The sequence below is a fragment of the Paenibacillus hunanensis genome, from assembly GCF_014645615.1.
Taxonomy (GTDB): domain Bacteria; phylum Bacillota; class Bacilli; order Paenibacillales; family Paenibacillaceae; genus Saccharibacillus; species Saccharibacillus hunanensis.
Window position 1 is genome coordinate 57,672 of sequence record NZ_BMMB01000009.1, and the last position, 57,671, is coordinate 115,342.

Sequence of the window (57,671 nt, forward strand, 5' to 3'; positions counted from 1 at the left end):
GGGCGGAATATCGTCAGGAGGATGGCGCATTTTGGCTCAAGCTACCGCAGGGACGAGAATACGAAGCTCCGATCATTATCCCAATGGGCGGCTATAATGAATGCCCGATGCCTGAAGTTCAGTCAGCTGTTTTCCGAGCCTGGCAGCAGCAATATGATGCCCTTCCTATTGCAGTCAGTGAAAGCACATGGATTCTACGCGCAGGTCGCCGCCCGGAGACAGATGCAGATGCTCTGATGCTGGCAAGACAGCATCTACTCTTTTGCCCATATGTACTGGAAAGCTTTGATACGCTTGGGGAATATGCGAGCTATTTGAAGCAGCAGGATATCTGGTATTTCTGGTGGGATTGAGACAGGAGTATGGAATAGGCATGAGCTTGAAAGCTTCCTTATTAGACAGCAGTACCTCATGTTGCTCGATGTATCCAATTATAGTTTACACATTCAGCACAGGTGTACCTCGCCTGTGCTTTAACTTTGCTACCTACCGATCCAGTGGATTGCCTGTGCATTTTAGATCAGAGCTGTGCCAGTGACCCGTCATTTAGGGTACAATAGATAAGGATCGAACCGTGGATTATTTTACTTGCATACTCATTCCATTTTATATACAGGAGGTACAACAACGATGAATATTTTATCCATTGAGCCTACACCGAGTCCGAATACGATGATGCTACGTGTGGACGAGACGCTGCCCGCTGGCGTACGCAAAACATATACGCTGGATAATGAGCGCTCTGCACCTGCTTTTATTCGTGAGATGCTGCATATTAACGGCGTGAAAAGTGTCTTTCATACCGCTGACTTCGTAGCTTTGGATCGCCGTGCCAATGCGGATTGGTCAGCGATTTTGAATGAAGTACAGGAAAAGCTTGGACGTGACGGCGTTGAGAATAAACTAGAGGTTCCAGAAGACCTGTCTGGCGAGCATTTTGGTGAAGCGAATGTGTTTGTGCAGTTTTTCCGTGGTATTCCGATGCAGATTCGTGTCAAAGCAGGAACGAAGGAAGAACGTATCTCGCTATCCGATCGCTTTGTACAAGCGGTCACCGAGGTTGCCAGTGCGACCCTGATCAAGGAGCGTAAGCTGACCGACTACGGTGTTCGCTATGGCGAGCTGCCTGATATCGCTCGTGAGGTTGAGCAGGAGCTCGAAGCCGCCTTCCCACCAGAGCGTCTGCGTAAAATTATCGAGCAAGCGATCTCGCACGGTGCAAGCAATGAGGAATTTATCGAGCAACGCCGCGAAATGTCGCAGGAAGAAATCGCCCAAGCGATGGAGCATGCAGACTGGCGCGTACGCTATGCTGCGTTCGATGTGCTGGAGCCCGACGAAAGCAGCCTGCCGCTCATCCGTAAAGCACTGGAAGATGAAAAAATGCAAATTCGCCGCCTGGCTGTCGTCTATCTAGGCGATCTAAAAACCCCGGCAGCGATGGAGCTACTTTATCATGCACTGGAGGACAAATCCGCCGCCGTCCGCCGTACCGCTGGCGACACCCTGTCCGATATCGGCGACCCAGCCGCTACACCAGCGATGCTGAAAACCCTTCAGGATAGCAGTAAGCTCGTTCGCTGGCGCGCTGCCCGTTTCCTATACGAAGTCGGCACCGAAGAAGCACGCGAAGCTCTGGAAGCCGCCGCTCTCGACCCCGAATTCGAAGTCAGCCTGCAAGCCAAAATGGCACTCGAACGCATCGAATCCGGCGAAGAAGCCGCCGGCACCATCTGGCAACAAATGGCACGAAGCCGCCAGCAAAATAATTAATTCGTCCCAAGCCAAAATAGAACGATCTCATCAATACAAGCAGCATCAAGCAAGATACGATACAACAACCCATACCAAGGTCAAACCTTTTTCTATAACCCGAATCACAAAGACCTTTCGATAAAGTATGGCATATAAAAATACCACCTATACCTTACAGACAATACGATTCACCCCATCCCATGTACACAAACTCATCCACGAGTTTGTGTACATTTTTTATAGATCACATATTTCATGAATCACATCCTTTTCACCCAACAACAATCCGCCCCTCCCCATACCCACTCACCACCCCATCACCCCTATTTTCTTACTAAGTACTAACCCTACAACCTTAATTCCCACTAAATCATCAAGCTAAATATCCCACACCCCTCCTTCACACCTAACCATACATTCTTTAATAAAAAATAAACACCACCCTGCAAAACACAACAAATGGACAACAATAACGCACCCATCCACTTCTGCCCCTCCCCACCCAAAAAGTTATAAAAATCCCCGCACACACTTCATTTAAAAACACAAACTTGAGACACGAAATTCGAATTGAAGGGCTTGAATACAGTTACAGTTACAGTTACAGTGTTAAGTTTAGAAATACGAATCAGTAAACGCAATACACTACATTAACTAAATTGCACATCCAGCATATGTCCGCAAATACAACGGAACGGAGGCAAGGAAATAAGGGGTAAGAACGACCTTTGAGCACGGGAATCTACATTTTACTCCTACTCCGTAGATTCCTGTGCGAGACCGGAGTTCGTCCCCTTATTCCTTACCGGAAGTGGATGCTGCCCCCTCACTAAATTAGCCAAACACGCATCCCTAAAACCAAAACACTCACTCAGTTCAAAGCAACACCATGTATCTCTTGTCACTTGTTATTTTTCACTTCCCACTTGTAACTTCGCAACACAGCACACCCCATGATTTTTCAACTTTCCCATCAAAATCATTGCCAAACCCCCACCAAAAAGCTATACTGTAACACATCCGTGTCAGTATCCATCTGATACGTACGACAACTGCATAATATGCCTCATCACACAACCACGATGAGGTAGAGGTCGCAACATGAATTAGTATGATCGGAGCAGGCAATGGAGTTGCCATAGATGCCGATCGGAAAGGTCATGCTGCCGAAGTGCGGTGCTGCACTCCAATAGCACTGTGCTGGGGCTGTACTCGAAAGGGACAGAACTGTCACAATGAAAAAAACCTAGCCTTTCATTGTGTTGAGCTATCTTAAAGGGGAAGTATGATGCGGGATCGATATCGATAGATCGCAGCTGGCCTGCGGTCTATTTTTTATGACCCTTCTTCCCCTGAACGATGATGAAGGAGTGTATCCAAGCAATATGAGTTCACCTGCAACAAACACAACCAAGACCCAACTGAAAGCTGGTCTGCGTGCCAGACATATGACCATGATCGCACTCGGTGGATCGATCGGAACCGGTCTGTTCCTTGCGAGCGGCGGTGCGGTAGCGAATGCCGGCCCGGGTGGCGCGCTGCTCGCGTATGCGTGCGTCGGTATTATGGTGTATTTTCTCATGACAAGTCTCGGAGAGATGGCAACCTATATGCCAGACTCCGGTTCGTTCAACACATATGCGGCTCGCTTCGTTGACCCTGCCTTTGGTTTTGCGATGGGCTGGAACTTCTGGTACAACTGGGCAGTGACGATTGCTGCCGAGCTGTCAGCAGCTACGATTATTATTAAATACTGGTTCCCGGACAGCTCGTCCTTTATCTGGAGTCTGCTGTTTCTGGCGCTAATTTTCTTATTGAATGTGTTATCGGTCAAAGGCTATGGGGAATCGGAATACTGGTTCGCTATGATCAAAATCGCGGTCGTTGTACTGTTCCTGATTGTCGGCGTGCTGATGATCTTCGGCATTATGGGCGGCGAAGCGGTAGGCTTTCGCAACTTTACGATGGGCGATGCACCGTTTCATGGTGGACTGCTTGCCTTTATCGGGGTATTTATGGCGGCAGGCTTCTCGTTCCAGGGCACCGAGCTGATCGGGGTCGCTGCGGGCGAGAGTGAGAATCCGCGTCAGCACGTTCCGCGTGCGATTCGTCAGGTGTTCTGGCGTATTCTGATCTTTTACATTCTGGCGATTCTGGTGATCGGTCTACTGATTCCGTATACGACACCTTCGCTGCTTGGTAGTGATCTGACTGATATTGGCGTCAGCCCGTTTACCCTTATTTTTGATAAGGCAGGTCTTGCTTTTGCGGCGGCTGTAATGAATGCGGTTATTCTGTCCTCGGTATTATCTGCGGGGAACTCGGGGATGTATGCCTCCACTCGTGTACTGTTTGCACTGGCACGTGATGGTAAAGCACCGAAGATGTTCGCTCGACTGAACTCGCGTGGTATTCCGCAAAATGCACTGATCGTCACGGCGGCTTTTGGCATGCTGGCTTTCTTCGCTTCCCTGTTTGGCGATGGGATCGTATATAGCTGGCTGTTGAACGCTTCGGGAATGTGCGGCTTTATTACATGGCTCGGCATTGCGATTAGCCATTATCGCTTCCGTCGTGCCTTTGTCGCGCAGGGACGCGATCTGAATGAGCTGCCTTTCCGAGCAAGATGGTTCCCATTCGGCCCTTTATTTGCTTTTATCCTGTGTGCGATTGTTATTGTCGGACAGAGCTTATCGTATATTACAGCCGACGGTATCGACTGGAAATCGATTTTCGCAACGTATGTGAGCGTACCGTTATTCCTGATTCTATGGCTTGGCTACAAATGGAGTAAAGGCACGCGCCTTGTCCCTTTAAAAGAATGCGATCTGGATACAGGTGCTCGTCAGGACGTATAATGCTGTATCGGTTATACGGTTTGCCTGAAATGAGTATCGCTCCAACGACCTCATTCCACGTTACTTGAACAGCTACAACCTGTGAAGATAACAAAAAAACCTTTCCGTATCACGTGAACCGGATCTGATGTGCAGATCGGTTTGTGTAACGGAAAGGTTTTTTATTATTGGGGCTGATACGGACTTATTGCCAGTACAGCGTTACTTTTAGATCGTTATTCGTGCTATTCATCGCTTGGACGGTATAGGAGATCGAGCGTACACCGATCGAAGACAGGGAACGCAGATCGCTTTTCAGGCTATTCAGGTTGCCATTGTAACGGAAGACCAGCATCGTTTTCCCATTGGTGCGTGCAGATTGTACCTGAGATTTGAGTGCTGCGCCAGAGACATAAGCGGTGCTTGTATCTGCGGTGCCGTTACCGATCGTTGCATAATCGAGTGCACGTGCCAGCTGCTGGTATACGCTGGATTGTGTTCCACCTGTGCTGATCAGCTTATCCAGTGTGCTCTGATACGTCGTGTTGGCAGCCGGATATGTTTTCGTCCAGTTATGATCCTTTTTCATCTGCGCATCGGTTAGCAGATAATACGTTGTATCTACGCCATCGCCCTGATCTGGAACAGGATCATCCCATGTTGTATCCAGGTGATACCATGTACCATCCAGATTTACCAGATTCCATGCATGCAGCTCGCCGCCCGCTGTTCCTTCGACGATCAGATTCTGAATGCCAGCTTCCTTGAGCAGCTCATATGTGAGCAGTGCATAGCCCTGACATACGGCCGTCCCATCATGCAAGGCTTCATAGGCGGTATAACGAGTATACGTCTCATCGTATTTCACATTGCGTACAACCCAGTCATGGATCGCCTTCACCTTCTGGTGATCATTCATCCCTGTTGTCACAATATTGGACAGAATCTGCTTCACCTGACTTTGTACATAAGCAGTCTGTGCAGCTGTTTCACGATAATTCATCGTGACTGTCACTTTGGCGGAATAGGCATTTTGACGCCAGCTCAAGCCATAGCTATCCAGTACATATTGTGTGTACGGATCTTTCTCCAGTGCCTGCTCAAAAGCATCCTGAAGCATCGCCTTCAGACCGGAAGTCGTTCCATTGTATACAAATGTCGTCTCAGCATCACGATTCATCAACGCGCGATAAAGCTGATCGACCACATCGCTGGAACTGTACATAACGGATTGTGCAGTAGCTGCCTGTGCAGACTGCGGAGCATTAACAAGTGGCAAGCCGGCGAACAACAGAGTTCCGGCCAGCAAGGTTTTGGCCCAGAGATGACTTGAGTTTTTCATTCAGACGTATCCGCCCTTCCAAAATTGAATTCGCTTTAATGCATTATATCGGCAAAATGACGGGCTGCAATAATAGAATAAACAAGCAAGTTCACAAATTATTTTTGCCTCTATAATACAACGCAGGAACAATTCGATAGTTGCGCGCATTCCGTATATTAGCATCTTCTCCAGGGCGGAAAAGCGTGTCATTTTGCTCATTATAACACTGTAACTTATTTAGCACATAGTCCTGAATTTTGCGGGAGTACAAGGCCTGTTGCTACCTTATGAAAAGGATCGATTGCCTTCATACGCCTCCCCGTATCTGCTTGCCTATTCTCCTCTTACCAATAGCCGACCCTTTCTACGATCTACACCGCTGAACAGATAACAATCTTCGGTGAAATTAAAATAGAAAAGGCGAGCTATACACGCCATATAGCGTTCATAGCTCGCCTCTCTAGTTCGCTCTAGTATCGCCTACAACTCATCCACGCAAAGAAGTCAATCTACGATTCAGCTCAGCGGTCGCTGTATACACATCACGATAGATCGCAAACAGCTCATCATACCGCTTCGTACGCTCTGCATCCGGTGCATACGAACGGGAAGTACGCAGGAATGCCGCTGCACATTGCTCCAGCGACTCAAACCAGCCGCTTCCATATGCCGCCAGCATCGCCGCACCCATCGCAGGCCCCTGTTCATTTTCAAGACGTACGACCGTTGCGCCAAAAATATCCGCCTGCATTTGCAGCCAGGTCTCATTTTTCGCACCGCCACCGATCGAGATCACTTCGGTAATCGACTTGCCTGACTCGCGTAAAATATCGATCGATTCACGCAGTGAGAATGTAATCCCCTCCAGCACCGCGCGAGCAAAGTGATGCAGCTTATGCGAAGCATCCATCCCGATAAAGCTACCGCGGATATCCGCATCGGGATGCGGAGTGCGCTCTCCTACGATATAAGGGGTGAACAGCAAGCCATCCGCTCCAGGCGCAATCGTATCGATTCCATCCAGTAGCGTCTCAAACGATTGCTCTGCTGCAAACGTACTGCGGAACCATTCCAGACTATATCCAGCAGCCAGCGTCACCCCCATAATATAGAAGGCATCCCGCTCACTATGATTGAAAAAGTGGACTTTCCCTTCAAAATCAAGATCCTTACGCTCCTCATACGACAGCACCACACCGGACGTACCTATACTGCACATCGTCTGCCCTTCCTTCAAAATACCCGCACCCATCGCACCGCACGCATTATCCGCTCCACCTGCATACACACGCGTACCTTCACTCAGCCCTGTTGCCGCAGCGATATCCGGCAATAATCCACCAACATCATCAAACGATTCCACCAGACGCGGGCAAAAGGACAGCGGCAGCTCAAAAGCAGTCGCGATTCGTTCGCTCCATGCCTTAGCCGTCACATCCAGCAGCAATGTACCTGCCGCATCTGAATAATCCATCGCCAGATCACCGGTTAGCCGCAGACGTACATAATCCTTTGGCAATACAAAGACAGACGCGCGCGCCCAGTGATCCGGCTCATGCTCCTGCACCCAGAGAATTTTCGGTAATGTAAAGCCCTCCAGCGCCCGATTGCGAGCGATCTTCAGCAGATCGTCGCCGAGTGCTTGTTCAATACGGCGGCATTGTGCCGTGGTTCGCGTATCATTCCACAGAATCGCTGGACGAATTACCTGATGCTGCTCATCTAGCAGGACCAGACCGTGCATCTGCCCGGAAAAGCTCAGTCCTTCAATTTCACTTGCTGGAACCTTCGATACCTCTAGCAGTTTGCGTAGCGATAACAGCGTCTTCTCCACCCAGTCCTCTGGATGTTGCTCACTATAGCCTGGCTTTGGCTGCGATAACGGATACGACTCCGATGTCTCAAAAGCAACCTGTCCCTGTCGATTCACAAGTACCGTCTTCACCGCACTCGTCCCCAGATCAACACCGATCACATAGCTCATACGATAACCTCCCCAGTGATAGCCGTTCGTTTACGTATTTCATTGTATAACTGTTAATTACGTGTATATGGGCTTTTGCTTCTATCCATAATCTACATATTCGATTATGCTCATGCCAGTTATACGGAACAATTAGCATGATTCGCTTTGAATATTTCACCAGTATTAACATTAGCACCAGCGATCTTATTCACATTTGTAATACGCTTGTCTACAGCAATCGTATAGGCATGTATAGAAAAAGCAACAAAGCCGCTCCCCTGCTCCCTTACGGGAACCGAAGGAAGCGACTGTTGTCTGTTCTTCTCGTATTACAGGTTGTCCAATTACTCTGTCACCAGATACTGGTTCAGGGTAGCTTTCAGCAATTCTTCGCGACCCGACTCGTTGGCACGTGGCTGCTCATTGTTCAGCGCATACTCAGCCAGAGATGACAGTGTGGCTTTGCCGTTTACGACATCGGCACCGATGCCTTCACGGAAGCTGCTGTAGCGCTTGTCGATAAAGTCCTCGAATACGCGATCTTCCAGCAGACGTGCAGCCGTTGTCAGACCTTTGGCAAATGTGTCCATACCTGCGATATGCGCGATCACCAGATCATCCGCGGTGTATGATGGACGACGTACCTTCGCATCAAAGTTAATACCGCCGCGGCCGATCCCGCCATTTTGCAGCACTTCATACATCGTAGTGGTAGCTGCATACAGATCAACCGGGAATTCATCGGTATCCCAGCCGATCAGCATATCGCCCTGGTTCGCATCCAGCGAGCCCAGCATGCCATTGGTGCGTGCCACACGCAGCTCGTGCTGGAAGGTGTGTCCTGCCAGTGTGGCATGGTTCGCTTCCAGGTTTAATTTAAAGTGATCGGTCAGATCATACTTTTGTAGGAAGGCAATTGCGGTTGCCGCGTCGAAATCGTACTGATGCTTAGTTGGCTCTTTTGGCTTCGGCTCGATCAGGAACTGTGCATCAAAGCCAATTTCCTTCGCATAATCAACAGCCATATGGAACATGCGTGCCATATTATCCTGTTCCAGCGCATAGTCGGTATTCAGCAATGTCTCGTAGCCTTCACGGCCGCCCCAGAATACATAGTTTTCGGCGCCGAGACGTTTACCCACCTCAAGACCTTTTTTGATCTGAGCAGCTGCATGGGCGTACACATCCGCATTACAGGTCGATGCTGCACCATGCATAAAGCGTGGATTGCTGAACATGTTCGCTGTATTCCAGAGCAGTTTTTTGCCCGTTTGCTTCATATTCTGCTCGATCAGCTCGACAATCGTATCGATATTGTTATAAAATTCGCGGAGGCTATCGCCTTCCGGTGCAATGTCTACATCATGAAAACAGAAGTACGGAATGCTCAGCTTGTCCAGCAGCTCGAACAGAGCTTCTACACGAGCCTTTGCCAGATCCATACCTGTATAGGAACCCCACGGACGGGAAGCGGTTTCGACACCAAACGGATCAGCACCACCGGCAACGAGTGTATGCCAGTACGCCATACCAAAGCGCAGATGCTCTTCCATCGTCTTACCAGCAACGACCTGGGTTGGGTTGTAAAATTTAAAAGCATACGGATTTTTGGATTGGACACCTTCATATTGCACACGTTCAATATCTGCAAAATAAGCCATTACATAAATCCTCCTCTGATTCGTTTTCGGTCATGAACTTCCGCGTCCGAATCGGTGTTGCTCCTGTCGTACGCTGTCCGTTCTGCCATATTTAGCTTGAAAGAAATCGTTTACATCGCTATCCTAACATATATAAAAGACTTTGTCTATTCATTAAACAAAGTCATGATCGTTCATTCTGGAGAGGAGAAACATAATGAAAATCACAGGTGATCAAGCACTCGTCAAAAAAATAAATAAATCGCTCGTCCTCGATAACATTCGCCTCTATGCACCATTATCCAGAACACGTGTCTCTCAGCTCACCGGCTTAAATAAAGCTACCGTATCCAATCTAGTACAGGAGCTGATCGACGATCGGCTGGTGCTGGAATCCGGTGAAGGTCAATCCAGCGGCGGTCGTAAACCACTCATGCTGGAATTCAATCCGAATGCAGGCTATGCCGCAGGGGTAGAGCTGAGCGTGAATGAGCTGACGATTGTACTCACCGATCTGGAGGGCAAAATCATCACCCGTCATACCGAGCCACTGCCTGATCACCGTGTAGAAACGACATTAGAGCTGATGCAGCGCATGATGGCAGTGCTAGTCGCCGAGGTTCCACCGTCCGTTCACGGCTTGATCGGCATGGGCGTGGGTGTACCTGGCATGGTGGACGAGCAGGGCAATGTGCTATTCGCTCCGAACCTTGGCTGGGAGGGCGTACCGCTTCGCGAGGAGCTGGAGCAGCTATTCGGGCTGCCTGTCACGATCGATAATGAAGCGAATGCAGGGGCGATTGGCGAGCTACAATTCGGTGCAGGACGACATGCAAGGCACCTCGTCTATATTAGTGTCGGTATGGGGATTGGCTCCGGTATTATTATCGATGGTCAGCCCTATAAGGGCGCACGCGGCTATGCCGGAGAAACGGGACATATGTCCGTCGAAGCCAACGGTCTGCCTTGCTCCTGTGGTAGCCGCGGCTGCTGGGAGCTGTACGCTTCCGAACTAGCCTACGAGCATACCCTGATCGATCCACATCCAAATACGAATACCGCCTACTGGGTACAACAAGCGATGTGGGATGAGCCTGAAGCGATTCGCTTATTCCAGTGCATTGGCGAGTACCTTGGCGTGGGCATTACCAATCTCGTTAACAGCTTCAATCCAGAGCTGGTCATTATCGGTGGACATATGCGCCAGGCTGAGCCGTGGATCGCTCCGCATGTAGAAGCTGTCGTATCCCAGCGTACACTGCCCTATCACCGCCAAAAGCTCGTCATTCAATACTCTGAGCTGGGGGAGCAATCGACCGTAATCGGCGCTGCTTATGCTGCGATCTCACAATTTCTCGGTCGGGTGCGTATATCGATCTGACGGTTCTGCCTTTGCGTCATATAAGGAGGCACAGGACGAATGAAGCAGGCACAGTATTGATATTTGCCTCATCCTAATTCAGCCACAAACAACCAGAATGTCTCCTGCACGTTCGGGTTGTTTGCGGCTGTTTCTCATTGTATTCAGCTGGAAATTATAGTATGCTAACAGCGTCAGGGCTGCAAGTTCTGCTCTGCATCCGGCAACATCAAAAACCATTTTGAAGGAGTTGGCTATAATGACAATGGACAAAATGTGTATGCAAATGATGATGGGGATGTGCATGGAAGACATGATGAGCAAGATGAACAACATGAAAATGATGATGGACATGTGCAGCAAGTCCGGTATGAGCATGAAGGAAATGGATATGGACATGGATATGATGATGAGTCGTCTGCAAGAATGCGATGAAATGATGACATCCATGATGACAATGATGCGTGACATGAAACAAGCCAGCATGTAATTCACAAGGATCTGAGCGATCTGTGAATGATGCTGGCTTGTGCTGTTGGTTGGAGGCTTGAAGGCATATCGGTGCAACGGTATGCTTCGCAGTGAACCGCAGATGGTGCTGATCGTTAACAAGCAGAGTCTACTCGCTCTACACCTCGATCGGAGCCATGCTCCGTTATAGTCTAAAAGTATAGCTCAATATAGGATACCGACCTTTCGATGAGGTCGGTTCTTTTTTATACTAGAAGGGAAGCATCCCTTGATTATCGACAAGATTCACAATCGCTATTCAGCGACAGGCTTTCTGCCTGAATTTGACGCGATACAGAAATACGCTCCAGCTTCAATTGCCACCACTGCTCCAGTAGACGCTGCTTCGAGGAATCGTCAGTCGTTTCACGAATCGAATCGTACAGCGATAATAGCTGCTGATTAATCCGATCAAACTGTCTCCACAGCTGCTCGGTCACCGCCCATTCACGCTGCCACTCCTCCGAGTGATTCAGACGCTTCAGATTCAGCAAAATCTCCTGTTGCCATTCCTCATCACCGATCTGGATTGCATAGTTGAGCAAGTCCAGGTAATCATCATTTCGCTCTGTTACGATACTATGGATAGGGTTCACGATTTCATTCACCTTCAATCTCTTTGTATACCGATTATTATACTCGGAATAAATGAGATTTCAACCGGATTTCAGTCAAAAATGACCGGAACCGTTATAGTTTTATTTGATAACAACGATGCTTTGATAGAGCCCCTTTAAACAGATGGACTGGCAAATATTTTGCTTTTACCTGCTTTTTTATTTTGATTTTGCTTGCTAGCTTATTTAAAATTTGACGTAAAATCGCCTTATTTATAATGAACGATATAGCGGATTATAGTCTATAATTTCGATATTGGTAATTGCAGGAACTTGAAGTGTACTTGTGTATAATGCCTTCTACTGGTATACATCCGGTAACACTACCCAGCCTACAAATAAAAAGAAAGTACAGATAAATAGAGAGAATCGCGCCCGCCCAGCTTGGATTTTATGAAGCTGGCGCAGTACGACTTTATTGGAAAATGTAGTGTGACTTTATACGCAAACGAGCAAGCGTAACGTCCATGTTCGCTTGCTCATAACGATGACGTAAACAGATCATGAACCTACTGTGAAATGGAGAGAAAGCAACTATGCATTTTTGGGAAACTGCTGATATTTCGTTGCCCTTTTATGTACTGATGTTTTTGTTTGCCCTGATTATTGTGCCATTGTTCAGTCTTGGTGTATTTAATTTTTCGCAAGCGAAGCGCAAAAAAGGGATTTCCCTATTAATGGCCGGCTTTGGAATTTTTCTAGTTTTTCAGGCGATATCGAATGTCTGGTTTTAGCACCACATCATAGGCACCAGTGAATCGATATGTCTTATCGATTCAAGTATAATAAAGCCAGTAACTCTTTGCGGAGCTACTGGTTTTATTTGTGTATCTTTATAGATGGAACTTTTTTTAGTTTATAGGTCTAGCTTTCTATAGAACGATCCTACTACGATCTAATACATAACGAAGGAGAACGAATATGAATCTTCATGCCGTATCTTTACCACAGCTACAGCCAAGCCCGGGAAACCTGGTGGCTCTGTGTGTACTACCATCCTTCACAGCAGAACAACCGTTATTGTTGGCTTTAAACACGGATGCAGAGCTATGGAAAATTGAACTGCTAACGGGTATGACTCGACAGTTAGCTACGATCCAATTACCGGAATGGGAGCCTGATCATCCTGTGCAATTGATTGTTAGTCCTTGCGGTCGCTTTGCTGGTATATCGAACCGATTTGGCAAATATGCAATTATTGTCGAACTTACCTCAGGTACAACGATACTCACACTTGAACGAGGGGAGTATCATTATGATAAATCCACTTATCCGCTTGCTTTTATTAGACTAAACAACCAGCTGCTACTAGCTCATGGTACAGACTGGAATCGGCTGGAGCTGACCGCCCTTTTGCCAGAAATGAAACCGCTCAGTACACGAACCATTCCCAACCCTCAGGGCGAATCGGATGCGGAAAAGGCGCATTATTTAAACTATTTTCACGGGAAATTACATAGCTCTCCCAATGGAACCTTCCTTGCCGAAACAGGCTGGGTATGGGCTCCAGTTGGAGTAACTCTTGTATGGAATAATAATGCATGGCTCGCCAATGTATGGGAATCCGAAGATGGGACATCACTTGATTCCGTCTGGCAACCGCTGATTGACTGGGATCTACCTATGGTATGGCTGAATGATGAATTGCTAGCCATCTGGGGGAAGCTGGATGAAGATTTGCTGGATGAGGAAGATTGGGGAGAAGAAGGTACACAGTCGGTGATTATGATCTATAATGCAAAATTGCGCACTCGCCATACAGTCATTACAGGTGTCCCTGAATTTCAAACCCGCACCGATCTACCAGACGTATTTGTTCATCCGCAGGCTCAGCTTGCTGCATCTTCTGATGGCAAACTATTCGCCTGGGGACGAGCTGTACCTCTACAGGTATGGAATCTTTCGACACAGCAGACGGAGCACCAGCAGTTAGACCATTCGATTCAACCTGATCTGTACCATGCAGAAACCGATCTGTTTCTCAAAATCGGTGCAGACTCTATTCAAGCATGGCGATACGAGTAGCTGCCATTTGTGATAAAGCATTAGCTTGAATTGAATGGTTAGAACAGAAACGATGGTTAGACAAAGATACAGCCTCGTCAGCGAATAGGGTATTTGCTTTTTAGCTTTTTAGCTTTTTAGCTTTTTAGCTTTTTAGCTTTTTAGCACTTTATTTTTTACGTATTTTAGTATTTTAGTTTTTTGGTCTCTTGCTTCCTCTCGTTTCTATACCTTGCTTTGCTATAACGTTTAACTATCAACAACATCAAAAATGCACTCCTCCATACCTATTCATTTCCCTAAAAGGGCTTTGAATAGACATGGGAAGAGTGCATTTTATATCGAAAATATATAGGAAGTTCTACACGTCATACGCGTATTCGTTTTGGGTCATAGGGTCAATTTACGAACTTACAGCGTTACCGCCGCATGCTCCGCTGCTTCAATGAATTTCTCTGCATCCATCGCTGCCATACAGCCGCTGCCTGCTGCGGTGATCGCTTGGCGGTAGCGTGTATCCTGTACGTCACCACAAGCGAATACGCCAGGGATGTTCGTTTCGGATGTGCCTGGGTGGGTCATGATGTAGCCGTTCTCGTCTGTAGTGATCTGTCCGCCGAGGAATCCGGTGTTAGGATGGTGACCGATCGCTACGAATACACCGTGAGCTTCGATCACTTCTTCTTCGCCAGTCTCGTTGTTCAGTACTTTCAAGCCAGTCACGCCGAGTGGGCCTGCTACGACTTCCAATGGCGTGCGGTTAAGCGCCCATTCGATTTTGTCGTTCGCACGTGCGCGATCCTGCATGATTTTGGATGCACGTAGCTCTTCACGACGGTGAACCAGCGTTACTTTTGATGCAAAACGAGTCAGGAAGCTTGCTTCCTCCAATGCCGAGTCGCCGCCGCCGACAACGATGATTTCTTTATTACGGAAAAAGAAGCCGTCACAGGTTGCGCAGGTGCTGACACCACGACCGATATTGTCCTGCTCGTTCGGGATACCGAGATATTTGGCAGTAGCGCCTGTGGAGATGATCAGTGTCTCCGTTACGATCTCGCCCTTACCTTCTACTTGCAGCTTGAATGGACGCTGGGACATATCTACATTATCCACCCAGCCTGTATAAAAGGTAGCGCCAAAGCGTTCTGCCTGTTTACGCATATTGTCCATCAGCTCTGGACCCATAATACCATCTGGGAAACCAGGGAAGTTCTCGACTTCAGTTGTCGTTGTCAGCTGACCGCCTGGCTGAGGGCCTTCGATCACGAGCGGGCTCATATTCGCGCGTGCCAGATAGATCGCCGCAGTCAGTCCAGCAGGACCAGTTCCGATAATTACTGATTTATACATAGTGTATTCCTCCATATGCGATAGTTTGCTTTGCCAAAATTGTTTTTCAGTTAACCTCGTCCTCGTGTTAGATAATCGCTAATCGTAGAACGATATCGTTTGAATACGTACAGGAATAAGTAAAATGCTTGAATCATTTATATAGCGGTGTGCTAGATCGTATGAACCTGATGCACACATATCAAATATTATAAATTATATTGCATACAATTAATTCGCTTTGAAACTATTTATAGTATGCTTCTAATTGTACAGATAGTCAAATGAAATTTTGATGAAACGCCGAATCGCTATTTCACGACTGCGGCGATAACATGAAAATGCGCCCACCATATCGTTTACAGTAGACGCATCTCGGGTTAACGCTAGCAATTCATCGATTCCAGCTCGTTTAGCCAAGCAAGTCTAATCATTTTCTTCATCTATACAAGCCTGTAAAAGCTCATTCGCCTATCCTGCCTCTGTAATCATAAGCCTGGTGCATCAGCGCGCACGCAATAAACGTAAACCATTCAAAATGACCAGAATCGTACTCCCTTCATGTCCTACTACACCGAGTGGCAAAGCGAGATTATCCGCAAAGTTACCGATAATGAGCAGCGTAATGACGCTCAGTGCAAAGATCATATTCTGACGCACGATGCTTCGTGCGCGGCGTGCCAGACGAATCGTAGCTGCAATCTGTTCAATGCCATCATTCATCAGCACCACATCTGCCACTTCCAGTGCGGCACCACTACCCTTCATGCCCATCCCTAGCCCAACAGTAGCCGCGGCGAGTGCAGGGGCATCGTTCACTCCATCGCCTACCATCACCACATGACCGTACCGTTCTCGCAGCTCCTGAATACGTGCGACCTTATCCTCTGGCAGCAGACCTGCATAGATATGATCGACTCCTGCGGCATGTCCGATCGCTTCCGCTACGGCTGGACGATCTCCGGTTAGCATCGCTACCTGAATACCAAGCTGCTGAAGCTGATGAACAGCCTCCTGCGCCTGTGGACGTAGCTCATCACGAATGGCGATCAATGCCACCATCTGCTCGTCTCGTAGCATCAGCGAAACGGTCTTGCCTTCGGCTTCCAGCTCGGCGCGGCGACGTACCCACTCTATATCCGCAGCGGGCTGATCGAGCAGATCGGCTCGACCTATTTTCCATTGATGACCGTTCCATTCTCCGGCGATCCCCCAGCCGGTGATCGCTTTCACCTGCTCCAGCTCGTATGGCTGAATGCCACGCTCAGTGCTATATTGCACAATCGCGCGTGCAAGTGGATGTCCCGATATCGCTTCAAGCCCGGCTGCAATCGCCAGCAACTGCTCCTGCTCGCCTGCTTCTGCTGCATCGGTCATCAGCCAATCGGTCACCACCGGCTCGCCAAGTGTTAACGTTCCTGTTTTATCAAAGGCAACCACAGCGGTCATGCTCATATTTTCCACATGGACACCGCTTTTGAATAACACGCCATGACGAGCGCGATTGGAGATCGCTGACAGCATAACCGGCATGATCGAAGACACCAGCGCACACGGCGAAGCGACCACAAGAAAGACCATCGCTTTATAAAAGCTATCTCCCCAGCTCCAGCCCGGCAACAGAGGCAGTAGTGCAATCAGCAGCACCGTTACCACAACGACGATGCGCGCATATAGGGACTCGAATCGTTTGATAAAACGCTGGGAGGCAGGCACTTCGGTTTGTGCAGATTCGACCATTTTAATAATTTTGGCAAATACCGTACCTTCTGCGGATTGGGTAACCTCGATATATAACGCACCCTCGCCATTGATCGTACCTGTAAATACTTCATCACCGGACGACTTGGAGACAGGCAGCGACTCTCCTGTAATCGATGCCTGATTGACTGCCGATTGACCACGTACAACCGTACCATCCGCTGGAATCAGCTCGCCTGGCTTCACCATCACCAGATCACCTACGCGAAGCTGTTCAATCGCGACATGCTCGACTTTGCCGTCACGCATGCGCAGGGCGGTCTCCGGCTTGAGTGACAGCAATGCTGAAATATCCTTGCCACTACGCTCATTCGTATAGCTCTCCAGCGCTCCGCTCAATGCGAAAATAAAGATCAGCATCGCGCCCTCATTCCAGTACCCGATCGCGGCTGCACCCATCGCAGCGGCAATCATCAGCAGATTCACATCCAGATCACGCTCATGAATGAGTGTCTCTACACCCTCACGCGCCTTCTGCCAGCCGCCGATTCCATAGGCAAGAATGTACAATACTACCGATAGGATGCCCGGGCCTTCTGTGGAGGATAGCAGCCAGGCGAGCAGCATCAATGCCCCACTGCCGAGTGCTGCCTGCATTTCACGATTTTGGATGAATGCTTTGAGATTTTGACGTCCTTTGCCTCCGGGCGAAAATGGATTACGTCCCTGACGAGCTGTAGGCAGAGCTGGCATCATTTTGATTGGTTTCATTCGATTCACGTTCCTTTCGCTATACGCTAAATAAGATAGGTTGCTGCGTAAAATTCCCTTTTCATTGCAATCCGTATGAGGAGATTGCCAACACTAATTGAGAATGACTCACATTATTAATGCCCTTAAAACAGCTCATGCTGCTTCGGGTAGCCCCAAAGCAGCATGATTGGTATTGAGAATGATATTCATTTTTGACTCGCTACAATTATTTTTACCTAGACCAACTTTTGATTAGATTATAATTGTTCGCTCTATAAAAGTAAAGCACCTTCTGCCCACAAACTCGTCTTTTTTAGACATTGTTTGTAGGTGGAAGGTGCTGTATCTTTATTTTGATGAAGATGGTTTACCTTTATCATTGGATGGAGAGGATTCGTTGCCTATAGGTAGCGCTCGCGCCGCACTAGGGCTTATCTACTCGTCCCCAGCCGTAACCCGCTTCCTCGGACACATCCTCTGGCATTCCCGGTAAAATAAGTCCTCCATCGACACGCAGATTAATGCCTGTAATATAGGAAGCTTCATCCGATGCTAACCATGCTACCGCTTCGCCGATATCGCGAGGTGTACCCATCCGTCCGAGCGGAATCTTTTTGCCAAGTGGTTCAGTCAGGGCATTCCGATCCAGTCGATTCACGGTAGCACCGGGTGCAACGCAATTAACACGTATGCCATGTGGTGCAAGCTCCAGCGCAAGCGAGCCAGTAGAACGGATCAGAGCCGCTTTCATTCCTCCATAGATGCTATCATCTGGATACGCACGCTCACCGCGCGAAGACGTAATATGCACGATATTACCGGGCATCTTGCGCTCGATCATCGCCTGCGCTGCATACTTCGCTGCTAGCATCGGTGCACGATAATTAAGCTCCAGCATCCAGTTGATATCTTCTTCCTCCAGCTCTAGCAGCGGCTTACGCGTGCTTCCACCTGCATTGTTCACAAGCAGATCGATACGGTCAAAATGCTCTACCGTTTCGCGCACGGTTCGCTCGACCTCTCCAGGCTGGGTCAGATCGCTCTGGATAACGAACGGTGCAGCGCCATAAGTATGGGTTAATTCCTCCACAACCTGCTCCAGCTCTTCGCTGTCCGATTTATAGCTGATTGCCAACCGATAGCCCTTCTGAGCAAGCACGCTGGCGATCCCTCTGCCGATTCCAATGCCTGCACCTGTAACGAGCGCAACCTTGCGATGCTCTTGTAGTACATTGCCCATGATCGGAATGCCCCTTTCACTTTTCATAGAAATGGTATGGGCATCATTACCCGTCAATGCGAATGATACATCCTTTGTATGCAAGATGACGCAAACTTTTATGAGCCCTGTCTCAAACGCTGCTCAGTCTGCTGCCAGATCTGGCGCATATACAGGGAAGCCTCTGGCAATTGCTCGCTTACTACGCCCTCAAGCGAGATATCGATATGAGGCTTGTACTGCTGAAGCAGCTCGAAAAAGGTTGGATAATCGAGCATACCTGTGCCTGCTATGCATTCCACCTTGGAACCATCGGCTGCCATCTGAATATCCTTGGCATGAATGAGAATGATACGATCAGCCAGTAGCTCAAATACATTTCGCAAAAAGCCCTGCTGATCGGCTACATATTCTGGCTTCATCATATTACACGGATCAAAGAGCATCCCGATTGCTGATGAAGGCACCTCCTCCATTAGCCGTACCATCGCCTCAGCGTTATGCACGGTGTGAACCGCAACTGGCTCAATCGCCATATGCACGCCCCATTTATCCGCTTCCTCGGCTAGCTCGGCTACGGTATCGCGGAGTGTGTTCCAGCCTTTTTCCCTATAATGCTCCGGGTCGGAATGCTGATACGTATCCAGCGAGCCGGTCTCCGTTGCTACCATACTACAGCCAAAATCACGAGCATACCGCAAATGCTCCTTAAATCGAGCAATCTCCTGCTTACGCGCTTCACGATCAGGATGCACGGGATTGATATAGCAGCCCAGCACGGCAATACGTACGCCCTGACGATCAAATTGCTCGGCGATATAATTGCCCATGCCGGGACTAAGTCTGCCATTACGTGTGTCGATATCAGAAATGGCTTTGGCGAGTGCTAGCTGAACGCCGGTGAAGCCGCCAGCGGCTACGCGTGCAGCCAGATCAGCGACGGGTTGTTTGCCATAGATATGAGAAAGTACGGATTGTTTCATTAGTGCACCTCGTTTTCAATTAGATGGTTGTGAGGTATATGCAAACTTATACGTTATGGGCGGACACCACTCCGGGAAGGAATAAGGGGACGGACTCAGTGGAGCCGCGGGAATCTTTTGGATGAGGAAAGAATGAAGATTCCCGCCCCTCCAAAGCTGTAAGATATTTTGCTTCGCAAAAATCACTTTTTATTGAACCTCGTGTTAGGAGATCGCTAACACTGTAAATCGTCCTTTCCCTTATTTCCTTCCCTCCGTTCTGTGCGGCTCACATGTATACGAGTTTTCATATACCGCTTAGAGCAGGTTTAACGTTCGTTTATAAATAAAGTGCAATGCACGATGTACATTGCACTTTATATTTGATTTAGGCATTGTTATTAAAATCCTTGATATGCGTTGATGTGATTTAACGTGTTTTATAGGTTGAGGCTTGTTGGTAGATACTGTGGGTCGTTTTACATGATGTTTGGTCATTTTAGTATGAATGCGTTCGTACACGAACATTTCATTATATAGACCTGGATACAGGTATAGATGTAGTCTTAATTGATTAACGTGCCATCCAGCCGCCGTCTACGCATAGGACGTGGCCGTTTAGGTAGTTGGATGCGTCGGAAGCGAGGAAGACGACTGGGCCTTGCATGTCCTCGGCTGTGCCCCAGCGTGCGGCTGGGATGCGCTCGGTGATGGAATCGAAGCGTGCCTGGTCGGCTACGATTGGGGCAGTGTTGTCTGTTAGCATATAGCCCGGCGCAATCGCATTGACCTGGATGCCTTTAGATGCCCATTCATTGGCGAGTGCTTTGGTAATGCCGGCTACGCCGTGCTTACTTGCCGTATAGCCAGGTACATTGATGCCGCCCTGATAAGACAGCATGGATGCGACGCTGATAATTTTACCGCTGCCGCGCTCGATCATATGACGACCAACGAGCTGGGATAGATAAAATACGGTTTCCAGATTCAGATCCAGCACATCCGCAAAATCCTTCCACGAATGCTCTGCTGCTGGTGTGCGGCGGATAATACCCGCATTGTTTACAAGAATATCAATTTGTCCCTTGAAGGCAAGTGCTTCGGTTACGACCGCTTCCAGGCCATCATGCTGGCTCAGGTCAGCCTGAATCGAGATGGCTTCACGTCCCAGCGCTTGAATTTTGCTGACTGTATCCTCACTTTTAGAATACGATACACAGATGACATCGGCGCCTGCCTCTGCCAGACCAAGCGCCATTCCCTGTCCTAATCCACCGCTTGTTCCGGTAACAAGTGCTACTTTTCCGCTCAGATCAAATGCGTTCATGCCCTGTTCAACTCCCTGCATCATAGTGGCTATACGATCATAGACAGGCAACAGCCAGTGAATTCTGGCTGTGCTGTCTGTTTTTTGATTGGACTTGCACAGGATAGGAAATTTCCCATCCTGAACTTCGTAGATACTGATCGAGCTTATGAGTTTGTGGCACAGTAGATCGGCGTCCAGTACGTTTAACACTAATCGTACTTGCAGCACTTCACTCCATACGCTCATACGCTCATACGCTCATACGCTCATACGCTCATACGCTCATACGCTCATACGCTCATACGCTCATACGCTCATACGCTCATACGCTCAAGCATAACAGCCTTCGCAAAAGATGCTACATAGTTAACACGTATTTATTCATTGGAACGTCATTAACGAATACCCTGTATGGCTCGCCAGTTATGCGCCTGCCTGATCCAGTGGAATACCTGCTTGCTGAAAATGCTTGGCCTGCTCGCTGGACAGACCACTATCGGTAATGATCATATCCAGCTCAGAGCAGGTCGCAAAGGTCCACAGTGCGAACTGTCCAAACTTCTGATGATCGATTACGCCGTATACCTTTTGTGCGGTATCGACCAGTGCCTTTTTGAATGGCACCAGATCACCTGTATAAATAGACAGGCCAAACTCGGGATGCAGTGCGGTCGACGATACGAATGCCTTGTGAATATTCAGTCCACGCACATATTCAATCGCCTGACTGCTAACGAGCATGTTGCGATTGCGTTCCCCACCCGGTACGACGAGTCGAACCTGCTCTTTTCTCGCCAGCTCGCTCAAAATGAACAGATCGTTCGTTACTACTGTGAGTGGCATGGAGGGCAGACGACGAGCAATTTCTAGCGTCGTGCTGCCGCCATCCAGTGCGATAATGTCGCCAGGCTGAATATAATGGAGTGCTCGCTCAGCGATTTCGCTCTTTTCCGGCATATGCTTCGTATTGGTGCCCTGACCGGATAAAATGCCGTACTGATCATTTTGCGCCAGTACCGCGCCGCCATGTACACGTACGAGTAATCCCATTTCTTCTAATTTGGCAAGATCCTCACGGATCGTTTTGCCTGTAACATGAAGTGTATCGCTTAATTCACCAACCGTAATTTCCTGACTGGCGATTAATATTTCCATAATGCGTTCATGACGCTTCAGTGCACTCATCCGACGAACCCCCGTCCCTTCCAGTCATCGCTCCGGTATATGTTGTCTACCGGTGATGGGGCTGGAATGGTGTTTTTGGGTTTATTTTAAATCCTTCATAGCCACGGCGTCCATATCATCGAACGTCTGGTTCTCACCAGCCATCGCCCAGCAGAATGTATAATTGCTTGTGCCCACGCCGCTATGGATCGACCAGCTTGGGGAAATGGCAACCTGTCCATCACGTACAACCAGATGCTTCGTTTCCTGTGGCTCGCCCATAAAGTGGAACACGACGCTGTCCTCTGGCATGTTGAAGTACAGGTATACTTCGGAGCGACGGTTATGGGTATGACACGGCATCGTATTCCACATATTGCCCGGCTCCAGCTCGGTAATGCCCATCACCAGCTGACAGCTCTTGATGCCGCCCTGATGGATATATTTATAAATCGTGCGCTCATTGGATGTCTTAATATCGCCCAGATGACTTGGAGTTGCGTCCTCGCGCGTGGCTTTGGTCGTTGGGTATGCTTTGTGAGCAGGTGTCGATACGAAATAGAATTTAGCAGGTTCCCCATCATGGCTGGCAAAGCTAACTTCCTTCGTGCCGAGCGATACATACAGACATTCAAAAGCACCGATCTCGTACTTCTCGCCATCTGCGGTTACCGTACCGGTTGCACCAATATTGATAATACCGATCTCGCGGCGCTCTAAGAAAAAGTCTGTCCCGATATCCTTCAGATTCACTTCCAGCTTAATCTCCTTAGAGGCTGGAACAGCGGAACCTACGATATAACGATCCACATGACTGTAAACGGTTACGAGTTCGTCCGTTGCAAACAGATTCTCGATCAGAAACTCCTCACGCAGACGTGCGGTATCAAACGTTCTTACATCATTCGGGTGGGACACATAACGGTTTTCCATGCTATTCATCCTTTCATTTCGGTTTTAATTTAGTTCATATACGTTTATATTAGTTCATTTTGTTCGTTTTGAAAAGGGTTAAATGAAATCGCACCTATATTCCTAAGCTTCTATTCATATTCTATACATATTGTTATGGTAGGATAGACAAAAGCCTTGCTTATTGCAGGTAGAATCAGCTATACCTCAGCCTGTAGTCATCTCTATTTTCTCCATAATTGTTGTGTTTTTGTAGAGACGATGAAGGGACTGGGTAACGATATGGTATAGGGATACTTTAAGATTGCTTGTCTTTCTCCGATATGTATAAATACCGATAACAAAGGAGCGTAACACTATGGTACGAATACTGGTTGCTGATGATGATGCATCCATTTTGGAATTAATACATGTGTATCTCACACGGGAAGGATATAGCGTGCATCGCGCGCATGATGGGCAGGAAGCGTTTGATATGCTGGGCGATGGCAAATGGGATCTGATCATTCTCGATGTGATGATGCCGCATATGGATGGCTGGCAATTGTGTATGGATATTCGCCGCTATTATGGGGATGTGCCAATTCTGCTCGTCACTGCCAAAGGTGAGTCAGAGGATAAGATCAAAGGCTTCCGACTGGGCACGGATGACTATCTGGTCAAGCCATTTGTGCCAGAGGAGCTGGTCATGCGTGTGAAGGCACTGCTGCGTCGTTACCGTATTTTCGCAGGCGAATCGCTGACGATTGGCAATGTGCGTCTGGATGCCGCGACCAAGGAGGCTGAGGTGAACGGCGCACTACAACCGCTGCCAGCAAAGGAATTTGAGTTATTTTATACCCTTGCCGGATTCCCCGGACAGATCTTCACACGCGATCAATTGATCGAGAAAATATGGGGACATGATTACGATGGGGATGAGCGAACAGTAGATGTGCATATTAAGCGGCTACGGGATCGTTTTTCCGAGGAAAATGGCTTTCTCATTCAGACGATCCGCGGCATTGGCTACCGGATTGAGGTGAAAATGGATTGAAAAATATATACAGCCAGCTCGTTGTGACGTTCATTATCGTCGTCGCAGCCAGCTTTCTGATTACGTTGCTTATGTCTGATTGGGTATTTCAGCGGCAGCAGGTGAATTTTGTACAGGATCGTATTCTGAGTGATGCTGAAGCGATGGCAGAGATTCAAGCGTCGATCCCTGAAAATATGATGCAAAAGTATCTGGATAGTCAGGGTGGACAGACACAGCTCGTCGTGATCGGGGAGGATGGAACCGAGTATCGCTCCGAGGGCAATGGCCCGGGCGGCCCGCTCGGTATCTCTCCTCCACCACTTCCACTGGGGAATGACTCATCCTCATCTAGCGATAGCTCCAGTTCCACATCTAGCTCTAGCTCTAGCTCTAGCTCTAGCTCTAGCTCTAGCTCTAGCAACGATGATAGCACGTCTAGCAGCAATACCAACCAACAAAGCTCAACAACAGATGATTCTAAAGATGGCTCTAACTCTGCCACATCGTCTAGCGACAGCGGTAAAAGCACAAATCACAGTAAATCAACGTCAAGTACAACGAGCAAAGAGTCCACCAATACAAGTACAGAGGAATCGGAAACAAGCAGCAAGCCAGCCAAGCCGGTTCCTCCTCATCTCAAAAACAGCTCGTCTACCAATGCAGCGACAGAACCAAAAAAGCCACCTGTACCGCCGCCAGCACCAAAGGATACCGATAAATGGGTTATTCCAGAGTCTGTGCAGCAGCTGGTACTGAGTGGTCAGACGTATCATCCCAAGGAAGGCGATAGCCTGAATGATCCGAATATTCCTTCACTCAATTTGTCACTGGAAGGCAGTGATGAGGAACGTGAGCCTCGCTATGTAGGTGTTCCATTTGAACGTAATGGCGTGCATTATGCCCTGTTTGCTCGTCCAGCAGCTGGTCATTTTGTGAATCAGTTTAATAAATGGATGTTCCTTGTCCTCTTCGTCATGCTGATCACCGGGGTGCTGCTGTTCCTATTCGCAGCGCGCCTGATTGCCCGTCCAATCGCCAAGCTATCCGATGCTACACGCCGCGTAGCCAAAGGCGATTATGATGTACGTGTGAATCTCAAGCGTAAGGATGAGATCGGACAGCTTGGGGAAAATTTCAACCAGATGACGACAAGACTATCCAAAATTGAAGCGATGCGACAGGAATTTGTCTCCAACGTCTCGCATGAAATTCAAACTCCACTTACCTCCATTCGCGGCTTCGCAGTAGCGCTCAAGGATACCGCCAGCAGTGAGCAGCTCAAGCATTTGAAAATTATTGAGCAGGAAAGTGAACGATTATCCAAGCTTAGCAGTAATCTACTACGGCTCGCCTCGCTCGATGTGGTGAAGCTGAACAAGCAGCATTTCCGTCTGGATGAGCAAATTCGAATGGCGGTCGTATCCTGCGGCCCGATGTGGATGAACAAGCAGATCGAGCTGTCCGCCGATCTTAACAAAATTGAAGTCGACGGCGATGAAGACCTGCTTACCCAGGTATGGATGAATCTGCTATCCAATGCGATCAAGTTTACCCCGGAAAACGGTAATATCTATATTACGCTAACGGAGGATAAGAACTGGATCAAAGCCAGTGTGCAGGATACCGGCTGCGGCATTGATGCAGAGCATGTGGAGCATATTTTCGAGCGGTTCTACAAGGCAGATAGCTCACGTACTTCAGCCGTAGGCGGCAATGGTCTTGGTCTGTCGATTGTACAGAAGATTTTGATGCTGCATGGCGGGCGCATTGAAGCGCATAGTCAGGCAGGACAGGGAACGACGATGACGGTATATTTACCACGTCCAGCGGCAGCTGTGAGTGCGGCTGTTAAAATCACTAAAAAGGCAGCCTCGCAATAATCAGGATAGGTATAGATGTGGTTTCGGCAGTGGATCTGGCAGTAGATTCGGAAAATATAGTGTGAATCGTATGTAGAATAGGATGAATGTATAACAACACGCTTATTATCTAGTATTTATATTCATTTATTTGAATCAATATTCAAATTTAGTGTTCGTTTAATATGTCATTAACATGTTATTTATTATGATGAATATATAATATAAATGCTCTTTTTCAAGGCGAATAGCTCCTTTTTTCAGCGGGCTATTCGCCTTTTTATATCATTTTAAAACAATCTTCAGTTTCGTTTAAGCTAGCGTTCATTTGCTGTTCATATTGCGTTGTTATATTTTGTACATCAAGTTATAGCCGATGAAGACAGCTGATCTTATGGTTTGCAGAGGCACATTTGTATTCATGCATGATGCAATACGATTCATGCAGCATTCATGATCGTAACTGTACCTCTGACATTCATGTGCTTGTATATTCCCAAAGGAGGGCTCACCGATGAAATATTCTATTATTGTTCCGGTTTACAATGAAGAAGAGGTTGTACTGGAATGTTACCGTCGTCTGACCGAAGTGATGCAGCAAACTGGCGAAACCTATGAATTGATCTTTGTAAATGATGGTAGTCGCGATCGAACGGCATCTATCGTTAGCCAGCTATGCAGCAGCGACCAATCGGTGAAAATGATCGATTTCTCCCGTAACTTTGGGCATCAGATTGCCATTACGGCAGGTATGGACAACGCCTCTGGCGAAGCGATTGTCGTGATTGATGCCGATCTGCAAGACCCGCCAGAGCTGATTTTGCAAATGATTGAGAAATGGAACGAAGGCTACGATGTAGTCTACGCGACTCGTGCTGAGCGCAAGGGCGAGACAGGCTTTAAGAAATGGTCAGCCTCCCTGTTCTACCGGACACTGAACAAGCTGAGTGATATCGATATTCCACTCGATACCGGCGACTTCCGTTTGATCGACCGCAAGGTGTGTGAAGCGATGAAGAGCCTCAAGGAAAGCAATCGCTTTGTACGTGGGCTGGTAAGCTGGGTTGGCTTCCGTCAAACGTCCATCTCGTATGTGCGTGAGGAACGCTTCGCTGGTGAAACCAAGTATCCACTTAAAAAGATGCTGCGCTTCGCTTCCGATGCACTGATCGCCTTCTCGCTCAAGCCGCTACGTCTGGCGAGTGTACTGGGCAGCTTTGTCTCTCTGTTCAGCTTTGTCTTCCTGATCTGGGTTGTAGGGCAAAAGCTACTTAACTTCAACACTACACCAGGCTGGGCATCCATCCTTGCCTGCGTTCTGTTCCTCAACGGGATTATGCTGATTATCCTCGGTGTACTGGGCGAGTATGTCGGTCGTATTTATGACGAGGTGAAGGGTCGTCCACTCTATCTGGTGCAGGAAAAACGAAATTTCGCTGCAATGCAGCAGCAACCGCTAAACGAGCAGTCCGTCCGTGGTGAGCAACGTCAAATGGTGCAAGAGCAGCGATATGTTGGTTTCTAAGCTGTTTGGAAGTCAGGCGTTTCGTTTTGCTGCTGTCGGTGTGTCCAATACGGCGATTGATTTTATCGTCTTCATGCTGCTACAGCACCTGACCGGTGTTGCAGCAGCTCAAATTATCGGCTATAGTGCCGGAACCGCGAACAGCTATTACTGGAATCGCAAATGGACATTTGCGCGTGGAAAGGGCTGGGACGGTGCTGAGCTGATACGCTTTCTGCTGGTGAATCTGTCAGTCGCGCTCATCACAAGCTTTGTTATCACCTTAATTCCTGCTACCATTCCAGTCTGGATCGCCAAGCTATGCGTGACCGTGCTAGGGCTCGGGATTAACTTTGGCTTTAGTAAGCTATGGGTGTTTCGCTGAGTGTTCTACAGACTAAGAAATCGATGGAGAACAGCAGCATGCTGAAGAACAATGGCATACTATGGAATCGCATGAAGCTGGATAAGGTTTATACAGTCGCTTAACATTATTCATCGCTATATAGTCATTTGATGCTACTTCATGTTAGCTCACTTGATTTACTATCATTTAGAACATAGGTGCAAACTCGTATATCGTGTGCAAGCCACTCTAGCTCCATTTACACCTTTTGATCCACTATTTCCTTTCAATGCTATACTCACGATTATGTTTTACTGCTATACTCACGTTAAGTTATTCTTTTATCCTCTATTACACTGTTACACTGCCAAACAAGGAGGCATTTGCCATGAAAGTACGTAAAGCGATTATTCCGGCTGCTGGTCTTGGCACCAGACTATTGCCCGCTACCAAAGCCCAGCCGAAGGAAATGCTTCCGATCGTCGACAAGCCTGCGATCCAGTATATTATCGAAGAAGCGGTTGCCAGTGGGATTGAATCGATCCTGATCGTGACCGGTCGAGGCAAACGCTCGATTGAGGATCATTTTGACCATTCGGTTGAACTGGAGCTGGAGCTTGCTGCCAAGGGCAAAACGACGTTGCTTGAGCAGGTTAATCATATTTCCGAGATGGCGGACATTCATTATATTCGTCAGAAAAAGCCGCTCGGTCTGGGACATGCTGTTTTATGTGCCCGTCAATTTGTCGGTAATGAGCCTTTCGCTGTACTGCTCGGCGATGATCTGATCGTGAACGAGCAGCAGCCCGGATTGAAGCAGCTCATTAATCAACATGGTTCGCCTTCTACCGCTATCATTGGCGTGCAGCATGTGCCTCATGAAGAAACGAACAAATACGGCATCGTTGCACCAGCCAGCATGCCCAATGATCCGCATGCACTGATCCAACTGAGCGGGATCGTCGAAAAACCGGACATTGCCGATGCTCCATCCAATCTCGCAGTCATCGGTCGTTATGTGCTGCCAGCAGAGATTTTCGATATTTTGGAAGATACATTGCCTGGCAAAGGTGGCGAGATTCAATTAACCGATGCACTCTCGCGCTTGCCACATCTCGCTGCACTGGAAATTCAGGGCAAGCGCTATGATATCGGCGATCCACTCGGTTATGTAAAGTCGACGATTGAATTTGCATTGAATCGTCCGGAGCTACGTGGGGAGATTGAGAAGTATGTGGAGGAGCTGTATAATCGCTCGCGTGCAGCTGTAAAATAAATAACGATTTTCTTATCCACATCATTCCACATTATGCATTTCTATAGGGAATGGCAGCTGAAAAATAGAATGCAAAAAGCCTGCACTTTAACGAGTACAGGCTTTTTTGGTTACACTGATAGGGTTACGCCAAATCATGCCAGCACAGTCGATGCTGGGTTGATGATTTAGATGACTTCGTCTAGCACTAGTTATATAGCATCTACCTTAATCTCGCTTCTGCCTTTGCTGGAATTCACGTGACAGAATGCTCATATTGATCGTATCATGGTATTCGTAATCCTGGTACAGCCCTTCTCGCTGAATACCCTCCTTACACGAGTACCTTGACGTGGCATTAGAATCTTTCCTTCCTCGTCTCCTTACGCTCTCTTCGCAAGCTCACCATCCAGCCATTTCATCGCTGTACGCAATTGCTCTTGCGGAACCAGTGCGTATTTATCACCGATGGTGCATTCAAAGCTACAGCTTCCCTGCTGATCGACTACATAGGAAGTGAGTCCAATATTATGTTGTAGTGCTAAGTCCTTGAACACCTGCCGAGTCGTTTCAATAGGACAGTCGATATGAACATGGAACATATTCGATACAGGCACTTCGGGTAAGGTATGAATATAAGAGCAGGCATTGAGCAAGCTAGCGAGCTCTTTAGCCTGTTCGTAATACTCGCTCATTTTCCCAATACGCTGCTCATAATAGTATTTGGAGCTTACAATATACGGGTATAAGCTGATCAGATTACCGCCGTGTCGGTGCTTCCACACCTTCGCTTCCTGCATTACATCTCCATCGCCAGCTAGAATCGCTCCAGCAATACCGCCGATGCCTTTATAAAAGGAAATATAGACCGTATCGAACAGGCTGCATATTTCTGCGGCTGTTTTGCCATAATAGGGAGTAATCTCAAATAAGCGCGCACCGTCCAGATGCAATCGAATCCCTTGCTGGCGGCAATAGTCCGCGATCGCTTCTAGCTCTTCATAGGGTGGTAGCTGTCCTCCAATCTCACGCTGCGGTAGCTCTAGCAGCACGCAGGCGACATCTTCCGTAATACTCGTTACATCCTCCAGCCGGGTGACACGGTTCTTATCCCCTATCAGTACGGCTTCGATATGATGTAGCTCTTTTAACGCATCCTGCTCATGTAGCTCCAGATGAGATAGCGGATGATACGCGACACGCTTGACGTCTTTCTGATCACACCAGATGCGAAGGGCAATCTGCTGTGCCATCGTTCCGCTTGGGAAAAATACCGCCGCTGGCTTACCCAGCACATCAGCCATTTGCTGCTGGAACTGCTCGATTAATTCACCATTACCATAATGATCACTACCTGTCGTACCCTCGACGTGCTCAAGTGCTTCCTTCAACACATTAATATTACGAGGGCCATTACCACTGACTCGAAAAGCGGCCTTCACAAAAGCTTCTTCTAACGTAGGTGTATATGTATGCTCATCCATTGCTGTTCACTCCTATTCTGTGCGCGTTGTGGTTATATTATATGCGAAAATGTCTTCTGACTCTATCTGGATGTGTATCCATACAAAAAAAGCCCTTCCGGTTAACCCGGAAGGGCTTCGTTATGCAGCTAGTATAGCTACAATGGATAACTTAGTAGCCTACGCCATTGTACGTCATGATCCAGATCGAGCCGGATACAACGACCAGTACAATTGCCAGACCGAAGATCAGTGCCATTACGTTCCAACGAGGTTGGTTACCCTGACGCTCACGTACGTGCATGAAGAAGAACAACTGCACGACGAATTGCAGAACCGCTGTAACCATAATAATAAGGATGGTTGGCAGCTGGGACAGCATGTGGTTCAGAACAACAACCAGTGGAATAATGGTCAATACGATCGACAGGATAAAACCGACGATGTAGGACTTCAGCGAGCCATGTGCATGAGCTTCGTCATGACCATGGGAATGATCGGAATGGTTCGCCATCTTACATCACCCCCATCAGGTAGACGACCGACAGGAGGAAAATCCAGACGGCGTCCAAAAAGTGCCAGTACAAGCTGATAACATTGACTTTACCGCGTGTTACGTCGGTAATGCCTTTGCGTGCTAGCTGAATCATAATCAGCAGCATCCAGCCCAGACCCATCGATACGTGAAGTCCGTGCGTACCAACCAGTGTGAAGAACGAGGTTGCGAATGCGCTGGTACCGTAGTTAAAGCCTTCGTGTACCATTTTGATAAACTCATCAACCTCAAGGAAAATAAAGGATGCACCGAGAATCCAGGTTACGACCAACCAGCTGATCAGCTGTTTAACTTTACCTGCATTCATTGCCAGTACAGCCAGACCGCTTGTGAAGCTGGATGTAAGCAGGATGAATGTCTCCGCGATAACACCCGGCATTTCGAAAATTTCGTGAGCTGTTGGTCCACCTGCCGTGTTGTTGTGCAGGACAACATACGTGGCAAACAGCGTACCGAACAGGACAACGTCCGTGATCAGGAAGATCCAGAAGCCAAGCATTTTCAGCTCTTGCGGATCATGGTGACCGTGATCATGACCATGTGCATGATCATGACCGTGCTGTGATACGGCTTGTGCCATTAAAGTGTCCCCCTTAATGAAGCCTCAGTCTTTTCTACTTCCTCGGCTGGGATGTAGAAGCCCTCGTCATCATTCATCGAACGGGCAGCCAGACACGCAAGTACGCCGGCGAGTCCAAGAACTCCCATCCACACCCAGTGGAAGGTGAAGCCAAAGCCCGCAATGAAGAAGAAAGTAGAAAATACAATCGGGATACCCGAGTTGCTAGGCATATGAATTGGTTCGTATTTTGGTTTGGCATCCTTTTGAGGAAGCTTACCCGCAGCACGACGCTGCTTGTCGACCCATAATGGATCTCTGCTGTCCACTACCGGAGTAATGGCAAAGTTGTATTCTGGAGCTGGGGACGGGATTGTCCACTCAAGCGTATGAGCATCCCACATGTCGCCAGTTGTATCTTTTTCACGATATTTGAAGCTGTACGCAATTTGAACGGCTTGCAGAATGAAGGCAATACCCATCAGGTACGCACCAACCGTCGAAACGACGTTCAGTGGGCCCCAGCCTGTATCCCAGTCAAATGTACTTACACGACGAGTCATACCCATCAGACCGAGCAGGTATTGTGGCATGAAACATACGTAGAAACCGATGTTCCAGAACCAGAATGACCATCTACCCAGCGTTTCGTTCAGCTTGAAGCCGAACATTTTTGGCCACCAGTAGTACATGCCGGCAAAGTAACCGAACACAACCCCACCGATCAGAACCTGGTGGAAGTGGGCAATCAGGAAGTAACTGTTATGGTACTGGAAGTCAGCAGGCGCAACCGCGAGCAGAACCCCTGTCATACCACCGACGATAAACGCCGGAATAAACGCTACTGTCCATAGCATCGGCAGATCGAAGCGAATTCGTCCGCGATACATCGTAAACAGCCAGTTGAAGATTTTAACCCCTGTCGGGATTGCAATCAACATCGTGGACAATGCGAAGAAGGCGTTAACGTCCGCACCGGAGCCCATTGTGAAGAAGTGGTGAGCCCATGTGAAGAAGGAGACGAACGCGATGATCATCATCGCAAATACCATCGAGGTGTAACCGAACAGCTTTTTGCGTGAGAACACGCTGACGACTTCGGAGAAAATACCGAATGCCGGCAAGATAACGATATATACCTCTGGGTGACCCCACATCCATATCAAGTTGATATACATCATCGGGTTACCGCCACCGTCAAGGGTGAAGAAATGTCCTCCTCCGAAACGGTCGAGGAACAGCAGTGCCAGTGTAACTGTCAAAATTGGGAATGCAAAAATGATGATTACACAAGTTGCAAATACCGACCATGTGAACATCGGCATTTTCATCATTGTCATGCCTGGTGCACGCATTTTGATGATCGTTACAAGGAAGTTGATACCTGTTGCCAGGGAACCAATACCGGAAATCTGGATACCCCAGATATAGAAGTTTTGTCCTGGTCCAGGGTTAAATTGTAGCTCGGACAGCGGTGGATAGCTCAGCCAGCCCGCATCCGGCGAACCGCCGATAACGAAGGACAGGTTGAACAGCATTGCGCCCAGGAAGAACAGCCAGAAGCTGAGGGAGTTCAAATAAGGGAACGCAACGTCTCGCGCACCGATCTGTAGCGGTACAACAACGTTAAACAAACCGAACATAAATGGCATCGCCATAAACAGGATCATAACAACACCGTGTGTCGTAAATACCTGGTTATAGTGTTCTGGATGCAGGAACTCAAAGTTCGGAATTGCCAACTGAGTCCGCATCATGAGCGCATCGACGCCGCCGCGGAACATCATAATGATCGCAGCCAGAATGTACATGATACCGATTTTTTTGTGGTCAACCGTAGTCAACCAGTTGCGCCAGAGCCATTTCCACTTTTTGAAATAGGTCAATCCGGCAACGATGGCAATGGTTACTAATCCAATGGATACGTCTGCACCATAGATCAACGGATCGCCAGTAACAAAAAACTCGGATGCAAACTGTTTAAGATTTTCAAGCATCGTTGAGCTCCTTTCACTTTCTTGGTCCATGCACAGCATCATGCTGGCATGTATGGTGGCATTGCATGAATACCATTTGAATACAGCACGAATGTCGGGAGAAGCTCTCCCGACTCGATTCATACTTACAACGTGGATGTATGCGGCGCATACCATCCCTACGACAGAAACTCAACCGATTTACTTGCCGTCCATTTGTGTTTCAGGCGTAGTGTGTACCGGTTGACGACTTTCAGACAAACCGCCAGGCAGATATTGTGTCACCAGTTGTTGGAACAAATTCTCCGGGAATGCCGAAAAATACTGCTTGTCCGCTGTACCTGGGATCGCAAGCGACTGATACGTATCCATCGTCATCGGCTGGGATTCGGTTTTCACCTTGTTTACCCATGCTTCATAATCGGATTCAGTCACTGCATTCACATCAAAGTTCATCGCACCAAAGTGCTCACCACTAAAGTTAGCACCGGAGCCATAGTACTTGCCTGTATGATCTGCCTGCAAATACAGGTTCATCGCCATACCAGACATGGTATAAATCTGTCCACCAAGCTGAGGAATCCAGAAGGAGTTCATCGGAGCATCGGAAGTCAGTTCGAAGCGAATAGGTCGGTCTTCAGGAATAGTCAGTGTATTCACAGCTGCAATTCCTTCCTCCGGATAGAAAAATGCCCATTTCCAGTCCATCGAAACGGCTTGAATCACAACAGGCTGTTTGTCAGACTTAATGGCCACGGAAGGCTCGAGTGCGTACGTATAACGTACAGTCACGATACCGAGCACAGCAATAACGACGATCGGAATACCCCACCAGATAGACTCCAGCACATTGCTGTGGTTGAAATCTGGATCGTACTTAGCCTTTCTGCCCGGCTTGTCACGGTATCTCCATACAATAACAAAGGTCAGTATGGTTGTCGGTACGATAACGATCGCTGTCAGAATCGTAGAAATGATAATGACATCGCGTTGTCCTTCTGCAATCGGTCCTTTCGGGTTAAGAACAGCATAGTTGCTAGAACCAGCAAACAACGCCCAAACCGTCAGAGCCAGCGACAACACCGTCACAACCAGAACAACCCAGAACATAAGGCGCGAACCTGGTTTTTTGCTCATCTTGATCCCCTTTCTCACTTAACGCTCATGACGTTCATAATGTTGAAACCACACATTCCTATGTTAACACTAAGTGTCCTTTTTGCGTATCCATAGAAGGTGTAAATTTCAGTTTTTTTTGGCTTGTTAACAAATCTGTCAATTTATTAGCAGGCAGAAGTGAATGTTTTCACATTATTTAAAGATTAACATATTTTTACTTCGTAAAAAAGCCCCTTTAAGAATAATTCTTAAAGGAGCCTTAATTTTAAAATGCTCGCTGTCTAGCTGTCTTTACCCCCATTGGAATGGCAAACGGCTAGCAGACGATCATCCTAATCGTCCTTAATCCCATCCTTGCCTTCATCGCTGCGTGCCTGCATCGAGCCAAGCCATTTGGCGAGCGAATAAATGATAGCAAAGGCAGCTAAACAGCCTACACCGATCATCAGTCCAAGGTTGTTGTCGTTAAATGGTTGCAGATTCAGCACGATCAGCAGAATCCCTGCCGCGCAGCACAGCCATGCGACTACAGTCAGCATTTTACTCAGTCCATATGTGTTTTGTGCCGAGTTATTACCACTCGGGCCTCTAGATTTGGTAGCCACGAAGTCCACTCCCCTTTCCCGGATAGTCGTATTGCTGTGATGTCTACCTGAATCATTCCATCGATTGGTCTGGCGTACCAGGCAGAAGTACTATACGACTTATTACCACAAAAGGAAGCTTTTGATTCGCTACGTCCCATTTATATTTTATAGCGCGCTGCTTCAATAGAAAGAGTACGGAAATTAGCGCGTCTCCATCCAGTTGTTACGGATAACATTTTGATACCAGTAGAAGCTTTCCTTCGGCGTACGTACCTGTGTGCGGAAATCGACATGAATCAGTCCAAAGCGCATCCGGTAGCCCTCTGCCCATTCAAAATTGTCCATCAGCGACCACGCCATATATCCTTTTAAATGGATACCATCATTGATAACGCGATGCACCTGAGCGATATGCTGCTGTAAGTAGCTAATACGCATGGAGTCATTCACAATGCCATTTTCTGGCCCGTCGTTAATGCAAGCGCCGTTTTCCGTAATATAAATATCGATATTGCCGTATTTTTGCAGGTAATGGATCACGTCGTATAAACCAACCGAATCGATCGGCCAGCCGATATCGGTTTTGAACAGCCCCATATCGATCGGCTCGCTGTGCAGATAGCCTGCTTCTGGATTGTAGCGATTCACCGTCGGATGATAGTAATTGATTCCGATCAGATCAATCGGCTGCTGAATGATCTCCATATCGCCCTCCTGCACAGGCGGTGTAGCTCCAGCTTGCTGGAACCAGTTGTACAGAGATTCCGGATAGCTTCCTTTATACACTGGATCAAGGAACCAGTCTGCATACACTTCAATATTGCGATTGCAGGCAGCGCGATCCTCTGCACTCTTGCTGTAAGGAACCGCCCATGCCACATTCGGTGCAATGCCGATCTGTCCATCTGACGGACTGATCTCACGGAATAGCTTAACCGCATGTCCATGCGCAACGAGCAGATTGTGCCCCACATTCAGTGCAATTTGCAAATCGGTGTTCCCCGGCGCATGCTTACCCTCCAGATTCGATAGAAACGCAATACACCACGGCTCATTGAACGTAAGCCAGAACTTGATTTTACCTGTAAATTCACGGAACATGACCTCCGCATATTTAACAAACGCATCAATTGTGCGCCGATTCTCCCAACCGCCTACATCCTGTAGCGCCTGCGGCAGATCCCAGTGATACAGCGTACAAAACGGCTCAATCCCTGCCTCCAGCAGCTTATCGACAAAACGATGATAAAAGTCAATCCCTTCCCGATTGATCTCCCCATCTCCATCTGGAATAATCCGCGGCCATGCAATCGAAAACCGATACGTATCAATACCGAGTTCCTTCATTAGAGCAATATCCTCTTCATACCGATGATAGCTGTCCGTAGCGATATTTCCATTATGTCCATCAAATACCTTGCCCGGTGTATGAGCAAACGTATCCCATATCGACAGCCCACGCCCGCCTTCCTGATAAGCGCCTTCGATCTGATATGAAGCTGTAGCTGCACCCCAGCGGAAATCCTTCGGGAATTGGAAAATAGTCATGTGGTAGTACCTCCTGAAAAATATGTAGTTTGTGAATTTTGTGGCATAGTAGTGTGTACGCTTACATCATAGTTTATCTTGTGGTGGGGCGGTAGGCTGTAACTTATGTTTCTGGGTGCGGAAAATTAAGAAGTTGATATGGTAGGGGCAATGCTATGTGCGAGCTAGTAAGCTCCACTCCGGCAAGGAATAAGGGGACGGACTCAGGTGGAGCCGCGGGAATCTTTTGGATGAGGAGTACTTGAAGATTCCCGCCCCTCCAAAGCAGTAAGATATTTTGCTTCGCAAAAATCACTTTCCATTGAACCACGTGTTAGGAAAGCACTAACACTGTAAGTCGTCCTTTCCCCTTATTTCCTTACCTCCGTTCTGTACATAGTGTAATAAATAGCGCTCTCGATTTAAAAGTAAACCTAAATTGAGAGGGCATTATACTTTAGAATGTCTATAACTATTGCTATTGCTATTGCTATTGCTATCATTAATTCTGACTTCATCGTTACTATGTAATTGAAATGCTCCCTTACTTCATTCACAAGCAACTTTCGCTTTCAACTAAAGCTAAATTCATCTTCTGATTTGACTCTATATCAAAATCACTATTCTAACGTACTACTGTAAATTCTCAATATAACCAATACAGCTCCTCAATACACACAGTAAGAATCAATTTTTTGCCTTTTCGTATTAGATGAAATATAGGTAGTGTAGACATGAAGTTTAGTTACGAGCTTCCTTGCTGCATAATTGAATACAGAGTGCTATTGAAGATGATATTTTAGATTTTGTTTTTTTGAGGCTTTGATTTCATATTTAGATTTTAATATTTAAAACTTCAAGCTTAGATATCGGAGCTTGATGAGAATGTATAGGCAACCACATACTTACAAGCACACAGCAAAAGGAAAAGGAACGCCAATTAGCGCTCCTTTTCCTTCATAACATACTGTCTACTACAATTACTACATTTCTAACAAACACACCCGAATAATTCCCGGGAAATATTATTTCTTATTCGTTCCCCACAGCTCGACTGTATCCTTGATGAGCTGGCTATAGCTTGCTTCCATCTTTTTCATTTCGTCTGTACTCAGCTCAGAAACCATTTGATCGTAGATGCTGTCGAATTGATCTGGTTTTGCCAGAATTGCTTCTGGGATGCGTTTGCGGACGATATCCTGGGATTTTTGATAGGCTACATTGTAGCTTGGGTCATCTGGGGATGGCAGGTTGTAGGCTGCTCCCCATGCTTTAACCGGGAATTCGTCTTTGGCTGGGAACAGGTCTTTCCATGTCGTTGCCCCGTATGCCTTGAGCGCATCTTTTTCTGGCTGGCTGTAGCTTGCCAGGATTTGCTCAGGGAAGTTAGTTGTATAGTAGTTACCTGTCGAATCCTTCACACTATCTCCATAGTGAACCGAGAAGTTGTACATGCCGATACCGGATTCTTTAGTGAAGTTCGTATTGTCATTGATTTTGCGTTCCTGAACGTCTGCTGGAATGACACGCTTGCCATCCTTCACTTCATAGTGCTTGCCTTCGATCCCCCAGTTGTTCAGCACCTGTGCTTCATCGGAAGCCATCCAGTCCAGGAACTTGATGATGCGAATCGGGTCTTTGGCAGATGTTGTAATACCGATGCCGTAGCCAACTGGTGGGCCGATATCCTGGAAGGAGCGATCCTTCGTCGAATCATCCAGCTGTAATGGATAATGTCCGTATGTGCGCTCTGACATGCCCGATGTTTTCAGCGAATTTTCAGCCTGCTGATAGTCCCAATCCTGATCGATCAGACCCAGCACACGACCGCTGGCGATTTTGGACAGATACTGGTCATTTTTCTGTGTAAAGGTTTCTGGATCCAGCAGACCTTCATTGTACATATGGTTCAACCAGCGGAAATATTCTTTTTCCTCTGGACGCTTGTAGTGCAACTGTGCTTCATACGTTTCCGGATTAATATAGAATTCGCCATCATCCGGTGCGCCTGTCGCAAGGAATGCCGGGTTCGTTACTGTAATCATAATTTTCCAATCATCTGCGTTCAATGTGAGCGGAATCGTTGGTTGTCCATTGATCGTTGGATGCTTCTCTTTGTACTCTTTCAGTACGTTTTCGAAGTCTTTTACCGTTTTAATCTTTGGATAGCCTAGCTCCTTCATCACCTGATGCTGTAATTCGAAGCCGCCACCAGCATCGAATTTCGCTTCGCCTACACCTGCATTCGTTGGAATGACGTAGATAGACGGATCGTCTTTGCTGTATTGGAGACGGGACAGATCGTTACCGTATACTTTTTTGATGTTCGGACCGTATTTGTTGATCAGATCCGTTAGATCGATCAATGCTCCCGCTTCAACCAGCTTGGTGATGGAGCCTTTTGGGAAAATAGTATCTGGATACTCGCCGGAAGCGGTCATCAAGGCGATTTTCTGTGTACCACCGCCGCTCACATCGTACTCGGCATTAATCGTCACATTGGTCGCCTTCGTGATCGCTTGACCTACGTCATCCTTCATATTGTTCCAGGTCGGACTTGCATCCGAGCCGAAGAAGGAAATCGTAATCGGTGTAGATACGTCCGATGTTTCCGTTTGTGTTGGATCACTGCTGCCTCCGCAGGCGGTTGCTGTTGCAAGTGAGACAACCGACAATGGGATCATGATGCGTTTTAACCATTTACCAGCCATTCAAAAGCCCCCTTTGATTTCAGTGGTTGCACTCCATCTCTATATGCTAAGGCGACATAGACGTCACCACATAGCTGTTGATTCGACGATACTTTTTTCAAACCTACTTGGATTAGGATACGGCTCAGCTGAATGCGTCCAACCGATTTATGCTTTGACAGCACCCAGTGTCATCCCACTTACAAAATACTTCTGCAAGAATGGATAGACAATGAGGATCGGCACGGTAACGACGATTGTGATCGCCATCCGAATCGATTCTGGCGAAATGCTTGCCATTTGCTTGGCCATATCATTCGCATTGACCGCACCGCTTTGCTGCGTACTCTGCTGTAGCACCTTCATCAGCTCATACTGCAACGTTGTCCATTGCGGCGAGCTTGCATTGTACAGATACGTATCAAACCAGGCATTCCATTGACCGACCGCCAGGAACAGAGCGATCGTTGCCAGTACGGGCTTACAGAGCGGTAAAATGACACGCCAGTAGATCGTAAAATCATTCGCTCCATCCAACTTCGCTGATTCCTGTAATGCATACGGTAGACCATCGATAAAGGAGCGGATAATGAACACATTGAATGCGCTCACAACACCTGGCAGCACGTACACCCAGAAGCTGTTGATCATGCCGAGATCACGAATCAGCAGGAAGGTTGGCACCAGACCAGCAGTGACATACATCGTCAGCGCCAGAAATACTGAGATAAAGCGACGTGCCTGAAAATCGACCCGGCTCAGCGTGAATGCCAGCATCGATGCACTCAGCAGACCGAGTAGCGTACCCACGATGGTACGAAGAACGGAGATTTGCGCTCCTTGTAGCAGTCCCTGATATTGAAAGATAACGGAATAGTTTTCCAGTGTAAAGGCACGCGGAATAATATGAATGCCACCTCGTACCGTATCAGAGGACTCATTGAGTGAAATCGCCAGTACGTTCAAGAACGGATAAAGCGTAACGATCAGCACCAGCGACATCAGAATCGTATTGCACACATCGAATATTTTATCGCCTCGTGTCGCATTGAAGGCTTTGTTAGCCGCCATACGTGATCTCCCCTTTCGAATGAATCGTTAGTGCAGCAAGCCTGTGCTCACTATGACGAGCGGAGAAGGCTTGCTACACATGTATCTGTAGGCTACATAATACTTTCCTTGGTCGTTTTCTTGAAAATACCATTCGCCGTGAACAGCAGAACAATACTGATCACCGAGTTAAATATACTGATCGCTGTACCATACGAATATCGATTCATCTCCAGCCCGTATTTCAGTGCGTACAGATCAAGCACCTGTGAATAATCAGTCACAAGGTTGTTGCCGAGCAAGAACTGCTTTTCAAAGCCGATACTGACAAGGTGACCGATCGACATAATCAGCAGGACGATAATCGTCGTCCGCATCCCTGGCAGCGTGATATGCCACATTTGCCGGAAGCGTCCTGCACCATCGACCTTGGAGGCTTCATACTGCTCCTGATCGATACCCGTAATGGCTGCCAGATAAATAATCGTATTCCAGCCCATCTCTTTCCACACATCGGAAGCGGTTACAATTCCCCAGAACCATTGCCCCTGTGCCATAAATTGAATCGGTCGATCAATAATATGAAGTGATACGAGCAATTCGTTAATGATCCCGCCGTCTGTCGAAAGGGACTTGGTCACAATCCCTGCCACAACGACCCACGATACAAAGTGAGGGAGGTAAGAAACCGTCTGCACGGTTCTTTTGAATAGAATCCCGCGTACTTCGTTGAGCAAAATCGCAAACACGACCGGGAAAATAAATCCGAAGATCAAGCCGAGAAAGCTCATCGCCAGTGTATTACGCAGTGCCAGGTAAAACTGCTGATCCTGAAACAATGTAATAAACTGGTCCAATCCCACCCATTTCTGCTCAAAGAACGAGCGCGCTGGACGGAACTCCTGAAAAGCCATCAACCAGCCCCATAATGGTACATAGCTGAATATGAATGCCCAGATGACAAACGGAACCGACATGAGATACAGAAACTTTTGCTGCTTAAATACCTTCCAGAAGCCGCCTGTCTTGAGCTGACGGGCGCTGGCGCTCTCTCCACTTTTACGGGAGGAAGCCTGCTTGGTTGTTGAATCCATCGTCTCATCCACCTTCCTATAATCGGCTTCACCCTGACCGGATGACGCTGTATGAACGTGCCACGCATCTGTGTGGATTACATAACCGATTATAAAAGAAAGCGCTTTCTGTTAATACCTGACAAATTATATGTAAAATCATATAAAAATTAGACATCCTTGTCGGAGCGGCTCGAATCACTAAAAATAATGGTGATTCGTTGTCCAATTTTATAGTTGGAGAGGTATTACGGACTATGCAAAACAAAACTTTAGAAGCAAAATGAAAAACCTGCTTTCTATGGCGAAGCAGGGGGAAGGAGTTTATTTAAGAACATAACAATTTAAAAATGAAACTTTACTGCAAGAGTGCTGTTCTACTGTTTTTGAAATGGAGGAGCACCATCCACTTCGGTAAGGAATAAGGGAACGGACTCAGGTGGAGCCGCGGGAATCTTTTGGATTAGCAGTGAATGAAGATTCCCGCCCCTCCAAAGTCGTCCTTTTCCCTTATTTCCTTCCCTGCGTTCTCTGCTTATTGCGAACTGTATGTAAATATATAAGTGCAGCACTGTACAGTTTTCTGTATCGTTCGTATGTACTTTGCTTAAAGCAAAATACCTTACAGCTTTTAAGCACAGGAATCTACAACGTATTCCTATTTTGTAGATTCCCGTGCGAGACTGGAGTCTGTTTCCTTATTCCTTGCTGGAATGATCGATGTCTCAACAACCAAATAACACTCCAGGATAATTTATTTGATTTGTCTTACAAACTCTCTTAGTAGCAATTTACAAACTAGCATACTTTCAATAATTGCACTATAAACTCACTTTTTGCATGTACTTGCTACAACTACACTACAGCACTCTTAGCATACAGCTTCAATGCTGCTGCCCACCCCCCATCTGCTCCCGATACGCGGATGGCGAAATGCCTGTGTACTTTTTGAATTTGCTGTGAAAATAATCGACGTTGGCATAGCCGACCATCGAAGCGACCTTGTGTACTTTCATGCCCTGGGCGAGCAATTCCTTTGCGCGATCCAGGCGAACGCCGTCGAGGAAATGGTTGAAGGATTCGCCTGTGTACGTTTTGAACATTTTGCCGAGATAGGCGCTGTTGTAGTTAAATACCTCGGCGAGCAGCTCTAGCTTCAGGTTGTCACTATAATGACGGCGAATGAAATCGGTCATTTGCTTCATTACGGACTCATGGCTGACGCCGTTGATGGATTGTAAGAGCTCCTCCAAGCCGCGTAGCATTAGATCGATCATACTAGCGGCGGTTGGAGCGGAGTATAGCTCGGGGATGAGCGCCAGACACGCCTGTACGGCTGGGCCAGAGCCGGCTACGCTGCCAGGTAAACGGCTCAGCGCAAGGGATAGAACATGCGACGATAAGCTTTTCGTATCGCGCTCGACCAGACCGGCAAGATGGCAGACGGACATCAGTTCGGACAGGACACGCTCTGCGGCTTCCAGGCTACGGATATCGACCGCATAATACAGCCGATCTGCCCACTCGTTTGCCTGTGGAGCTGGCAGTGGCTCTTGCTCTATCGGTTCCGACTCATCGTGATACCGCTTGTTTGTACTCCAGGCAATACCATTCGTACCAAACCAGAAGCGTTGCTCCAGCAAGTCCAGTGCCTCGGCATAGCTATCGTGAAGGTGCTCCAGCTCATCGACTACCGATCCAGCCGCCGCATACCATAGCTCGGAGGATGCGGAATGATCCAATAGCCGATCCCGTAGCTCGCCCAGCTCTCGTTCTCCATACGGTCGTCCGGTCAGGATGCCAATATAGCTCCCCGCGCGAAAGGCAATATGGCGCTGCTCCATATTCCACCAGCTATGCAGCTGTTCCAGATACGTTCCCCAGCTATCCAGATGATCGACACGGCTAGCATGGTATTCCAGCAGCAGCACCTGATAGGAAGACCAGCCAAGAGATAGCGCCTGCTGTGCGCGCTCCTGCTCTTTGCCAGAGCTACTAAGTAGCATCTGCTCTACCAGCTCATGTGCAGGCACAGGCTGCTGTCGCTGTTCTCCTCTATGCTGCTCCTGCTCCAGTGATTCATGCACACGCAGTAGCTCCTGCTCCATCTCCACCTCATCTACAGGCTTGAGCAAATAGCCGTCTACCCCATAGCCAAGCGCCCGCCTTGCATATTCAAAGTCCGCATGTCCACTCAAAATCAGCACATGCGTCCGGCTATGATTGCGACGAAGCTGCTCAATCACCTCCAGTCCGTTCATTCCCGGCATACGAATGTCCATGATCATCAGGTCTGGCTGAATCCGTTCAAACTTTTGCAATGCTTCGCGACCGTTAGCCGCTGCATCCACAACCTCGAATCCGATCCGATCCCAGTCGATAATCGTTTTTAAGCCTTCTCTTATCGCTGGTTCATCATCTACAATCATAACCTTAAACATAATGCTCCCCCTCTATACTCTATTCATCTGCTTCTATATCTAACGAGAATGCGAGAATTGGTTAGTCAAACGGGATTTTAAATGAAATTTGAGTTCCTGCATTCGGTGCGCTGGAAATATGCAAGCCATATGCTGCGCCATAGGATAGTGTGAGCCGCTGATGCACATTTTTCAGACCGATCCGATCACCCTCCCGATCAGCTTGTAGCGATTCACGTACATATTGCAGACGCTCGGCGCTCATCCCAATTCCGTTATCGATCACATCGATCATCACCTCATGCTCAATCCGAAGGGTACGAATAATAATCAGTCCACCATTTTCCTTCGTCTCCATGCCGTGTACAATCGCATTTTCGACTAACGGCTGAATAATAAGCGGTGGAATGGACGTACCTACGGTCTGCGGATCGATTAACAGCTCATACCCTAGCCGATCTCCAAAGCGAAACTTTTGAATCTCCAGATACGAGCGAATCAGCTCCATCTCGCCCTCAATCGTTGTATGCTTATTGCCAATCTCCAGATTGTTACGAATGAGCTTACCAAGTAATCGAACGATGTAGGCAATCTCCTTTTCGCCGTTCACATGAGCCTTCATTCGAATCGATTCCAGAGCATTAAATAGAAAATGCGGATTCATCTGGCTCGCCAGCATTTTAAAATTAATCTCTCGCTGGCTAATCTCCAGCCGTGTATTTCGCTCATTCGACTCATACACCTGATCCATCAGCTGCCGAATGCTCAGCACCATATCATTAAACCTCCGAGCTAGCTGCCCGATCTCATCCGATCCGCCAATATTAGACGACACCTTCAGGTCACCCGTACCCAGCTTGTTCATCTGTCTGCTTAGATTGGATAGACGGCGTGTAATCAATAACGAGATCATTTGCAAAAAGCCCAGTCCAATGAGTAAAATAGCAACCAGTACACTTGTACCAATCAGGATAATGCGATTGGAATCACGCACAATGCTATTGTTGGAAAAGACGGATATGATCTTGAGCCCGTTTGCACTGCTTTCCGGTATTAGCGTATCGACAACGATGTTGGATAGCTGCCCATTGACCTCATGCTCATAGATTCCCGGTCCTGCCGAAGGATTGATGTCAATATCAATATTCGGATCATCAAGTCGTTTGCCGATCAGTTCCGTATTTTTGGCAGACACGATATTGCCCTTGTCATCCAGAATCATCGTCTCAAATGGTTCAGCGCTAATCAATGAATTCAGATACGATTGGCTTAGTTCAATCACCAGTACACCACTGGTCGTGTAATCGGTAAAATTCACCTTACGCACAAGGCTTAATACCTTGGTTGAGCTGATCGTATCATCCGTGCGATAAAACCAGTTGATAATTCGGCTGTTCATCGCCGCCTGGTACCAGTCACTGCTACGAATATCCGATGTCACACGCATGAATTCCAGATTATCCTGAATCGTATCGTTCGTTGTATAAAATCGAATCGCAGACACCTCAGAATACAGACGCTGATATTCATCAAACTCCTGGTAATTGCGATACGCTTCAACCAGATCGTATACGCGATCATATCTCGTATTCACAACATGGCTGAGACGGGTATCAAACAACAGCTCATTGGAGATATTGGTCGGTACCCGTAGCATGGTGGTCATCTGGTTTTTAATGCGTTCCACATTGTTCGTCGTTTGCTCAATCGCATTGTTCAATGCATCCTGACGCAAATAGTTCACCACGACTCCACCGATCACAAGCACTGGCAGCATGACGACAAAAATGTACGCGATAATGAGCTTGTTTTTAATTTTAATATCGTTAATACGATGGATGAACAACTGCCACATTGGCTTCCCGCTCTCCCTCATCAAGCATGATGATATCAAAGATATTCTTCATAAAACATCAAGGCATGACCTCATTATAAGTAACGACCCTAAAATGTAAAACGCTTACAAACGTGCTTCTGGAAATATACTGTATCATAACATGCTCACAAAGAAAAAGACTGTCTGCAAGCGACAGCCTTCGTTGAAACCCTAAATTTTAAAAAAGTATTAAATTTATCACCCAAAAAGTTTATAAAACTGCAATCCGCAGCCGATATACTAAAATAGCATTAAAGTGGCTTAATATATTCGGTATCCGGCAGACGGAACGGATCTTGCTGATTGATATGATCATAGAACATCACACCGTTCAGATGATCATATTCGTGCTGAAACACAATGGCAGAGAAGCCTTTAAGCTTGAGCTTGAACGGTTCTCCATCCGGCGTATACGCCTGCACGGTTACCTTCTCGTAACGCGGTACATAGCCCTCTATCGGGCGATCTACAGACAGACATCCTTCACCATGCTCCAGATAGGTCATCGCAGCCGAGTGACTCACCAGCTTGGGATTACAGAATACATACTCCACCTGTCGATCTTGATCATCCAAGAAATAGACGACAAACACGCGCTTATCCCAACCGATCTGATTGGCAGACAGCCCAATCCCAGGCCGTAAATCGTATTTTTCAGCTGCTTGCTCATCTTGCGATTGCTTCAAAAACTCCATCATGCGATTGACTTTAGTACGGTCTTCTTCAGACAGCGGAAGGGCTACAGGCTCTGCGACCTGGCGTAATACGGGGTGCCCCTCACGTACAATTTCATCCATAGTTACAAAAGGAAGTGATGATTGATTCAATGTAGCTGATGCCACCTTTTACTTAAAATATTATTTATTTTTTAAAATCATCATGCAAATTGGCAATATTAATAGTTAATTATAAAAAATGTTCAAATTTACGTCAATGACAGCGGTTTTTTGTCTCAATCTGTCGAATTTGCATTGACGTAATACTGGTAACAAATTACTATATTGTTAAGGAAGTTTTAAGAAATGTTTGTGCGAACATCGTAAGACTGTTTTTTTGGATTTTGGTTTCTCACATCCTGGCGATCTACATAATTCAATTATGATAGCCAATCCATTTCCGGTTGCTTTCATTATACCAATAATTAACTAACAGTTTTATTTATTTTGATTGAGGGGGATTTTACAATTGGAAACATCTGGAGAGCTTTTGAAAAGTTACTTGCTGCTGGTAGATCGCATGCCACGAATTATGGAACTGCCGACGCTGATGCGTCAGCTCAAATCGAATACAACTGAAATCTTTATTTTGCATTTTCTGCTGAACAATGGCAGTCAGTATGGTACAGATATCGTGAAAGCAACAGGACTGACGACAAGCGCAGTTACACAAATTTGCGATAAGCTGGAGCAGGAAGAATTGATCGAGCGTACGCGCTCTGATCAGGATCGCCGCTATGTAAGCATCTCGATCACGCGCAAGGGCGGCCGTGCTCTGGATAAAATTTTCGGCATTATGGCAACCAAGCTAGTTGAGAACATTCGTGACTTGAGCGATGATGAGGCAGATGAGTTGCTCCTGCATTTGCGCAGTGTAGAACAGCTCGTGTTAAAACGCCGTCAATTGGCAATGAAGTAACCAGTACGGCTTTCCGTATGCTACAGAATCCACATCACAAAAAGCCTGACAGCTAGGATATGCTGTCAGGCTTTTTGTGTACGGATCATGATCATAGTCGCGCCCTGGTCATTCAGCCAGTCTCGCTAGCTACTGTAGAGCGATCTTACTTAATTTCTGCGAGATATTCGGACACCTGAGCTGGTGTTTTAGCGAATTTACTGTGCAGATGAGCGATTTTCTCGCCGCCACGATATACGAGCAGGCTCGGGATACCGCGTACTTCATTTTGCTCTGCCAGATCCTGAAACTTCTCAGCATCCATAGCGAAAAAGCGTTTTTCTGGATTCTGATCGATAATGTCGCCCATAAAGCGATCCAGTGTTTTGCAATCCGGGCACCAGTTGGTATCGAATTTGATCACTGTGTATTCCTGACCGTCGATCAAGTTGCGATATTGTTCTTCTGTTTCAATGCGTTCCATGTGTAGAATTGCTCCTTTCTATGCTGGCATACCAGCTTACATCAATGTAGTATGATTCCAAACCAATTATCTTACGGCAATCTATCTTAATTTCAAGAAATATCTTTCTTTATTATCCGCTTTTAAAGCACATTTGGCAAGGTAGTTTTAGCTTATTCGGATCATCCATTTGACTCTACTAGTTCAATAAACGGATCGTATTGCGCGCGAATAACCAATCCATCATTTCAGGAAAACGACGGTAAAACGAATCCGCTTCATGGTCTTCCCCTTCACGCCGTACAAAATACAGCTGATCCGGCTGCTGCTGATTCCGTGATAAAATAGCCGCCGCCTCATCGGTTAATGACTGCATCAGCCGTTGACGATTCTGCTTTGCCACACCTTCGAGCGACCCGATATCCATATACACGCGTAAGCCGGGTACCAGCTCTCGCTCTGCCATAAACTCAATAAAGCCCTCATACCAGAGCGAGGCTGACATCGCCCCAATGCGCCCAAACACCTCTGGATATACATAAGCAGCAAATAACGATACCAGACCACCGAGTGACTTACCAATAATCCCTGTGCATTCTGGTCTTGGATCGGTATAAAAGTTACGATCAACCCACGGCTTCACCTGATGGGTTAATGTGTATAGATACTGGCTCGCCCGTCCGCCAAAATGGTCATAGTGGCGACCTGGCTGTAGCTTCTGTGCGGACCAGGGCGTATATTCATGGATGCGATCCTGCGGCGTAATGCCCACCATAATGAGTTCAGGCAACGTACCTGCCGCAAATCGCAGCTCCAGATGATAGATGTTACCATTTAATATAGGATCGAACAGATCGCCGCTATCCTGAACGTACACCACAGGCAATGGATAGCTGGCATGCTCATAGGAAGGCGGCAAATAAATAAGCAGCTCCCGTCCAGCGTGTCTCTCGATCAATAGGGTTCCCTTCATAACGACTCTCCTTCTTCCAGCAGCATCATTTGCAGTTGCGGTGTATAGATGAGTTAGAGATAGTTCGGTGATAGGTATGCAATGGTTGTACTTGGTAGTATAGCAAATCCTGTGGCAGATGTCGTGTAGGCGCTTTCCTCTAATTTGAAGATGTTGAGGATAGAGAGGTACATCACGGCGGGAAGGAATAATTAAACCATGGAGAATTAGAAATACCTTATACGATGTTGGTCTGCAAGATCTGTATAAACTTTACAGCATTAAAATACCTACATTATCAGATTCCGTCCTACATGCTCCAAATGATGCATTTTGAGAATGATCCTTACAAAACAAGCGGATACATCGATGAATAGATACCGATGTATCCGCTTGTTGGAGTTGAATGTATTCTTTTATTCGTTATATTTCAATACGCTCACAGCTTGTTGGACAGCATCTACTCGATCAAATGCTCAGTACGAGTGCTGCCAGCAAGCCCATCGAAGCGATCAGACCGACGATTGGGCCGCCTTCCTCATAGGCTTCTGGTGCCATGGTGGAGCATAGCATAGCGATGATGCCGCCGCCAGCGAAGGCGCCAATGCCTGCTTTAAGTTCCTTGGGTAGCATTTCCAGAAACAGATAACCGAGCATGGATGCTAGAGCGGAGATCGTTAGAACAGCGAGCCACATCCAAAATATTTTACGGCGGGAGAATCCACTTTGCTGCATACCTACCGTACTGGACAAGCCTTCTGGAATATTACTAACAAAAATCGATACCACCAGAACGGCACTTACACCCTGTCCGGTGAGCAGGCTAGCACCGATCATAATCGATTCCGGGATGGCATCCATAACCGTACCGGCGAAGATGCCGAGTCCGCTCTGGCTTTTGCCGTCTTTGCCCTGCTTGTTTGCTTTGGAGTCTTGTGTGCTGGCTTGTTGATCCTTTTGCTGTGCAGTTCCCTCCTTGCTGGTCGGGGAAATTTCCTGCTTGATCACATACGAGCGCTTGCGGTTCGCACCGCCCTTGCTGGATACGTATAGATCAAAGATCGTATACACGACCGCACCGACTAAAAATCCAATCGCAGTCGCTGCCAGACCGCCATCCTCGATAGCGTCCTCTAATAGCTCAAACGATGCAGCACCGATTAGCGTCCCCGTACCAAATGCCATAATCCAGCCGATAATCTTTTTCGGGATTTTAAAAAAAGCGGCTACGACCGCACCCAGCAAAACCGCTGAGCCTGCAATCGCGCCCCACATCAGTGCACCCCACATCTCCGTCGCCTCCCGCCTACTATTCACTCTGTTCACTTATTAACCATATTGACGGAGTGTGTCATGCTTTTTATGTCATTTTCTTCGTATGGGTGATGTGGGAGATGTATATTTTTTAGTAAGGTTCGTATAACAGGTGGATAAAGATATTTGGGTTGGGTTGGGCTTAGTTCGAACTTAGAATGGACGTATATCTAATTTTGATTTTATGCAAATCGATGCTATATCCAGCTGCATTCTGCCACACGATATTATGCCTACATTTCTTGTCTTCATTCGCATTCACTCTTTTTACACAAAATAAAAAGGAGCGGCTCTCTACTTTAATAGAGAGCAGTTCCTTTGGCAGAGAGTAGTTCCTTTAGCTGGCACCAGCTTCTTTCAGAACCTCCGGAGAAGCTGCTGCCTTTGCAAACTTCATTTATAGGTAAACTGTCGTTGATCACGCCAGGTGCAGCTATGCTTTTGCGTATTCCTGTTCACTTATCGATGCTGTGTATACGTATTTGCTGGGCGCAGCGAGCGAATGAGCGATACTTCCTGCTCCGTCAGTGGAGGGAGATTGCCAGCTTCGACGTTATGACGTAGCTGCTCGGATGAGCTTGCTCCCGGAATCACTGCTCCCGTCGCTGGGTGTGCAAGTGAATACCGGATGGCGAGCTGGGTCAGGCTACGCTTCTCATCACAAAGCTGCTCCAGATGATGGCGTAGCTTCACAATCTCCTCGCCTTCTATACCTAGATAGCCCTTTTGCGCCTTATCTTCACGTCCATGTGCCAGTGCTCCGCTTGCAACAGGGCCACGTACAATCGCGCTAATGCCGTGCTCTGCCAGCAGGGGTAATACTTCTTCCTCAGGACGGCGATCCAGTATGCTGTACTGGCTCATCAGGCTCACTATATGCGAGCGTTTCACATATTCACGAATGACATTTGGGCGAATCGACGAAATGCCATACTGACGAATGACACCTTCACGCTTCAATTGTTCAAATGCCTCAATCGTTTCATCGATCGGATCGTCCAGTGTACCGCCATGAAGCTGGTACAGATCGATATAATCGGTTTGCAGACGACGCAGACTGTCCTTCACCGCTTCCATAATGTACGCTTTGGAGGCATCCCACACCCAGCCATCCTTACCCGGAATACGGCGATTCCCCACCTTGGTTGCGAGTACAACATCGCTACGACGACCCTTGATCGCTTTACCGACGATCTCCTCATTACGGCCTTCATCGTACAGATCGGCGGTATCCAGTAAGGTGACGCCCATATCGATCGCTTCATGCAATAGCGAGATCGCCTTCTGTTCATCCGTACCGAGTGACATACAGCCCAGACCAATCTCGCCTACGACCAGATCGGATGCGCCCAGTTTATTTTGTCTCATATGATATGCCCCTTTCTTATTTTGGCTTGCTATGTGTGCATTGCATCGTTCCTATGCTCTACTAGCATATGGATGCGATCGTTCTCGTTGCTATCGAGCTACCTTCATGATGAAGGCGCAATAATATGTTTTACCCGCCCTACGTGTCCAGATACCAGCCGTACCTTAATTCCGTGTGGATGGTTTGGAGAATTGGTCAAAATATCCTTTACCACACCACGGGTTAGTTTACCAGAACGTTGATCCTGCTTGAGTACAATATCCACTTCCAGACCGGCACGGATATTTGCTCGTGTTTGTCCATTCATTTGTTCGCTTCCTCTCATGACCCTGTAGCGTGACATATGAAGATTTCAATACGATAATCATCCATGCTCGCGACAGGGTTATTTTCACTTCTTTTTTATATAATTACACCTATGATCACACTGAATAATAGCAAAAAAAGAGCACCGGCGTTTTGGCAGCAACTGCCACCCTGTTCACACCGGTGCTCCCTTCAACGGATCATCCGTAATGCTATAGCGCTTCGCTTACTTGTACTTCTTCCAATCCTGCTTGCTATTCTCCAGCAAATAGCCAAAATCATTATCACGGCGCTTCTGCTCCGCACGGCGTTCTTCCTCTACCTTGAGACGCTGTTGCTCCTGACGCTCATGCTCCTGCTCACGCAGCTCCGTTGCCTGTGCTTTCAGCTTATCCAGCACATCCGCGCTCAGCATATCCTTGAGCGTTGCTGGCTTGTCCTGTGCTGGCGCTGCTGGACGTGCAGATGCTTTATTCTTTTTCGCCATATTGTTCACCCCGCTGGTTCATATCATACGCGATATCAGCCTGTTTTTACGGGCTCATATCGTTATATCGCTTCCCTCTATTATACCATAATGAGCCTGTTATCCTCCATGCTCAATCATCGTTACGCTAACGCCTGTAGAGCGAATAGCTGTATGTCGAACCAGCATCATAACCGAAAATAAGTTCTCTGTTGCTCCTGATATACCTATAGATCATACAGATATAAGAGAGGCTCGCCCTATCCTCTAACTATGCTCATGTAACTATGATAATGCTGTACTATTTTCGCTCATCCATATCGATCGTATCGTCCTCTATATACGGCTGAACCTCAATCGCACGAATATGCTGCTGCTCCATCCGCGTCACGGTAAAAGCAAATCCATCCTCGACAACCGAATCGCCTTCACGTACGTTGAATTTGCGCGACCAGATCCAGCCGCCAATCGTATACGCTTCGCCAGCTTCAATGTCTGTACCGAGACGACGATTAACCTCATGAATGAGCGCCTGCGGCTGAAGCTGGTAATGCTTATCGCCCAGCTTCGTAATCGTCGGTGTTGGCGGCGGCTCACTGTCTGATTTGGATGGAATATCGCCTACAATTTCCTCCAGTACATCCTCCAGCGTTACGATCCCCGCTGTACCGCCATATTCGTCCAGCAGCACCGCCATATGAATATTATCCTTTTGCATTCGTCCTAACAGCTCGCGTGCAGGCACCGTTTCGATCAATTGCAGTACCGGACGGATAAATGGCGCGATCGGCTCTTCAGGTGAATGCTGCGCTTGTACCACATCACGTAGCACCTCCTTCACATTGAGCAAGCCGATAATTTTGTCTTTGTCGCCTTCCAATGCCACAGGTAACAGGCTAAATGGCTCTTCCTTCACAATCTCATAAAAGCGCGCCAGTGTCGCATCCTGTGCAATATAGATCATTTCCGTGCGCGGTACCATAATCTCACTGCCGACCAGCTCATCAAAATCAAACACATTGTTCAAATATCGATACTCCGTCGGTGTAATGCTACCGCTCTTATACCCCTCAGACAGGGCAAAACGAAGCTCAGCCTCACTCTGTGCCGCCTCATGCTCTGAGATCGGCTTCACCCCGAACAGCCCGGTAATCAGGCGCGAGGAACGACTCAGCACCCAGTTAAATGGATACGTGATCCGGTAAAATACGATCATCGGACGTGCAAAAAATAACGCCATCGGCTCCGCAACCTGAATCGCAAATGACTTCGGCACCAGCTCACCGATTACTACTTCAAAATACGTCAGCAGCAGGAATGCCAGAATAAACGATAGGATCGACGTGATCGCTTCTGGAATATGCAGCAGCACAAACAGCGGATGCAACAGCTCCTCAATCGTAGATTCTCCTAACCAACCAAGTGCCAGTGAGGTGAGTGTCGTTCCGAGCTGGCATGCGGACAGAAATTCATCCAGCTTGCTAATGATCGACTGTACCGCACGAGCATTTTTATTGCCTTCCTCTGCCAATTGATTAATACGCGATACACGCACACGAATAATCGAATATTCTGATGCCACAAAAAAGGCAGTCAATAAAATGAGTAAAATGACGAGAATGACGTTAATCGTCTCCATTCGTATAATCGCTCCCTTCGCAATGCTTGCTATATGTATCCTTTTACTCAATGTATTCTAGTATATACCCTTATTCATCCTTTTTCTTATCTTTTTGCTTGTTGCGACATCTACTCATCCTTCAACCATAAGCTCAGACCGTCTCCCATCCCATCAAACCATAACAAATTCAAACCATAACAAAAAGCCTGCTCTACAAGTAGAACAGGCACGGGTAGGTTGGTGATATAAGACTTTATAATACAGGATGTATACGCTCCTGGTATCTATTAACTACAGATGTACGACTAACTACAAATGTACGGCGACCGATCCACCTCTATCAGGCATCCGATCATTCAAAATCCAATATCTAATATCTAATATCGTTTATCCTTCACTGTACCTCTTGATCTACATCCGTACAGCTTAATCGATGTTGAAGCAAGGTACGCCTACCACTCCTGCTTGCGTGCAAACATCAGCCATGCCCCACCTAGCAGCAGCGCAACGGCTACAAGCGGCTGCACAAATACAAAGCGCGACAGCACCGAATCAATCGAAAATACCGCAAAAAATAGCAAGGACAGCACGGTTAGCAAATTAATCGGAATGAGCAGCCATTTATTCCGCGATCCAAACCAGTAGAATTCAAATAACCCAACCGCCACTGCCAAAATAAAGCCCGGCCACATTACACTCCACAGACCGAACATTTGTGCAATCTGGCTTACTAATCCGCTCACGATTAAAATTCCGCCCGGAATCAGCATTCCAATCCCTTTTCTACCGACGAGTGAAAAGGTCAGCCAGTGCAAAAACAATCCCAGCGGAATGACAAACAGGGTCGGCCAGAACACAGCAAAAATCTCACCCGCATTCCCTGAGCCGCCCGGATTCAAAAATAAATACACACCCAGCAACAGCAAAACAGGTGCCAGAATCGCCCTTCTAATCATGCGTAATTCCTCCTCTAGTTATGATGCCCTTTTACTATGTAGCTTGCGTATACAAATGAAGCGTTGCCGATTCATGATGTTCACTAGCCCTCATTGTACCACAGTGTCTACCGAGCGACTTCAGCCCCCGGGTAATGCGTCAACCTAGACTTTAGTCGGGGAAGCCAAAAAGCCCTCCAGCTACTCTGACGAGCAGCTTGAAGGGCGATATAGAAGATATAGAATACGTGATTGCAGCAACCGACACCTATTCACTTTCATCAATAAACAGACACGTATTCATCTACAATAAATACAGACACGAATGCCAATCATCCATCATCCAGTCATCCGTAAAGATATGAAGGATGCGTATAGGTGCTACTACGCAACTACGTATAGATACTGCTTGCACCGTCTACGAGACGCTTGAGGCTGCGATACAAGAGGTGATGAATTAAACTGCAAATTCACTGCTTGCTTCAGCATCGGAAGGAACAACAGCATCATGTAATTGTGCTTCCAGCTCATCCGTATAATGACGTTTTTGCTCTGGTGTCCAATCCAGACGTTTAGCCATATACTCGATCACCGGCTGCTTCCATTGCTGTACCCATGCGATATTGAAGAACAGCGCACCGGTACGACGAATGAAGAAGTCGACTGGCTTCACGGTCATTTCCTCTGTCATGGCATAAGCGATACGCACACGCACATCGACAGGTAGATTCAGCTCAGCAGCGAACTCATCTTTCTGATTCACCAGTGCGAACAGCTTGCTCACATTGGAGCCATAGAAGCTTGCCAGATACTCCCCTTGCTCACGTGTCAGTCCAACATTGGCACCTGCATCGGCATGCTGACGAATGAACGCAGGCAGACCTTTCGAGCCACCGACATTACCGCCGGAGATTGCCATATGCTTTGTTTGGCAAGGCTTGAACGTTTTGCCAGTTTCCTTGCTCAGCAGTGTACTTGCTAGATCCACAACCATCTCTGCCATTTTACGATAACCGGTCAGCTTACCACCAGCGATCGTGATCAGACCGCTATCGGACTGCCAGATTTCATCCTTACGGGAAATTTCAGACGGCGATTTGCCATCCTCGTGAATGAGTGGACGTACACCCGCCCAACTGGATTCCACATCATCTACAGTAACATGCACGGTTGGGAACATATAGTTAATCGCATCGATCACATATTGACGATCCTCGGTCGTCATACGTGGATGAATCGGATCCGCTTTGTAGACCGTATCGGTTGTTCCGACATAGGTTTTTCCATCGCGTGGAATAGCGAATACCATCCGGCCATCCGGTGTATCAAAGTAAACCGCTTGCTCCAATGGGAAGCGCGCATGATCGATAACAAGGTGAATCCCTTTGGTCATTTGCAGCGTTTTACCTTTTTTGGAATTATCGATCTTACGCAGTGTATCTACCCATGGGCCTGCTGCGTTAATAACCTTGTGAGCCATAATCTGATATTCCTTGCCGCTGATCGTGTCTTTTACCTTCACACCCTTGAGTGTACCATTCTCATAAACGAAATCGACCGCTTTGGCATAGTTTACAGCATGAGCACCGCGCTCTACCGCTTCCTTGATCACCTCGATCGTCAGACGTGCATCATCGGTACGGTATTCTACATAGTAACCGCCGCCCTTCAAGCCATCCTGCTTGATCAGTGGTTCCTTTTGCAACGTTTCCTGAGAACTGAGCATTTTACGGCGTTCACTGCTTTTTACACCTGCGAGGAAGTCATATACACGCAGACCGATCGATGTGCTGAAGCTACCAAATGTACCGCCCTGGTGGAACGGCAACAGCATCCATTCTGGTGTAGTAACGTGTGGGCCATTTTCGTATACGATCGCACGCTCTTTCCCTACCTCTGCCACCATCTTCACTTCAAATTGCTTCAAATAACGCAGACCGCCGTGTACGAGCTTGGTCGAACGACTCGATGTACCTGCGGCAAAGTCCTGCATCTCGATCAGACCTACACTCATACCGCGTGTGACCGCATCCAATGCGATACCTGAACCTGTAATCCCACCGCCAATGACCAGAACATCCAGCGTTTGACTACTCATCTTTTGCAATTCTTCTGTTCTTTTGTGTGCCGAAAAGATCGTCATTTGTATTGCCTCCTATATATTAATGAGATGGGGAATGGTGCAGCCGTACATCACACCATTTCATTTGAATATTTTTCCAGATGAAACCGTAAAAAAGAGACCACGAACAGTACACTGAATCGGCAAAAGCCGTGTGTATGCGTGGTCTCTCAAAGTCTCATGACGAATTTATTAACTTGTTAACGTTATTATAGCATATTCATGTGAGGGTAGCAAAGAAATCGTTCAAATTTTATAAAGATTTT

General features: G+C 47.4%; 46 protein-coding genes and 1 riboswitch (1 of these 47 only partly in view). Of the genes, 12 read left to right on the top strand and 34 right to left on the bottom strand.

Going from position 1 to position 57,671, the window contains the following annotated elements:
- The 3 genes from IEX62_RS23865 to IEX62_RS19260 form a co-directional block, all read left to right on the top strand.
- Positions 1-353: the end of a DUF4253 domain-containing protein gene (locus IEX62_RS23865; RefSeq protein WP_229685958.1), read on the top strand. It extends 415 nt beyond the left edge of the window; only the last 353 of its 768 coding nucleotides appear in the window; the start codon falls outside the window, past its left edge; the stop codon is at positions 351-353.
- Positions 354-630: 277 nt separating this feature from the next.
- Complete coding sequence (locus tag IEX62_RS19255; protein WP_188777329.1) at positions 631-1,773, top strand: virulence factor; 1,143 nt, start codon at positions 631-633, stop codon at positions 1,771-1,773.
- A gap of 1,062 nt (positions 1,774-2,835) precedes the next feature.
- Positions 2,836-3,033: riboswitch (Lysine riboswitch) on the top strand.
- A 107-nt stretch (positions 3,034-3,140) separates the two neighbouring features.
- Entirely contained in the window at positions 3,141-4,613 is a 1,473-nt protein-coding gene (locus IEX62_RS19260; RefSeq protein ID WP_188777330.1) for an amino acid permease, read from the top strand.
- A 184-nt stretch (positions 4,614-4,797) separates the two neighbouring features.
- On the opposite strand, the gene IEX62_RS19265 is transcribed toward IEX62_RS19260, so the two are convergent.
- The 3 genes from IEX62_RS19265 to xylA form a co-directional block, all read right to left on the bottom strand.
- Positions 4,798-5,934, bottom strand: a complete 1,137-nt coding sequence (locus tag IEX62_RS19265; protein ID WP_188777333.1) for a transglutaminase domain-containing protein — start codon at positions 5,932-5,934, stop codon at positions 4,798-4,800.
- A gap of 469 nt (positions 5,935-6,403) precedes the next feature.
- The gene (gene xylB, locus IEX62_RS19270) at positions 6,404-7,900 is read right to left on the bottom strand and encodes a xylulokinase (protein ID WP_188777335.1); all 1,497 of its coding nucleotides are present in this window, start codon (positions 7,898-7,900) and stop codon (positions 6,404-6,406) included.
- A gap of 326 nt (positions 7,901-8,226) precedes the next feature.
- Complete coding sequence (gene xylA, locus IEX62_RS19275) at positions 8,227-9,543, bottom strand: xylose isomerase (protein ID WP_188777337.1); 1,317 nt, start codon at positions 9,541-9,543, stop codon at positions 8,227-8,229.
- A gap of 196 nt (positions 9,544-9,739) precedes the next feature.
- Here xylA and IEX62_RS19280 point away from each other — a divergent pair, with 196 nt between their 5' ends.
- Both IEX62_RS19280 and IEX62_RS19285 read left to right on the top strand, forming a co-directional pair.
- Complete coding sequence (locus IEX62_RS19280; RefSeq protein ID WP_188777339.1) at positions 9,740-10,903, top strand: ROK family transcriptional regulator; 1,164 nt, start codon at positions 9,740-9,742, stop codon at positions 10,901-10,903.
- A gap of 244 nt (positions 10,904-11,147) precedes the next feature.
- Positions 11,148-11,372, top strand: coding sequence for a hypothetical protein (locus IEX62_RS19285; protein WP_188777451.1), 225 nt, complete (start codon positions 11,148-11,150; stop codon positions 11,370-11,372).
- Positions 11,373-11,625: 253 nt separating this feature from the next.
- Here the strand turns inward: IEX62_RS19285 and IEX62_RS19290 are convergent, their stop codons facing one another.
- Positions 11,626-11,988, bottom strand: a complete 363-nt coding sequence (locus IEX62_RS19290; protein ID WP_188777340.1) for a hypothetical protein — start codon at positions 11,986-11,988, stop codon at positions 11,626-11,628.
- 942 nt (positions 11,989-12,930) lie between these two features.
- Here IEX62_RS19290 and IEX62_RS19295 point away from each other — a divergent pair.
- Positions 12,931-14,034, top strand: a complete 1,104-nt coding sequence (locus IEX62_RS19295; protein ID WP_188777342.1) for a hypothetical protein — start codon at positions 12,931-12,933, stop codon at positions 14,032-14,034.
- A gap of 390 nt (positions 14,035-14,424) precedes the next feature.
- Here the strand turns inward: IEX62_RS19295 and trxB are convergent, their stop codons facing one another.
- The 8 genes from trxB to kduI form a co-directional block, all read right to left on the bottom strand.
- Positions 14,425-15,366 carry a thioredoxin-disulfide reductase gene (trxB, locus tag IEX62_RS19300; protein WP_188777343.1) on the bottom strand — a complete coding sequence of 314 codons (942 nt, stop codon included), beginning with the start codon at positions 15,364-15,366 and terminating at the stop codon, positions 14,425-14,427.
- A gap of 243 nt (positions 15,367-15,609) precedes the next feature.
- A complete protein-coding gene (locus tag IEX62_RS19305; RefSeq protein ID WP_188777345.1) occupies positions 15,610-15,765 on the bottom strand; it encodes a hypothetical protein in 156 nt (51 codons plus the stop codon).
- Positions 15,766-15,849: 84 nt separating this feature from the next.
- Complete coding sequence (locus IEX62_RS19310; protein WP_229685962.1) at positions 15,850-17,802, bottom strand: heavy metal translocating P-type ATPase; 1,953 nt, start codon at positions 17,800-17,802, stop codon at positions 15,850-15,852.
- Between the two features lie 421 nt (positions 17,803-18,223).
- Positions 18,224-19,039 carry an SDR family NAD(P)-dependent oxidoreductase gene (locus IEX62_RS19315; RefSeq protein ID WP_188777351.1) on the bottom strand — a complete coding sequence of 272 codons (816 nt, stop codon included), beginning with the start codon at positions 19,037-19,039 and terminating at the stop codon, positions 18,224-18,226.
- 98 nt (positions 19,040-19,137) lie between these two features.
- Positions 19,138-20,001, bottom strand: a complete 864-nt coding sequence (locus IEX62_RS19320) for a sugar phosphate isomerase/epimerase family protein (RefSeq protein WP_188777353.1) — start codon at positions 19,999-20,001, stop codon at positions 19,138-19,140.
- Between the two features lie 553 nt (positions 20,002-20,554).
- Positions 20,555-21,307 carry a 2-dehydro-3-deoxy-D-gluconate 5-dehydrogenase KduD gene (gene kduD, locus IEX62_RS19325; RefSeq protein ID WP_188777453.1) on the bottom strand — a complete coding sequence of 251 codons (753 nt, stop codon included), beginning with the start codon at positions 21,305-21,307 and terminating at the stop codon, positions 20,555-20,557.
- Positions 21,308-21,712: 405 nt separating this feature from the next.
- Positions 21,713-22,474 carry a DeoR/GlpR family DNA-binding transcription regulator gene (locus IEX62_RS19330; RefSeq protein WP_188777355.1) on the bottom strand — a complete coding sequence of 254 codons (762 nt, stop codon included), beginning with the start codon at positions 22,472-22,474 and terminating at the stop codon, positions 21,713-21,715.
- A gap of 81 nt (positions 22,475-22,555) precedes the next feature.
- The gene (gene kduI, locus IEX62_RS19335) at positions 22,556-23,386 is read right to left on the bottom strand and encodes a 5-dehydro-4-deoxy-D-glucuronate isomerase (protein ID WP_188777357.1); all 831 of its coding nucleotides are present in this window, start codon (positions 23,384-23,386) and stop codon (positions 22,556-22,558) included.
- Positions 23,387-23,723: 337 nt separating this feature from the next.
- On the opposite strand from kduI, the gene IEX62_RS19340 reads away from it, so the two are divergent.
- The 5 genes from IEX62_RS19340 (at position 23,724) to galU (ending at position 29,368) form a co-directional block, all read left to right on the top strand.
- Positions 23,724-24,401, top strand: a complete 678-nt coding sequence (locus tag IEX62_RS19340; RefSeq protein ID WP_188777359.1) for a response regulator transcription factor — start codon at positions 23,724-23,726, stop codon at positions 24,399-24,401.
- Positions 24,398-26,263: a sensor histidine kinase gene (locus IEX62_RS19345; RefSeq protein WP_188777361.1), complete on the top strand. Its 1,866-nt coding sequence runs from the start codon at positions 24,398-24,400 to the stop codon at positions 26,261-26,263. The genes IEX62_RS19340 and IEX62_RS19345 overlap by 4 nt, the downstream gene beginning before the upstream one ends.
- A gap of 493 nt (positions 26,264-26,756) precedes the next feature.
- On the top strand, positions 26,757-27,767 hold the full coding sequence (locus tag IEX62_RS19350) for a glycosyltransferase family 2 protein (RefSeq protein WP_188777363.1): 1,011 nt from the start codon (positions 26,757-26,759) through the stop codon (positions 27,765-27,767).
- A complete protein-coding gene (locus IEX62_RS19355; protein ID WP_188777365.1) occupies positions 27,754-28,131 on the top strand; it encodes a GtrA family protein in 378 nt (125 codons plus the stop codon). The genes IEX62_RS19350 and IEX62_RS19355 overlap by 14 nt, the downstream gene beginning before the upstream one ends.
- Before the next feature lie 349 nt (positions 28,132-28,480).
- The gene (galU, locus tag IEX62_RS19360; RefSeq protein ID WP_188777367.1) at positions 28,481-29,368 is read left to right on the top strand and encodes a UTP--glucose-1-phosphate uridylyltransferase GalU; all 888 of its coding nucleotides are present in this window, start codon (positions 28,481-28,483) and stop codon (positions 29,366-29,368) included.
- Between the two features lie 362 nt (positions 29,369-29,730).
- Here the strand turns inward: galU and IEX62_RS19365 are convergent, their stop codons facing one another.
- The 13 genes from IEX62_RS19365 to def form a co-directional block, all read right to left on the bottom strand.
- Entirely contained in the window at positions 29,731-30,831 is a 1,101-nt protein-coding gene (locus IEX62_RS19365) for a threonine aldolase family protein (RefSeq protein WP_188777369.1), read from the bottom strand.
- A gap of 151 nt (positions 30,832-30,982) precedes the next feature.
- Entirely contained in the window at positions 30,983-31,324 is a 342-nt protein-coding gene (gene cyoD, locus IEX62_RS19370) for a cytochrome o ubiquinol oxidase subunit IV (protein ID WP_188777371.1), read from the bottom strand.
- A gap of 1 nt (position 31,325) precedes the next feature.
- The gene (gene cyoC / locus IEX62_RS19375; RefSeq protein ID WP_188777373.1) at positions 31,326-31,946 is read right to left on the bottom strand and encodes a cytochrome o ubiquinol oxidase subunit III; all 621 of its coding nucleotides are present in this window, start codon (positions 31,944-31,946) and stop codon (positions 31,326-31,328) included.
- Positions 31,946-33,922, bottom strand: coding sequence for a cbb3-type cytochrome c oxidase subunit I (locus IEX62_RS19380; protein WP_188777375.1), 1,977 nt, complete (start codon positions 33,920-33,922; stop codon positions 31,946-31,948). The genes cyoC and IEX62_RS19380 overlap by 1 nt, the downstream gene beginning before the upstream one ends.
- A 180-nt stretch (positions 33,923-34,102) precedes the next feature.
- Entirely contained in the window at positions 34,103-35,038 is a 936-nt protein-coding gene (qoxA, locus tag IEX62_RS19385) for a cytochrome aa3 quinol oxidase subunit II (RefSeq protein WP_188777377.1), read from the bottom strand.
- A 314-nt stretch (positions 35,039-35,352) separates the two neighbouring features.
- Entirely contained in the window at positions 35,353-35,625 is a 273-nt protein-coding gene (locus IEX62_RS19390; protein ID WP_188777379.1) for a hypothetical protein, read from the bottom strand.
- A 183-nt stretch (positions 35,626-35,808) separates the two neighbouring features.
- Complete coding sequence (locus IEX62_RS19395) at positions 35,809-37,155, bottom strand: GH1 family beta-glucosidase (RefSeq protein WP_188777381.1); 1,347 nt, start codon at positions 37,153-37,155, stop codon at positions 35,809-35,811.
- Between the two features lie 1,004 nt (positions 37,156-38,159).
- Positions 38,160-39,845, bottom strand: coding sequence for an ABC transporter substrate-binding protein (locus IEX62_RS19400; protein WP_188777383.1), 1,686 nt, complete (start codon positions 39,843-39,845; stop codon positions 38,160-38,162).
- 147 nt (positions 39,846-39,992) lie between these two features.
- Positions 39,993-40,895 (bottom strand): carbohydrate ABC transporter permease, encoded by a 903-nt coding sequence (locus IEX62_RS19405; protein ID WP_188777384.1) that lies wholly within the window; start codon positions 40,893-40,895, stop codon positions 39,993-39,995.
- A gap of 92 nt (positions 40,896-40,987) precedes the next feature.
- The gene (locus IEX62_RS19410; RefSeq protein ID WP_188777385.1) at positions 40,988-41,968 is read right to left on the bottom strand and encodes an ABC transporter permease; all 981 of its coding nucleotides are present in this window, start codon (positions 41,966-41,968) and stop codon (positions 40,988-40,990) included.
- A gap of 863 nt (positions 41,969-42,831) precedes the next feature.
- A complete protein-coding gene (locus IEX62_RS19415) occupies positions 42,832-44,388 on the bottom strand; it encodes a response regulator transcription factor (protein ID WP_188777386.1) in 1,557 nt (518 codons plus the stop codon).
- A gap of 61 nt (positions 44,389-44,449) precedes the next feature.
- The gene (locus tag IEX62_RS19420; protein ID WP_188777387.1) at positions 44,450-46,222 is read right to left on the bottom strand and encodes a sensor histidine kinase; all 1,773 of its coding nucleotides are present in this window, start codon (positions 46,220-46,222) and stop codon (positions 44,450-44,452) included.
- Between the two features lie 272 nt (positions 46,223-46,494).
- A complete protein-coding gene (gene def / locus IEX62_RS19425) occupies positions 46,495-47,070 on the bottom strand; it encodes a peptide deformylase (RefSeq protein WP_373289163.1) in 576 nt (191 codons plus the stop codon).
- Positions 47,071-47,428: 358 nt separating this feature from the next.
- Between def and IEX62_RS19430 the strand changes: the two genes are divergently transcribed.
- Positions 47,429-47,878: a MarR family winged helix-turn-helix transcriptional regulator gene (locus IEX62_RS19430; protein ID WP_188777388.1), complete on the top strand. Its 450-nt coding sequence runs from the start codon at positions 47,429-47,431 to the stop codon at positions 47,876-47,878.
- A 145-nt stretch (positions 47,879-48,023) separates the two neighbouring features.
- Here the strand turns inward: IEX62_RS19430 and IEX62_RS19435 are convergent, their stop codons facing one another.
- From IEX62_RS19435 to IEX62_RS19475, 9 genes are all read right to left on the bottom strand, one after another.
- Positions 48,024-48,341: a thioredoxin family protein gene (locus IEX62_RS19435; RefSeq protein WP_188777389.1), complete on the bottom strand. Its 318-nt coding sequence runs from the start codon at positions 48,339-48,341 to the stop codon at positions 48,024-48,026.
- Between the two features lie 178 nt (positions 48,342-48,519).
- Positions 48,520-49,293, bottom strand: coding sequence for an alpha/beta hydrolase (locus IEX62_RS19440; RefSeq protein WP_188777390.1), 774 nt, complete (start codon positions 49,291-49,293; stop codon positions 48,520-48,522).
- A gap of 447 nt (positions 49,294-49,740) precedes the next feature.
- Complete coding sequence (locus tag IEX62_RS19445) at positions 49,741-50,562, bottom strand: ZIP family metal transporter (RefSeq protein WP_188777391.1); 822 nt, start codon at positions 50,560-50,562, stop codon at positions 49,741-49,743.
- Positions 50,563-51,045: 483 nt separating this feature from the next.
- A complete protein-coding gene (locus IEX62_RS19450; protein WP_188777392.1) occupies positions 51,046-51,954 on the bottom strand; it encodes an aldo/keto reductase in 909 nt (302 codons plus the stop codon).
- A gap of 104 nt (positions 51,955-52,058) precedes the next feature.
- The gene (locus IEX62_RS19455; RefSeq protein ID WP_188777393.1) at positions 52,059-52,262 is read right to left on the bottom strand and encodes a YwbE family protein; all 204 of its coding nucleotides are present in this window, start codon (positions 52,260-52,262) and stop codon (positions 52,059-52,061) included.
- 225 nt (positions 52,263-52,487) lie between these two features.
- Positions 52,488-52,748, bottom strand: a complete 261-nt coding sequence (locus tag IEX62_RS19460; RefSeq protein ID WP_188777394.1) for a YqkE family protein — start codon at positions 52,746-52,748, stop codon at positions 52,488-52,490.
- 280 nt (positions 52,749-53,028) lie between these two features.
- Positions 53,029-54,366 carry a hemolysin family protein gene (locus tag IEX62_RS19465; protein WP_188777395.1) on the bottom strand — a complete coding sequence of 446 codons (1,338 nt, stop codon included), beginning with the start codon at positions 54,364-54,366 and terminating at the stop codon, positions 53,029-53,031.
- Positions 54,367-54,800: 434 nt separating this feature from the next.
- Positions 54,801-55,304, bottom strand: a complete 504-nt coding sequence (locus tag IEX62_RS19470; protein ID WP_188777396.1) for a hypothetical protein — start codon at positions 55,302-55,304, stop codon at positions 54,801-54,803.
- Between the two features lie 436 nt (positions 55,305-55,740).
- Entirely contained in the window at positions 55,741-57,426 is a 1,686-nt protein-coding gene (locus IEX62_RS19475) for a glycerol-3-phosphate dehydrogenase/oxidase (RefSeq protein ID WP_188777397.1), read from the bottom strand.
- Between the last annotated feature and the right edge of the window lie 245 nt (positions 57,427-57,671).

What these genes read in the sequence shown, in the direction of transcription:
- IEX62_RS19440 (WP_188777390.1), bottom strand. Translation starts at nt 49,293, where the DNA reads ATGAAGGGAACCCTATTGATCGAGAGACACGCTGGACGGGAGCTGCTT.
- IEX62_RS19350 (WP_188777363.1), top strand. Translation starts at nt 26,757, where the DNA reads ATGAAATATTCTATTATTGTTCCGGTTTACAATGAAGAAGAGGTTGTA.
- IEX62_RS19365 (WP_188777369.1), bottom strand. Translation starts at nt 30,831, where the DNA reads ATGGATGAGCATACATATACACCTACGTTAGAAGAAGCTTTTGTGAAG.
- IEX62_RS19265 (WP_188777333.1), bottom strand. Translation starts at nt 5,934, where the DNA reads ATGAAAAACTCAAGTCATCTCTGGGCCAAAACCTTGCTGGCCGGAACT.
- xylB (WP_188777335.1), bottom strand. Translation starts at nt 7,900, where the DNA reads ATGAGCTATGTGATCGGTGTTGATCTGGGGACGAGTGCGGTGAAGACG.
- IEX62_RS19470 (WP_188777396.1), bottom strand. Translation starts at nt 55,304, where the DNA reads ATGATTAGAAGGGCGATTCTGGCACCTGTTTTGCTGTTGCTGGGTGTG.
- IEX62_RS19455 (WP_188777393.1), bottom strand. Translation starts at nt 52,262, where the DNA reads ATGAATGGACAAACACGAGCAAATATCCGTGCCGGTCTGGAAGTGGAT.
- IEX62_RS19435 (WP_188777389.1), bottom strand. Translation starts at nt 48,341, where the DNA reads ATGGAACGCATTGAAACAGAAGAACAATATCGCAACTTGATCGACGGT.
- IEX62_RS19255 (WP_188777329.1), top strand. Translation starts at nt 631, where the DNA reads ATGAATATTTTATCCATTGAGCCTACACCGAGTCCGAATACGATGATG.
- IEX62_RS19465 (WP_188777395.1), bottom strand. Translation starts at nt 54,366, where the DNA reads ATGGAGACGATTAACGTCATTCTCGTCATTTTACTCATTTTATTGACT.
- IEX62_RS19260 (WP_188777330.1), top strand. Translation starts at nt 3,141, where the DNA reads ATGAGTTCACCTGCAACAAACACAACCAAGACCCAACTGAAAGCTGGT.
- IEX62_RS19405 (WP_188777384.1), bottom strand. Translation starts at nt 40,895, where the DNA reads ATGGCGGCTAACAAAGCCTTCAATGCGACACGAGGCGATAAAATATTC.
- IEX62_RS19280 (WP_188777339.1), top strand. Translation starts at nt 9,740, where the DNA reads ATGAAAATCACAGGTGATCAAGCACTCGTCAAAAAAATAAATAAATCG.
- qoxA (WP_188777377.1), bottom strand. Translation starts at nt 35,038, where the DNA reads ATGAGCAAAAAACCAGGTTCGCGCCTTATGTTCTGGGTTGTTCTGGTT.
- IEX62_RS19315 (WP_188777351.1), bottom strand. Translation starts at nt 19,039, where the DNA reads ATGGGCAATGTACTACAAGAGCATCGCAAGGTTGCGCTCGTTACAGGT.
- IEX62_RS19285 (WP_188777451.1), top strand. Translation starts at nt 11,148, where the DNA reads ATGGACAAAATGTGTATGCAAATGATGATGGGGATGTGCATGGAAGAC.
- IEX62_RS19460 (WP_188777394.1), bottom strand. Translation starts at nt 52,748, where the DNA reads ATGGCGAAAAAGAATAAAGCATCTGCACGTCCAGCAGCGCCAGCACAG.
- IEX62_RS19310 (WP_229685962.1), bottom strand. Translation starts at nt 17,802, where the DNA reads ATGATGCCAGCTCTGCCTACAGCTCGTCAGGGACGTAATCCATTTTCG.
- IEX62_RS19475 (WP_188777397.1), bottom strand. Translation starts at nt 57,426, where the DNA reads ATGACGATCTTTTCGGCACACAAAAGAACAGAAGAATTGCAAAAGATG.
- kduI (WP_188777357.1), bottom strand. Translation starts at nt 23,386, where the DNA reads ATGGAAAACCGTTATGTGTCCCACCCGAATGATGTAAGAACGTTTGAT.
- IEX62_RS19445 (WP_188777391.1), bottom strand. Translation starts at nt 50,562, where the DNA reads ATGTGGGGTGCACTGATGTGGGGCGCGATTGCAGGCTCAGCGGTTTTG.
- trxB (WP_188777343.1), bottom strand. Translation starts at nt 15,366, where the DNA reads ATGTATAAATCAGTAATTATCGGAACTGGTCCTGCTGGACTGACTGCG.
- IEX62_RS19340 (WP_188777359.1), top strand. Translation starts at nt 23,724, where the DNA reads ATGGTACGAATACTGGTTGCTGATGATGATGCATCCATTTTGGAATTA.
- IEX62_RS19330 (WP_188777355.1), bottom strand. Translation starts at nt 22,474, where the DNA reads ATGAGTGCACTGAAGCGTCATGAACGCATTATGGAAATATTAATCGCC.
- kduD (WP_188777453.1), bottom strand. Translation starts at nt 21,307, where the DNA reads ATGAACGCATTTGATCTGAGCGGAAAAGTAGCACTTGTTACCGGAACA.
- galU (WP_188777367.1), top strand. Translation starts at nt 28,481, where the DNA reads ATGAAAGTACGTAAAGCGATTATTCCGGCTGCTGGTCTTGGCACCAGA.
- IEX62_RS19420 (WP_188777387.1), bottom strand. Translation starts at nt 46,222, where the DNA reads ATGTGGCAGTTGTTCATCCATCGTATTAACGATATTAAAATTAAAAAC.
- IEX62_RS19400 (WP_188777383.1), bottom strand. Translation starts at nt 39,845, where the DNA reads ATGGCTGGTAAATGGTTAAAACGCATCATGATCCCATTGTCGGTTGTC.
- IEX62_RS19410 (WP_188777385.1), bottom strand. Translation starts at nt 41,968, where the DNA reads ATGGATTCAACAACCAAGCAGGCTTCCTCCCGTAAAAGTGGAGAGAGC.
- IEX62_RS19295 (WP_188777342.1), top strand. Translation starts at nt 12,931, where the DNA reads ATGAATCTTCATGCCGTATCTTTACCACAGCTACAGCCAAGCCCGGGA.
- cyoC (WP_188777373.1), bottom strand. Translation starts at nt 31,946, where the DNA reads ATGGCACAAGCCGTATCACAGCACGGTCATGATCATGCACATGGTCAT.
- IEX62_RS19355 (WP_188777365.1), top strand. Translation starts at nt 27,754, where the DNA reads ATGTTGGTTTCTAAGCTGTTTGGAAGTCAGGCGTTTCGTTTTGCTGCT.
- IEX62_RS19380 (WP_188777375.1), bottom strand. Translation starts at nt 33,922, where the DNA reads ATGCTTGAAAATCTTAAACAGTTTGCATCCGAGTTTTTTGTTACTGGC.
- IEX62_RS19450 (WP_188777392.1), bottom strand. Translation starts at nt 51,954, where the DNA reads ATGAGACAAAATAAACTGGGCGCATCCGATCTGGTCGTAGGCGAGATT.
- IEX62_RS19415 (WP_188777386.1), bottom strand. Translation starts at nt 44,388, where the DNA reads ATGTTTAAGGTTATGATTGTAGATGATGAACCAGCGATAAGAGAAGGC.
- IEX62_RS19395 (WP_188777381.1), bottom strand. Translation starts at nt 37,155, where the DNA reads ATGACTATTTTCCAATTCCCGAAGGATTTCCGCTGGGGTGCAGCTACA.
- xylA (WP_188777337.1), bottom strand. Translation starts at nt 9,543, where the DNA reads ATGGCTTATTTTGCAGATATTGAACGTGTGCAATATGAAGGTGTCCAA.
- IEX62_RS19320 (WP_188777353.1), bottom strand. Translation starts at nt 20,001, where the DNA reads ATGAAACAATCCGTACTTTCTCATATCTATGGCAAACAACCCGTCGCT.
- cyoD (WP_188777371.1), bottom strand. Translation starts at nt 31,324, where the DNA reads ATGGCGAACCATTCCGATCATTCCCATGGTCATGACGAAGCTCATGCA.